49 protein-coding genes (1 of these 49 only partly in view) are annotated in these 56,379 nt (G+C 62.3%); 33 read left to right on the top strand and 16 right to left on the bottom strand.

Annotated elements, in window-relative coordinates:
* The 3 genes from dapA to OKB81_RS02855 all read left to right on the top strand — a co-directional run.
* Positions 1 to 587 carry the 3' portion of a 4-hydroxy-tetrahydrodipicolinate synthase gene (gene dapA / locus OKB81_RS02865; protein ID WP_029313831.1) on the top strand. 301 nt of this gene lie to the left of the window's left edge, so 587 of the gene's 888 nt are visible here — the last part of the coding sequence; its start codon lies beyond the left edge, outside the window; it ends in the stop codon at positions 585 to 587.
* Positions 580 to 1,698: an outer membrane protein assembly factor BamC gene (gene bamC, locus OKB81_RS02860; RefSeq protein ID WP_029313833.1), complete on the top strand. Its 1,119-nt coding sequence runs from the start codon at positions 580 to 582 to the stop codon at positions 1,696 to 1,698. Before dapA ends, bamC begins: the two co-directional genes overlap by 8 nt.
* 169 nt (positions 1,699 to 1,867) lie before the next feature.
* Positions 1,868 to 2,971: a phosphoribosylaminoimidazolesuccinocarboxamide synthase gene (locus OKB81_RS02855; protein ID WP_039040947.1), complete on the top strand. Its 1,104-nt coding sequence runs from the start codon at positions 1,868 to 1,870 to the stop codon at positions 2,969 to 2,971.
* Between the two features lie 123 nt (positions 2,972 to 3,094).
* Here OKB81_RS02855 and OKB81_RS02850 read toward each other — a convergent pair whose 3' ends face one another.
* Positions 3,095 to 3,697, bottom strand: a complete 603-nt coding sequence (locus OKB81_RS02850) for a short chain dehydrogenase (protein WP_041211120.1) — start codon at positions 3,695 to 3,697, stop codon at positions 3,095 to 3,097.
* Positions 3,698 to 3,794: 97 nt separating this feature from the next.
* Between OKB81_RS02850 and OKB81_RS02845 the strand changes: the two genes are divergently transcribed.
* From OKB81_RS02845 to OKB81_RS02830, 4 genes are all read left to right on the top strand, one after another.
* On the top strand, positions 3,795 to 4,697 hold the full coding sequence (locus tag OKB81_RS02845; protein WP_160838218.1) for a LysR family transcriptional regulator: 903 nt from the start codon (positions 3,795 to 3,797) through the stop codon (positions 4,695 to 4,697).
* Positions 4,698 to 4,771: 74 nt separating this feature from the next.
* Positions 4,772 to 5,395 carry a DUF2057 domain-containing protein gene (locus OKB81_RS02840; protein ID WP_128296945.1) on the top strand — a complete coding sequence of 208 codons (624 nt, stop codon included), beginning with the start codon at positions 4,772 to 4,774 and terminating at the stop codon, positions 5,393 to 5,395.
* Between the two features lie 73 nt (positions 5,396 to 5,468).
* The gene (locus tag OKB81_RS02835) at positions 5,469 to 5,915 is read left to right on the top strand and encodes an HIT domain-containing protein (protein WP_039040966.1); all 447 of its coding nucleotides are present in this window, start codon (positions 5,469 to 5,471) and stop codon (positions 5,913 to 5,915) included.
* A 118-nt stretch (positions 5,916 to 6,033) separates the two neighbouring features.
* Positions 6,034 to 6,726: a DUF3334 family protein gene (locus tag OKB81_RS02830; RefSeq protein WP_029313837.1), complete on the top strand. Its 693-nt coding sequence runs from the start codon at positions 6,034 to 6,036 to the stop codon at positions 6,724 to 6,726.
* Between the two features lie 61 nt (positions 6,727 to 6,787).
* Here the strand turns inward: OKB81_RS02830 and OKB81_RS02825 are convergent, their stop codons facing one another.
* The gene (locus tag OKB81_RS02825; protein WP_042881204.1) at positions 6,788 to 7,786 is read right to left on the bottom strand and encodes a DUF2860 family protein; all 999 of its coding nucleotides are present in this window, start codon (positions 7,784 to 7,786) and stop codon (positions 6,788 to 6,790) included.
* 202 nt (positions 7,787 to 7,988) lie between these two features.
* On the opposite strand from OKB81_RS02825, the gene arcB reads away from it, so the two are divergent.
* From arcB to OKB81_RS02795, 6 genes are all read left to right on the top strand, one after another.
* On the top strand, positions 7,989 to 10,301 hold the full coding sequence (arcB, locus tag OKB81_RS02820; RefSeq protein ID WP_103244292.1) for an aerobic respiration two-component sensor histidine kinase ArcB: 2,313 nt from the start codon (positions 7,989 to 7,991) through the stop codon (positions 10,299 to 10,301).
* 29 nt (positions 10,302 to 10,330) lie between these two features.
* A complete protein-coding gene (gene dgt, locus OKB81_RS02815) occupies positions 10,331 to 11,707 on the top strand; it encodes a dGTPase (RefSeq protein WP_160838212.1) in 1,377 nt (458 codons plus the stop codon).
* A 293-nt stretch (positions 11,708 to 12,000) separates the two neighbouring features.
* A complete protein-coding gene (locus tag OKB81_RS02810; protein ID WP_041211124.1) occupies positions 12,001 to 12,204 on the top strand; it encodes a hypothetical protein in 204 nt (67 codons plus the stop codon).
* A 144-nt stretch (positions 12,205 to 12,348) separates the two neighbouring features.
* On the top strand, positions 12,349 to 16,551 hold the full coding sequence (locus OKB81_RS02805; protein ID WP_442865565.1) for a transporter substrate-binding domain-containing protein: 4,203 nt from the start codon (positions 12,349 to 12,351) through the stop codon (positions 16,549 to 16,551).
* 62 nt (positions 16,552 to 16,613) lie between these two features.
* Positions 16,614 to 17,825 (top strand): EAL domain-containing response regulator, encoded by a 1,212-nt coding sequence (locus OKB81_RS02800; protein ID WP_160839556.1) that lies wholly within the window; start codon positions 16,614 to 16,616, stop codon positions 17,823 to 17,825.
* 37 nt (positions 17,826 to 17,862) lie between these two features.
* Entirely contained in the window at positions 17,863 to 19,839 is a 1,977-nt protein-coding gene (locus tag OKB81_RS02795) for a methyl-accepting chemotaxis protein (RefSeq protein WP_270661949.1), read from the top strand.
* Between the two features lie 175 nt (positions 19,840 to 20,014).
* Here the strand turns inward: OKB81_RS02795 and rfaH are convergent, their stop codons facing one another.
* The 4 genes from rfaH to metN all read right to left on the bottom strand — a co-directional run bounded on the left by rfaH (position 20,015) and on the right by metN (position 23,118).
* A complete protein-coding gene (gene rfaH / locus OKB81_RS02790) occupies positions 20,015 to 20,515 on the bottom strand; it encodes a transcription/translation regulatory transformer protein RfaH (RefSeq protein WP_010673182.1) in 501 nt (166 codons plus the stop codon).
* Positions 20,516 to 20,613: 98 nt separating this feature from the next.
* A complete protein-coding gene (gene metQ / locus OKB81_RS02785) occupies positions 20,614 to 21,414 on the bottom strand; it encodes a methionine ABC transporter substrate-binding lipoprotein MetQ (protein WP_010673183.1) in 801 nt (266 codons plus the stop codon).
* A 26-nt stretch (positions 21,415 to 21,440) separates the two neighbouring features.
* Positions 21,441 to 22,094, bottom strand: a complete 654-nt coding sequence (locus OKB81_RS02780; RefSeq protein ID WP_160837498.1) for a methionine ABC transporter permease — start codon at positions 22,092 to 22,094, stop codon at positions 21,441 to 21,443.
* On the bottom strand, positions 22,075 to 23,118 hold the full coding sequence (metN, locus tag OKB81_RS02775) for a methionine ABC transporter ATP-binding protein MetN (protein WP_103261496.1): 1,044 nt from the start codon (positions 23,116 to 23,118) through the stop codon (positions 22,075 to 22,077). Before metN ends, OKB81_RS02780 begins: the two co-directional genes overlap by 20 nt.
* A gap of 472 nt (positions 23,119 to 23,590) precedes the next feature.
* On the opposite strand from metN, the gene OKB81_RS02770 reads away from it, so the two are divergent.
* Positions 23,591 to 24,046 (top strand): hypothetical protein, encoded by a 456-nt coding sequence (locus OKB81_RS02770; protein ID WP_010673186.1) that lies wholly within the window; start codon positions 23,591 to 23,593, stop codon positions 24,044 to 24,046.
* Positions 24,047 to 24,098: 52 nt separating this feature from the next.
* Here OKB81_RS02770 and ppgK read toward each other — a convergent pair whose 3' ends face one another.
* Together ppgK and queG are read right to left on the bottom strand one after the other, a co-directional pair.
* On the bottom strand, positions 24,099 to 24,842 hold the full coding sequence (gene ppgK, locus OKB81_RS02765; protein WP_010673187.1) for a polyphosphate--glucose phosphotransferase: 744 nt from the start codon (positions 24,840 to 24,842) through the stop codon (positions 24,099 to 24,101).
* An 83-nt stretch (positions 24,843 to 24,925) separates the two neighbouring features.
* Positions 24,926 to 26,080 carry a tRNA epoxyqueuosine(34) reductase QueG gene (gene queG / locus OKB81_RS02760; RefSeq protein WP_160837497.1) on the bottom strand — a complete coding sequence of 385 codons (1,155 nt, stop codon included), beginning with the start codon at positions 26,078 to 26,080 and terminating at the stop codon, positions 24,926 to 24,928.
* 99 nt (positions 26,081 to 26,179) lie between these two features.
* Between queG and OKB81_RS02755 the strand changes: the two genes are divergently transcribed.
* The 10 genes from OKB81_RS02755 to OKB81_RS02710 all read left to right on the top strand — a co-directional run bounded on the left by OKB81_RS02755 (position 26,180) and on the right by OKB81_RS02710 (position 36,812).
* Positions 26,180 to 27,682 (top strand): NAD(P)H-hydrate dehydratase, encoded by a 1,503-nt coding sequence (locus OKB81_RS02755; RefSeq protein ID WP_270669969.1) that lies wholly within the window; start codon positions 26,180 to 26,182, stop codon positions 27,680 to 27,682.
* Positions 27,683 to 27,699: 17 nt separating this feature from the next.
* Positions 27,700 to 28,173: a tRNA (adenosine(37)-N6)-threonylcarbamoyltransferase complex ATPase subunit type 1 TsaE gene (gene tsaE / locus OKB81_RS02750; RefSeq protein WP_109111729.1), complete on the top strand. Its 474-nt coding sequence runs from the start codon at positions 27,700 to 27,702 to the stop codon at positions 28,171 to 28,173.
* Positions 28,174 to 28,196: 23 nt separating this feature from the next.
* Complete coding sequence (locus tag OKB81_RS02745; protein WP_202395083.1) at positions 28,197 to 29,714, top strand: N-acetylmuramoyl-L-alanine amidase; 1,518 nt, start codon at positions 28,197 to 28,199, stop codon at positions 29,712 to 29,714.
* 105 nt (positions 29,715 to 29,819) lie between these two features.
* A complete protein-coding gene (gene mutL / locus OKB81_RS02740) occupies positions 29,820 to 31,703 on the top strand; it encodes a DNA mismatch repair endonuclease MutL (protein WP_119197354.1) in 1,884 nt (627 codons plus the stop codon).
* 92 nt (positions 31,704 to 31,795) lie between these two features.
* On the top strand, positions 31,796 to 32,713 hold the full coding sequence (gene miaA, locus OKB81_RS02735; protein WP_119197807.1) for a tRNA (adenosine(37)-N6)-dimethylallyltransferase MiaA: 918 nt from the start codon (positions 31,796 to 31,798) through the stop codon (positions 32,711 to 32,713).
* 72 nt (positions 32,714 to 32,785) lie between these two features.
* Positions 32,786 to 33,049 carry an RNA chaperone Hfq gene (gene hfq, locus OKB81_RS02730; RefSeq protein ID WP_011704864.1) on the top strand — a complete coding sequence of 88 codons (264 nt, stop codon included), beginning with the start codon at positions 32,786 to 32,788 and terminating at the stop codon, positions 33,047 to 33,049.
* Positions 33,050 to 33,112: 63 nt separating this feature from the next.
* Positions 33,113 to 34,399, top strand: coding sequence for a ribosome rescue GTPase HflX (gene hflX, locus OKB81_RS02725; RefSeq protein WP_010673194.1), 1,287 nt, complete (start codon positions 33,113 to 33,115; stop codon positions 34,397 to 34,399).
* 93 nt (positions 34,400 to 34,492) lie between these two features.
* Positions 34,493 to 35,644, top strand: coding sequence for an FtsH protease activity modulator HflK (hflK, locus tag OKB81_RS02720; RefSeq protein ID WP_010673195.1), 1,152 nt, complete (start codon positions 34,493 to 34,495; stop codon positions 35,642 to 35,644).
* A gap of 3 nt (positions 35,645 to 35,647) precedes the next feature.
* Entirely contained in the window at positions 35,648 to 36,532 is an 885-nt protein-coding gene (gene hflC / locus OKB81_RS02715) for a protease modulator HflC (protein ID WP_010673196.1), read from the top strand.
* Positions 36,533 to 36,623: 91 nt separating this feature from the next.
* Positions 36,624 to 36,812, top strand: coding sequence for a DUF2065 domain-containing protein (locus OKB81_RS02710; protein WP_270669968.1), 189 nt, complete (start codon positions 36,624 to 36,626; stop codon positions 36,810 to 36,812).
* A gap of 88 nt (positions 36,813 to 36,900) precedes the next feature.
* Here the strand turns inward: OKB81_RS02710 and ispB are convergent, their stop codons facing one another.
* Positions 36,901 to 37,872 (bottom strand): octaprenyl diphosphate synthase, encoded by a 972-nt coding sequence (gene ispB / locus OKB81_RS02705; protein ID WP_119197356.1) that lies wholly within the window; start codon positions 37,870 to 37,872, stop codon positions 36,901 to 36,903.
* Between the two features lie 242 nt (positions 37,873 to 38,114).
* Between ispB and rplU the strand changes: the two genes are divergently transcribed.
* The 4 genes from rplU to OKB81_RS02685 all read left to right on the top strand — a co-directional run bounded on the left by rplU (position 38,115) and on the right by OKB81_RS02685 (position 41,830).
* Complete coding sequence (gene rplU / locus OKB81_RS02700; RefSeq protein WP_005304210.1) at positions 38,115 to 38,426, top strand: 50S ribosomal protein L21; 312 nt, start codon at positions 38,115 to 38,117, stop codon at positions 38,424 to 38,426.
* 17 nt (positions 38,427 to 38,443) lie between these two features.
* On the top strand, positions 38,444 to 38,701 hold the full coding sequence (gene rpmA, locus OKB81_RS02695) for a 50S ribosomal protein L27 (protein WP_010673199.1): 258 nt from the start codon (positions 38,444 to 38,446) through the stop codon (positions 38,699 to 38,701).
* A 189-nt stretch (positions 38,702 to 38,890) separates the two neighbouring features.
* Entirely contained in the window at positions 38,891 to 40,093 is a 1,203-nt protein-coding gene (cgtA, locus tag OKB81_RS02690) for an Obg family GTPase CgtA (protein ID WP_010673200.1), read from the top strand.
* Between the two features lie 366 nt (positions 40,094 to 40,459).
* Positions 40,460 to 41,830 (top strand): YjiH family protein, encoded by a 1,371-nt coding sequence (locus tag OKB81_RS02685; RefSeq protein WP_119197357.1) that lies wholly within the window; start codon positions 40,460 to 40,462, stop codon positions 41,828 to 41,830.
* 70 nt (positions 41,831 to 41,900) lie between these two features.
* Here OKB81_RS02685 and OKB81_RS02680 read toward each other — a convergent pair whose 3' ends face one another.
* On the bottom strand, positions 41,901 to 44,786 hold the full coding sequence (locus tag OKB81_RS02680; RefSeq protein WP_270805121.1) for an HD domain-containing phosphohydrolase: 2,886 nt from the start codon (positions 44,784 to 44,786) through the stop codon (positions 41,901 to 41,903).
* A gap of 216 nt (positions 44,787 to 45,002) precedes the next feature.
* Here OKB81_RS02680 and OKB81_RS02675 point away from each other — a divergent pair, with 216 nt between their 5' ends.
* Positions 45,003 to 45,992, top strand: coding sequence for a luciferase-like monooxygenase (locus OKB81_RS02675; RefSeq protein ID WP_010673203.1), 990 nt, complete (start codon positions 45,003 to 45,005; stop codon positions 45,990 to 45,992).
* 184 nt (positions 45,993 to 46,176) lie between these two features.
* On the top strand, positions 46,177 to 46,662 hold the full coding sequence (locus OKB81_RS02670; RefSeq protein WP_041211140.1) for a 2TM domain-containing protein: 486 nt from the start codon (positions 46,177 to 46,179) through the stop codon (positions 46,660 to 46,662).
* 126 nt (positions 46,663 to 46,788) lie between these two features.
* On the opposite strand, the gene OKB81_RS02665 is transcribed toward OKB81_RS02670, so the two are convergent.
* The 6 genes from OKB81_RS02665 to lptD are packed head-to-tail and all read right to left on the bottom strand — an operon-like array spanning position 46,789 to position 53,587.
* A complete protein-coding gene (locus tag OKB81_RS02665; RefSeq protein WP_119197359.1) occupies positions 46,789 to 47,610 on the bottom strand; it encodes a symmetrical bis(5'-nucleosyl)-tetraphosphatase in 822 nt (273 codons plus the stop codon).
* 6 nt (positions 47,611 to 47,616) lie between these two features.
* Positions 47,617 to 47,979: a Co2+/Mg2+ efflux protein ApaG gene (gene apaG / locus OKB81_RS02660; RefSeq protein ID WP_010673206.1), complete on the bottom strand. Its 363-nt coding sequence runs from the start codon at positions 47,977 to 47,979 to the stop codon at positions 47,617 to 47,619.
* A 4-nt stretch (positions 47,980 to 47,983) separates the two neighbouring features.
* Positions 47,984 to 48,796, bottom strand: a complete 813-nt coding sequence (rsmA, locus tag OKB81_RS02655; RefSeq protein WP_010673207.1) for a 16S rRNA (adenine(1518)-N(6)/adenine(1519)-N(6))-dimethyltransferase RsmA — start codon at positions 48,794 to 48,796, stop codon at positions 47,984 to 47,986.
* Positions 48,786 to 49,781, bottom strand: coding sequence for a 4-hydroxythreonine-4-phosphate dehydrogenase PdxA (gene pdxA / locus OKB81_RS02650; RefSeq protein ID WP_270805122.1), 996 nt, complete (start codon positions 49,779 to 49,781; stop codon positions 48,786 to 48,788). The genes rsmA and pdxA overlap by 11 nt, the downstream gene beginning before the upstream one ends.
* Positions 49,782 to 49,831: 50 nt before the next feature.
* Entirely contained in the window at positions 49,832 to 51,124 is a 1,293-nt protein-coding gene (gene surA, locus OKB81_RS02645; protein WP_010673209.1) for a peptidylprolyl isomerase SurA, read from the bottom strand.
* A gap of 30 nt (positions 51,125 to 51,154) precedes the next feature.
* A complete protein-coding gene (lptD, locus tag OKB81_RS02640) occupies positions 51,155 to 53,587 on the bottom strand; it encodes an LPS assembly protein LptD (protein WP_039040025.1) in 2,433 nt (810 codons plus the stop codon).
* Positions 53,588 to 53,761: 174 nt separating this feature from the next.
* On the opposite strand from lptD, the gene OKB81_RS02635 reads away from it, so the two are divergent.
* The 3 genes from OKB81_RS02635 to djlA are packed head-to-tail and all read left to right on the top strand — an operon-like array spanning position 53,762 to position 56,281.
* The gene (locus tag OKB81_RS02635) at positions 53,762 to 54,772 is read left to right on the top strand and encodes an aminoglycoside phosphotransferase family protein (protein ID WP_160837495.1); all 1,011 of its coding nucleotides are present in this window, start codon (positions 53,762 to 53,764) and stop codon (positions 54,770 to 54,772) included.
* Positions 54,769 to 55,437 (top strand): N-acetylmuramate alpha-1-phosphate uridylyltransferase MurU, encoded by a 669-nt coding sequence (gene murU, locus OKB81_RS02630; protein WP_270805120.1) that lies wholly within the window; start codon positions 54,769 to 54,771, stop codon positions 55,435 to 55,437. The genes OKB81_RS02635 and murU overlap by 4 nt, the downstream gene beginning before the upstream one ends.
* 19 nt (positions 55,438 to 55,456) lie before the next feature.
* A complete protein-coding gene (gene djlA / locus OKB81_RS02625; protein WP_039040028.1) occupies positions 55,457 to 56,281 on the top strand; it encodes a co-chaperone DjlA in 825 nt (274 codons plus the stop codon).
* The last annotated feature ends 98 nt before the right edge of the window (positions 56,282 to 56,379 follow it).

Here is a 56,379-nt window from a genome sequence, read left to right as displayed (position 1 = left end):
TCTCGGTTACCCCCTATTACAACAAACCCACCCAGGAAGGCCTCTATCGTCACTATTGTGCGATCGCCGAGGCTAGTGGTCTGCCTCAAATTCTCTATAATGTGCCCGGTCGCACCTGCTGTGACCTCAAACCCGAGACGGTGGCCCGTCTGGCCAAGGTGCCCGGCATCATAGGTTTGAAAGAAGCGACTGGCGATCTTGGCCGTACTCCGCTGCTGCGCGAACTGTGCGGGCCGGATTTTGCGCTTTATAGTGGCGATGACGCCAGCGGATGTGATTTTATGCTGCAAGGGGGCGATGGTGTCATTTCGGTCACCACCAATATTGCGGCGCCCCAGATGGCCGACATGTGTCGTGCTGCCCTGGCCGGTGATGCCGGGCAGGCTCATGACATCAACAATCGATTGATGCCGTTGCATCAGACTCTGTTCTGTGAACCGAGTCCCATCCCGGTGAAATGGGCCTGTGCCCGGCTGGGATTGATGGCGACGGCGACCTTGCGTCTGCCCCTGACCGATCTCACCCCCGAGGGGGAAGCGGCGATGGCGCGAGCACTGACGACTGCGGAGTTGATGGCGAGTGTTTAAAGCAAATGGAAAGGGAAATGCAGTGCGCCTGGTACTGAGTGTCGCGACGGTGGCCGTGCTGGCTGCCTGCAGCTCACCCCAGGAACGCAAAATGGCCAACCGTGGCTTCGAGTATGAAGAGAGCCGCCTCGAAGGCCGCGCCTTCCTTGTGCCCGCCGGGTTGAGTACCCCCGCCTTTAACAGCAATTTCGACATTCCGGCCCTGCCCGAGAGCAGCCGTGAGGGCGCCCTCGGGGCCAAGGTGGACGTGCGTCCGCCCGCCCAGTTGCTCACCGTGGTGCCGGGCAGCCAGGTGGTGGCCAATGCCAGCGAGCCAACCGTCGCCTTCTATGCCCTCAGCACCTCCCAGAGCGTGGAGCGCGATACCTGGGCCTTCCTGATGAACTTCCTGGCCGAACACAAGGTCACCACCGAGAAGCTGGATCAACAGGACGGCGTCTTGCAGACCGGCTGGTTTGACAACTCAGCGGTGCTCGATGGCTGGGCGGAAGATGACGATGACTTCAAGATCCGTCAGCGTTACCAGTTCACCCTGCGCAACGATGTGCAGCGTCACGCCATCAAGATGTCGGTACGGGTGCTGGATCACGAAGAGACCATCGACGGCGAGACCAGCACTGTGCTGACGCCGGCGGACGCCCAGCGTTATGCCACCCGCGCCCTGAACCAGTTTTCCCTCTATTACGACAAGCAGCTCAAGGCCCGTGAACAGCACAAGTCCAGCGATGGCATGGGGCTGGAGCTGGGTCTGGACAACAACGAGCTGAGCGCCTGGATTGCCGAAGGGTCGTTTGACCAGGTGTGGCGCCGCCTCAATCAGGTGCTGCCTGCCTATGGTTTCACCATCAAGGACACCCAGCAGTCCCTGGGCTGGATCGACGTGGAGTACGACGAGCCGGACAGCGAGTTCTGGAAGGCCAAGGGAGCGGAGCCCTTCAAGCTCGAGGAAGACAAGTATCGCTTCCAGCTCGGCGAGATGACGGGCGGCAAGACCTCCATCACCCTGTTCGACAAGGACAAGAAACCTGTCGCATCCGGTGTCATCTCCCAGATGTACATCAGCCTGTCCGAGGCCTTTGCCAAGGGCTTGGCCGATCAGGGGGCGAAGTAAGCATGGAAACAGGGGCCTCGCGCCCCTGTTTTGTTATGTCCGGGTTGCCGCAGGGCCAGCGTGCCGAGCCGGTTGCCCCGGGCCTGAGTACCTGATGATGTGAATCCCCCACAGACAGGGGTCTGGTGCCCCTGCCTAACTAGTCCCACAACAGGAAGTGTTATTAGCCATGAGTCTTGCAGATCAAGTATTGGCGGTGAACGACGATTTGCCGATCCGTACCGATAAACCTGTCCATTCCGGCAAAGTGCGCAGCGTCTACTGGTTGACCCCGGCAGACAGTGCCCGGCTCATTCGGGAGAAAGGCTATGATGTGCCGGCCGATACGCCCCTGGCCCTCATGGTGATCAGTGATCGCATCTCGGCTTTCGACTGCATCTGGCAAGGGGTGGACGGTCTGAACGGCGTGCCGGGCAAGGGCGCGGCGCTCAATGCCATCTCCAGCCACTGGTTCAAGCTGTTCAAGGAGCAGGGGCTGGCGGACAGCCACATCCTGGACATCCCGCACCCCTTCGTCTGGATCGTGCAAAAAGCCCGTCCCGTGATGATCGAGGCGATTGCCCGCCAGTACATCACCGGCTCCATGTGGCGTGCCTACAAGGATGGTGAGCGGGAATTCTGCGGCATCACCCTGCCGGAAGGGCTCAAGAAGGATCAGAAGCTGCCCGAGATCCTCATCACCCCGTCCACCAAGGGGATCCTCAAGGGGCTGGATGGCGTGCCGGAAGCGGACGACGTCAACGTCTCCCGCGGCGACATCGAGCGCCACCATCAGGCCTTCGGCTTCCGCTCCCCGGCGGACATCGACCGCTACGAGGCGCTGCTCAAAGAGGGCTTCAACGTCATCAGCGAGGCGCTGGCTGCCCTGGATCAGGTCTTCGTCGACACCAAGTTCGAATTCGGTTACGTGACCGATGCCGCCGGTCGCGAGAAGCTCATCTACATGGATGAAGTGGGCACCCCCGACAGCTCCCGCATCTGGGACGGCGCAGCCCTTCGCGGCGGCGAGATCATCGAGAAGTCCAAAGAGGGCTTCCGCCAGTGGCTGCTGAACCACTTCCCGGATCCGGACATCCTGCTCAACAAGAACCGCATGCCCGAGCGCTTCGCCCTGGCCCGTGACAACAAGCTGCCCACCGAGGTGATGATGGATATCTCCCGCACCTATGTGGGGATCGCCGAGAAGATCATCGGTCAGCCGCTGGTACGCAGTGCCAATCCGAAACAGGAGATCATCGAGGTACTGCGGGAGCAGTACGGCCTGATCGACTGAGGCCGACCGCTTTTTTTGCCGCAGGCGAACAAACGTTTGCCGGTGGCAGGGGAGGCGCTTGCAACGCAGATGACAAAACGGGCCCCATGACGGGGCCCGTTTTCATTGGGTTGTCCGGAGCGCTCAGCCATTGACCCGGAAGATCTGGCCGGTCTGTACCCCCAGTACCGATTTCTTGTAGGCCTGGGCCACCCGGGCGGCGGGTACCGGCACGAAACCCGGGAAGAAGTCGGCATACTTGCCCATGGACTCTTCCAGCACGGTGGGGCTCACCACGTTGATGCGAATGCCCCTTGGCAGCTCGCAGGCGGCACCTTTCACGAAGTGCTCGATGGCACCGTTGATGGTGGTGGCGCTCACCCCCCAGTGGATGGGCTCCTCGCTCAGAATGCCGCTGATGAGGGTGATGGAGCCACGGTCGCTCAGGTGGGCAATAGCGGCCCGGGTCAGGTTGATCTGGCCCATCAGCTTGCTCTGAAGCCCCACCTGCCACTGCTCGTCCGTCATCTCGGTCAGGGCATTGAAGGCGACGCTGCCGCTGGCGACCACCAGGGCATCGAAGGACCCGACCTGCTCGAAGAGCGCCCGGATGGAGGCGGGGTCGCGCATGTCCACTCTGGCATCCCCCTGGCTGTGACCGACCCGGATCACCTGGTGATCCTGGGCAAGCAGTTCGCTGACGGCGGCGCCAATGGTGCCGGAGGCACCCACAATCACAATCTTCATATCTATCGCTCCTGGTTGAGATGAGTTGATGATAGCGGGATAAAAAGGGAGAAAAAGCGCTTATGATGAACCCATTGTTTCTATATTTGTGCTAATGATGGATATCACTCACCTGGCCAGTTTCTATGAAGTGGTGCAGCGGGGCAGTTTCTCCGCCGCTGCCGATGCCCTGGGGGTGAGCAAGGGGATGCTGAGTCGCCATGTCAGCGCCCTGGAGTCCGCCCTCAATGCCCAGCTGCTCCAGCGCACGACCCGCAGACTCAGCCTGACCGAGGCGGGGAGGGTGCTTCACCAGCAGGCCGGCGAGATCTTCGCCCTGGCCCGGGAGGCGGAGGAGGGGATCCGCGCCCTGACCGAGGAGGACAGCGGCCGCTTGCGCTTCACCTGCCCGGTCAGCACGGGGGACCGCATGGTGAGCGAACTGCTCGCCCGTTTTGCCGAGCTGTGCCCCGGCGTCCAGGTCGAGCTCAACTTCACCAATGCCATGATCGACATGAGCCAGGGGGAGAATGACATCGCCCTGCGGGCCATGGAGCTGATCCCCGACAACCTGGTGGCCCTGCCGCTCGGCAGGCTCAAGGATGTGGTGGTGGCAAGCCCCGCCCTGCTGGCCCGGGAGGGGATCCCCGCCACTCCCTATGAGCTGGGGGGGCGCTCCTGCCTGCTGCAGGGCCACAACCCGGACTGGGAGCAGTGGCACTTTCGCCAGGGGGAGGAGGAGGCGCACATCCTGGTGCAGGGGCGAGTGCGGGCCAACCACTACAGCACCCTGCTGCAACTGGCCCGGGCGGGCATGGGCTTTGCCAAGTGTCCACTGATGCTGGTGGAGGCCAGCCTGGCCCGAGGGGAGCTGGTGGCCGTGCTGACGGAGTGGCAGACCGGCCTGCACCCGATCCATGTGCTGCACGCCCAGCAGCGCCGGGTGCCGAGCAAGATCCGGCTGTTCAAGCAGGTGCTGGCCCAGTGGTTTGCCGAGCGGCCCCATTATCTGCTGGGGTGAGCCTGCATCCCGTTATTTTTCTGTCATCTGGGGCTGCTACCCTGCGCCCTTCATCTCGAAAGGAGAGTCAGGGAATGAAGCGTCATCAGGGTTGGGCAGGGGTTGCGCTGCTGTGCTGCGGCGGTGTGCAGGCCGAGGTCAGGGTCGAGGTGCCCCGGGATTTCCAGATCCTGGCAGTGAGCGCAGGCAAGGTGCAGGACGAGCAGCACGCCGTGCTGGCCGACGGAGAGCAGCAACTGCTGGTGCGCTACGAGGGGGTGATCCCGAGTCGCAACAGCAGCGACAACGATCGCCAGGTTCGCTCCGAGCCCCAGGTGCTTCGCTATGAGGCCCGCGGGCAGTCGGTGCGCCTGCAGGCTCCCGTGCCTGCGGACGAGGCCGGGATGGAACGCTACGCCAGGGCCCCTGTCCTGGGCCTGGTGGCGGGGGGACAGCCCCTCGAGGTGCGCCAGGATACGCTGGTGGTGCAGGGGATGCAGATCGGCATGGACTGGCATGCCAGGCTGATGGAGTACAACCGTGGCGAGGGGCCTGCCGTGCTCGCCGGTGCGGCGGATGTGGCTGCGGCCGCCGTGGCGACGCCCCGGGCCTCCTCCGTGCCGGCCAGCGCCCTGGAAGGGCAGTTGCAACAGCTTTTCCTGCAGGCGGACCCCGCGCTTCGCAAGCGCTTCATCGGTTGGGCCGTGCCGCGCCTTTAAGTTTGCTCCCCGTTGCAGTAACGTGGGCACATCTTTGATTCCCGATGTGCCCATGTTGATCAGCGAGGCCCCCATGTTTGAATTGCACCCCCGCCTTCAGGCGGATACCCGGATACTCGGGGATCTGCCCCTGTGCCGCGTCCTGCTGGCCAAAGACAGCCAGTATCCCTGGCTGATTCTGGTGCCCCGGGTCGCCAACCTGCGGGAGATCCATCATCTGGCCCCCGAGCAGCAACAGCAGTTGATGCAGGAGTCCTGCGCCGTCGCCACCCTGATGGAGCGGGCACTCGGCCCGGACAAGATCAACGTGGCGGCCCTCGGCAATCTGGTGCCTCAGCTGCACCTGCACCACGTGGCCCGCTTCAGCTCGGATGCGGCCTGGCCCGGTCCCATCTGGGGTGCCTGTCCCGCCATTCCCTATGAGGAGCAGGCCTTGCAAGGGGCGGCTGCCAGTTGGCAAACCCGTCTGGCTACCCTGGATGGATTTCAGCCATTTCTGACTGATAATCCAGTCAAGTGAGAGGTGGCTCGCGCTTTGGGCACCGGGATCACGCAATCTGTTAGCGTATCGCGCCGGTGCATGGTGACATGGGCGACACGAGTGACAGCCCCATTATTTCGATCAGCAGGAAGGTTCCATGATAGTGACAAGATCCGAGGATGATGCCGTATTGACCACAGAGGACGTACTGCTGAGCCTGTGCAATTCGGTGACGAGCGTATTGAGTGCGGCGACCCAGACCCAGGTGCGCTTCTCCGGCATGGTGCAGCGGATCAGCAAGACCTGCCTCAAGCCTGACATCGGCTGTTTCGTGCTGTTTGACGGCGGGTTCTCCGGGCTGGTGGTGATCAACTTCTCCGCCGCCGCGGCCATGGAGCTCTACCAGAGCTACATGCTGAGCATGGGGCTCTCCAAGGAGGATCTTGCCATCTCCCACACCTCGGACGAGGTGAGCAACGTCATGGGCGAGCTGATGAACCAGATCGTCGGCAGCTTCACCACCAAGGTGGGGCGCGAGCTGCAGACCCACATCACCCAGAACCAGCCCAAGATGCTGGCGCTCAACAAGCAGGTGATGCTGAGCGTCGACACCAACCTCGACAATCCCGAGACCCGCCGGGTGACCTTCTTCACCGCCAGCAACAACATCTTCTATCTGGAGCTGGCCATGGACAAGACGGAGTTTATCCGGATCCATGATGGCGGCGTGCAGGAGGAGGTGGATCCCGACGAGCTGATCGCCCAGGCCAAGCAGTCAGCCAAACCGGCACCGGCGGCCGCGCCGGCGAGCAACGAGCACGACGATCTGCTGGATTCCCTCGGCATCTGATGGTCGAGGGTTGTGCAAATGAAGAGGCCACCCCGGGGGTGGCCTCCTTGCTTGGGGCGGGTCAGAAGTTGTAAAGCAGCCCGGTACTGAAGCGAAGCGCCTCGGCATCGTAGAAGTCGATGTCGGAGTCGGCGCTGGAGTAGGCCGCGGTGAAGGTGGCGGCAAGGGGTTTGATGCCGAACAGGTTGTGCCAGAAGAAGGTGCCATTGAGGGCGAACTCGCTGGCATCGGCGCGCTGGCCGAACAGGGGATTCGCCTCGTCATACTTGCGCTTGCCGGCGTAGAGGTTGCTCACGATGGACCACTGGGAGGCGCGCTTGGCATAGGTCAGCTGCAGACCGGTGTTCTTGAAGCTCTCCGCACTCCCGTCCAGGCGGGCCTCCTTGTAGAGGAAGGCGGGCTCCAGCAGCTGGTCGCCGCCGAAGTGGTACTGGTAGGAGACAGCCAGGTCGTGGACCTTGCCGTTGCGGCTCAGCATGGAGGCGTAGTGGGTGCCGTGGGTCAGGTCATATTGCTGGCCGCTGCGCTCCTCGTCGAGCTCCACTTCCCGGCTGGTCAGGGTGGCGTAGACGTTGCTGCCCCAGATCCTGTCCCAGGCAAAGCGCACCCCTTTCGAGGTGAGATCGGTGGCGCTGCGGTCCACGCCGGTGGCGAAGGGATCGCTCCACACTTCCACCGGCATGAGGTTGAACACCAGGGAGGTGGCGACGATACCCTTGTCACCCATCTCCTGGCGCAGACCGAGTTGCTGGGTAAAGTCGAAGCGCACCGCGTCCTGGATGAGGTTGCCGAGGAAGACCTGGGTGCGGGTATCGGCGAAGGTGTAGCGGATATCGGCATTGAGCAGCGGGCTCAGACCGCTTTCGCGGCCGGGGGAGCCCAGATCATCGATACGGCTGTTGCTGTCGTCACCGGCATAGAAGTTGGACTTGTGGCTGCCGGCATTGACCCCGCCCAGCAGAAAACCGGACCAGCCGGTCTGGCGGGGGATCTCCCCCAGATCGGCGTGGGCGGTGGTGGCGACCAGCAGGCCAAGGCTCAACAGAACATGATTTCGCATCGGGTATGCTCCTGACATAACGAATGAGAAGGGTGACAGTGCGCCCCGGTATCCCGGTGGAACCGATGCTGACTGAAGCATGGCAGGCATGCTACCCCAGCCGGAGTGTGACGTTAATCAATAATTGAATACGCGACGGACAAGAGTTCATGGCGCCGTACTGGTATCCTGTTTGCGCAAGAAAAGGGGAGAAAACAACGAGATGAAGCAGATCAAATCCTGGGCGCAATATTACGTCGACCTGATGACCAAGCTGGGACTGGTGCGCTTCAGCATGTTCCTGGCCACCGCCATCATAGTGCTGGCCGTGTCGATCCAGATGGGGGTGACCCTGTTTTTGCGCGGCACCGTGGACATCGTCGACCTGGTGCGCTCTGTCTTCTTCGGCCTGCTGGTGACCCCCTGGGCCGTCTATTTTCTCTCCATCGTGGTGGATCAGCTGGAGGACTCCCGCCAACGGCTGACCCGGATGGTGCGCAAGTTGCAAGACATGCGCGAGCGGGATCTCGAGCTCAACAGCCAGTTGCAGGAGAACATCAGCCGGCTCAACGCCCAGATCGCCGAGACCAACCGGGCCGAGACCCTGCGCCAGCAAGCCATCGAGGATCTCGAAAACGAAGTGTTCCAGCGGGAGAAGGCCCAGCTGCATCTGGGGGAGCGTACCGCCCTCTTGCGCTCCTTCATCGACTGCTCCCCCGATCTGGTCTATTACCGCAACGAGGACGAGCAGTTCTCCGGTTGCAACCGCGCCATGGAGGAGCTCACCGGCAAGGTGGAAGCGGAACTCATCGGCCTGACCCCGTTCGATGTCTACAAGCACGACATCGCCAGCAAGGTGGTGGAGACCGACAAGCAGGTCTTCGCCCAGAACGAGCCGCTCACCTATGAGCAGTGGCTGGAGTATCCCGATGGCCGCAAGGCCTACTTCGAGCTGCGCAAGGTGCCCTTCTTCGACCGCTTCGGCAAGCGGCTCGGCCTGCTCGGCTTTGGTCGCGACATCACCGAGCGCAAGCAGTACCAGGACAAGCTGGAGAAGGCGAGTCGGGACAAGACCACCTTCATCTCCACCATCAGCCACGAGCTGCGCACCCCGCTCAATGGCATCGTGGGCCTGAGCCGGATGCTGATGGATACGCCCCTCGATGCCAGACAGCAGCAGCAGCTCAAGACCATCCACCTGAGCGCGGTGACGCTCGGCAACATCTTCAACGACATCATCGATCTGGACAAGCTCGACCGTCGCCGGCTGGAGATTGCGCCGGCTCCGCTGGATTTGCCCGCCTTCCTCGACGAGCTGGAGACGCTGTCGCGCATCCAGGCGGAGCAGAAGGGGCTCTACCTGCACTTCGACCGGGACGGCGACATGCCCCAGTTCGTGATGGCGGACGGCACCCGGCTGCGTCAGGTGCTGTGGAACCTGGTGGGCAATGCGGTCAAGTTCACCGATGAAGGGGGCGTCACCATACGCTGTCTCGCCCACGCCGCTGATGAACCGGGCAAGCTGGCGCTGCACTTCGAGGTGGAAGACACCGGGGTCGGCATTCCCCGTGCCCAGCAGGAGAAGATCTTCGCCATGTACTATCAGGTGCAGGGCAAGAAGCACGCCACCGGTACCGGCATCGGTCTTGCGGTCTCCCGCCAGCTGGTGCAGGCCATGGGCGGTCAACTCTATGTGGACAGCGACCCGGGCGAAGGCGCCTGCTTCACCGCCGAGCTGGAGGTGGACTGCGTCGAGCCCAGGGCCGCGGCCCCGGAGCCCGAGATGCCCTCCCTCGACATCCTGCTGGTGGAGGATGTGGAGCTGAACGTCACCGTGGCCTGCGCCCTGCTGAACAAGCTCGGCCATCAGGTCAAGGTGGCGCGGGATGGTGCAGAGGCGCTGGCCATGGCCAACCCGGATGATTTCGATCTGATCCTGCTCGACATCCAGCTGCCGGACATGACGGGGTTCGATGTGGCGGAGCAACTGCTCGCGCGCTACGGCGACAGCCTGCCCCCCATGGTGGCGCTCACCGCCAACGCCACCGGCGATCGCCAGTACTACCGGGATCACGGCATGCAGGATGTGATCAACAAGCCGCTGGGCTCCAAGGCGGTGCGGGAGGTGATAGGCCACCTGTTTGCGGATCTTGCCGGGGACGAGGCGGACGAGCAGGACGATGTCCACCATCAGGATGCCCTGCTGGATCTGCCCTTCCTCACCGATTACGCCAGCACGGTCGGCAAGCCGGTGCTGTTCTCCAGCGTCGAGCTGTTCGAGAAGATGATGCCGGACTACATGGCGGTGCTCGACTCCAACATGATTGCCAGGGATCAGGCCGGTGTGGTGGAGGAGGCCCACAAGATCAAGGGGGCGGCGGGCTCCATCGGCCTGCGCCGGTTGCAGCAGACGGCCCAGCTTATCCAGAGCCCGGATCACCCCGCCTGGTGGGAGAACGTGGAAGACTGGATTGAAACCCTGCGCCGGGAATACCCGGGTGACATCGCCCGCCTGCGGCGCTGGCTGCTCTCGTAGACACGACGCCTCAGGCAAGGAGCCACGACATGTATGACCGTTTGATCCCCCCCGAGCGCATTCACCCCTGGGGAGACGAAGACCTGCTGGAGGCGACGGAGCAAGACCGCACCCGCATCGTGCAGGCGGCGCCGGTGCGCCGCCTGCAGCAGAAGACCCAGGTCTTTCCGCTCGATGTGAAAGCCTCGGTGCGCAGCCGTCTCACCCATTCGCTGGAGGTACAGGAGACCGGTCGCCAGATCAGTCGCCGCATCCTGGCGGCGTTGCCAGCCGGAGTGGTGTGCGAGGGGGCCTTCATCAATCTGGTGGAGATGTCCTGCCTGTTGCACGATGTCGGCAACCCGCCGTTTGGCCATTTCGGCGAGCAGGTGATGAGTCAGTGGCTTGCCCAGGAGCTGGACGGCCTCTTCGCCCGTGCCCACGACCAGTTGCCGAGCCCCCAGTGGGCAACCCTTCGCCAGGATCTGCTGGTGTTTGACGGCAATGCCCAGAGCCTGCGACTGGTGCACAGCCTGCATGAGCTGAACCTCACCCTGGGGCAGCTGGCGGCGCTGTGCAAATACCCGCAGCAGCCCCTGCCGGGCCTGCACCATCCACAGGGCTATGGTCAGCACCACGGCTGGACCAGCAAGCGCGGCATCTTCTTCAGCGAACAACCCCTCTATCGTGCCCTCGGCCAGAGCCTGGGGCTGGCCGAGGGGTGCCGTCATCCGCTGGTCTACATCATGGAGGCGGCGGACGACATCTCTTACTGTATCGCCGATCTCGAGGATGCAGTGGACAGGCGCATCCTCACCCAGATCGAGCTGCTGGCAGCTCTGCGCGAGGCGGACGAGGGCGGTTACATGGCCGACCTGCTCGATGAGGCGCTTGCCTCCGGTCGGGGGTTCTTCCCCCATTTTCGCCAGCATCTGACCCGGGATCTGGTGGCGCTGGCCGCCCATACCTATGTGGCCGAGCACGATCAGATCCTGAGCGGGGCCTATCCCCAGGCGCTGCTGCACGGTCAGGCTCCGGCAGCCCGGGTACTCGATACCCTCAAGCGGGTGGCTCGCGGGCTGGTGTTCATGCGCCCGGAGGTGGAGGCGCTGGAGCTGGAAGGCTATGCCGCCCTGCGCGGGGTGCTCTCCACCTACGCCAGCCTGCTGGCCCTGCCCGTCAGCCAGTTCGAGCGGCTGCTCGCAGGCAACGGCGGGAGCGAGCTCTTCTTTGCCCGGCGGCTGTTCCACCGCCTCTCTGCCCGCCACCTCAAGGCGTACCGGCTGGCGGTGGCGAGCCGGGATCCCCGTTTCGAAAAGGAGAGTGAGCAGGAGTGGTACTACCGGGTGCGGCTGCTGCTCGATTATGTGAGCGGCATGACGGATACCTATGCACTGGAGGAGTTCCGGCTGTTGTCAGGGATTTGACTGAACCTCTTTTTGGCCGCATTCCACCCATATGGGTGGGAGAGATATTGCGTAAAATTCGGTGTTTTTTTACACTGCGGCAACTTGTTCAACTTTCACACGGTAAGGAGACGACCATGCAACATTCCATGTTCAACGTTGCGTTCGATCGCTGCTCTGGCAGCGCGAAGACTCGTGCTCTTTATTTGCCGCGTGGAGGGGACAGGTAACACCTGCTTTTTTCATCACCCGCGGTTGTCCCGCAGGGTGATCACCTCTCTCCGGGGGAACCGCACGTTCAACTGGAGAATATTATGTCTATCGAACTCGCACTGCTGCGCCACGTAGAGACCCTGGTTCAAAAAAGGATCACCCGGCTGGAGCGTCGCGTCAGCTACCTGCATCTTTCACCTGCCCTGCTCAAAGACATCGGGCTGGAAGGCAAGGAAGTGCAGATCGCCCACATCCGTGAGCGGGAGTTTCAAACCGGTTTCCGGCTCGGGAACCGAATAACCTGATGGGAGGGGGCCCGGCCCCCGACCTGGTGGATGGCAGGCCTGGGCCTGCCATTTTTCTTTCCTGATGAGCATTGTCTCAATTTAGTTGTCGCACATTGCGCCAAACACTCTATGATCCCCCTCCGTTTCGTATGGGAGTTGATAATGTTCCGCCGCTGCTTTCGTCTCATCCTGCTATGTGGTCTGGCTTTCTGGAGCCTGATGGTTGCGGCTGCGCCGGCGCAACTGGACCAGAGCAACTTCACCCTGGACGAACTGCACTGGCTTGCCACCCATGATGAACTGGTCGTCGGCATGCCTTCGGCGGCCTGGCCACCCTATGTCTATACCGATGGGCGCGGCAATTTCACCGGCCCCCTGGATGAGTTCGCCTCCCAGATTGCTGCCAGGCTGGGGGTGAGCCTTCGCTACCGTGCCTATGCCAACAATGCGGCGGTCCAGCAGGCCTTGCTGGATGGCAAGGTCGACATGTTGATCGGGGTGGCACCGAGCCCGACCCGCACCCTGCAGATGCAATTTACCTCCGAGCTGATGGCACTGCCCCGCGCCGTGCTGCTGACGGGGGGGCGGGAGAGCCTCTCCCTGGAGGAGGCCTATGGGGTGCGCTGGGTCTGCGTCTTCGGTGTCAGCGCCTGCGATGAGCTGCTGCGCCTTGGGATCTCGAACCTGATCACGGCCGACAGCCGGGACGAGGCGATCTTCATGCTCAAGGAGGGCAAGGCGGATGCCTACCTGGCCGAGCTGCCCATGCTGAACAGGCTGCAAGCCATGGCGGGCATGGCGCTGGCCAGGATCGACTGGATGAGGGATACCTCCCTCGCCATGGCCGTGGCGCCCAGGAATGATGTCTTGCAGGGATTGCTGGAGCGGGCCCTCGAGGATATCTCTCCCTTGGAGCGTCGCGCCATTCTGGAGGCGGGGGACATCCTCGACTATGCCCTGGTGAAAAGGAGCAGGGAGATCGTCTTCAATCCGCAGGAGCAGGCGTGGTTGCAAGCACATCCGGTCATCCGCTACGGGGTTGCCCCGGATTGGCCCGGGATGAGCGAGGTGGACGACAGGGGGCGGCTCAAGGGGCTCATTGCCGATCTGCTGACACTGATGAGCCAGCGTGCCGGGCTCCAGTTCACCCTGGTGCCGACCCGGAGCTGGGCCCAGAGCATGGCGCTCTTCCAGGATCGCAAGCTGGATCTCATCCCGGCCATGACTCCCACCGCGGAGCGTCAGCAGTTTGCCCGCTTTACCCCCAACTACGCGTCGATCAACCGGGTGGTCGTGGCGAGGCAGGGGATGGCCGAGCTCACCGCCGCCAGGGCACTGAAAGGGCACAGGGTGGGCATGGTGGGGGGCTCGGTGGAGCAGGTCTTGCTGAACGAGGTGGGGGCCATCGCCGTGCCGGTGGCCAGCGATGCCGAATTGCTGCCCCTGCTGGACCAGCAGAAGGTCGACTATGTGCTGATGAGCACCACCACCCTGGAGCAGTCGTTGCAAAAGGGATTCAGCGACCGCTACCAGGTGGTCTTCTCCGGCAGCGACCTGCGGGTACCCATCGCCATGGCGACCCAGTTGCAGGACCCCATGCTGCAGCAGATCCTCACCAAGGTGCTGATCGCCATTCCCCCCGACGAACTCTCCGCCCTGGAGAAAAAGTGGCTCTCCCTGACCATACAGACGGGACTGGATCCGAAGACGGTGCTGCTCTGGTCCTCCCTTGGCGGCGGCATCTTCCTGCTCTGCCTCTTGCTGTTCATGGGCTGGAACCGGACGTTGCGCCGCCAGATCAGCCAGCGGCGGGAGGCCGAGCGGCGGCTCGAGGAGCAGTTGATGTTTGTCCAGATGATGCTGGATGCCCTGCCCAACCAGGTGGTGCTGACCAACGAGCGCTATGAAGTGGCAATGACGAACCGGGCGTATCGGCAGATGTTTCTCGGCGGGGAGAACCTGACGGGCTCCTATGAGCGGTTGCTCCAGGATCGATTGCCCGAGTCGATCCGTGCCAGGGTGATGGAGGAGGATGCCAGCGTCTGGGAGAGCGGAGAGGAGCTCCATGGCCGGGGCGAGATCCGGTTTGATGACGATCGCCTGCACCAGATGATATACACCAAGCGGCTCTTTGCGGGGCCCGATGACAAGCGGCTCGGGATCCTGACCGTGCTGACCGACGTGACCGAGCTGGAGCAGGCGCGGTTTGCGGCCCAGGAGGCGCAGACCCGGCTGACCCAGATCACTGACAGCATGCCGGGTCTGGTCTATCAGTATCACTGGCTTGGGCCGGGCAAGGGGCACTTCCTCTACACCTCGCAAGGGGTCAGGGAGATGGTGGGGGTCGAAGAGGACCTGGTCGGCATGGCGGTCACCGGTGCCTCCATCCTGGGGCTGACAGGCAAGGCGCACGAGGACTTCGTGGCCACGGTGGATCGTCATGCCCTGAGCATGCAGCCGCTGGATCTCGAGGTGGAGATCCGGCGCCAGGGGGAGGCGGGCTATTTGCAGATCCGTGGTCATTTCGTTCACCAGGAGGGGCTTGAAGGGGTCATATTGAACGGCGTGGTGCAGGACATCACCAAGCTCAAGCGCCAGGAGCTGGAGCTGCGCCAGGCCAGGCGGGTGGCGGAGGAGGCGACCCAGGCGCGCAGCCGCTTCCTCGCCACCATGAGTCATGAACTTCGCACTCCCATCTCCGGCATGCACGGCATGCTGGAGCTGCTGCAAATGAGTGCGCTGGACGACGATCAGCGCTACATGTTGCGCAATATCTCGACCTCCACCAACCATCTGCTCTATCTGGTGAACGACATCCTGGACTTCTCCAAGATGGAAGCCGGGCAGTTGCAACTGCACCCCCATCACTGCCGCCTGACCTCGGTGATTTGCGATGTCATCCGGGGACATGCGGCCCTGGCCTATGGCAAGGGGCTTAACGTGACGCTGCGGTGGGGGAAGACGGTGCCGGATCTGGCCTGCATCGACGGGATAAGGGTGGGGCAGGTGATCTCCAATCTGTTGAACAACGCGGTGAAGTTCACCGAGGCAGGGGCGATCGCCATCCAGGTGGATTATGAAGACGACCGGCTGGCCTTCCGGGTCCGGGATACCGGGATCGGCATCGCCCTGGAGCAGCAGCGCACCCTCTTCATCCCGTTCAAGCAGGTGGAGTCCGACACCAATCGCCGGTTTGGCGGCACCGGGCTTGGGCTTGCCATCTGTCATCAACTCACCCAGAAAATGGGGGGGAGCCTGACCCTGGAAAGTACCCCCGGAATGGGCACCTGCGTGACCTTCACGCTGCCCCTGGCCGAGTGCCAGTGGGAAGCGCCGCCCCTGACCGGTCAGGTATGGTGGTGGTTTGGGGAGGATGAGGGGCTGGAATCGGTGATGGCCAGGCTGGGCGCCAGACTGGTTCGCATGGAGGCACACCATTGGCAGCAGCCCCTCGAGGGGCATCTGCTGGCGCAGGAGAATCACCTGGAACAGGCCCTTGGCAGTGACTGGCTGGCCTGTTTGCAGCGTTCGAACCTCAAGGGCATAGTACTCTCTCCCCATGAGGCCCTGCGGGGGCGCATGGGGGGCGACGCCTGGTGGCGACTGGGACAATCGCCTCTCTACCCCGATCTGTTGCTGGAAACCTGCCAGTCACTGTTCAACCAGCAGGCGAGCCAGTCGATGGGGATGGAGGGGAAGAAGCTCAGGGGGTGGGTGCTGGTGGCGGATGATCACCCCGTCAACCGGGCATTGCTGACGAGGCAGCTCGCTATCCTGGGGCTCGAATCCGAGGTGGTGGAAGATGGCGAGGAAGCGCTGCGCGCCTGGCAGGGGCAGGACTTCGCCCTGCTGCTGACCGACTGCCACATGCCGGTGATGGATGGCTATGCCCTCACGCGAGCCTTGCGGGATGCCGGGGACAGAGCTCCTATTATAGGGGTGACAGCCGATACCTCTGAGGAGGCGAGCCAGCAGATGCGTGATGCCGGCATGAACGACATGCTGTTCAAGCCCTACAGCCTGGATGCCCTGAGCCAGACCCTGGGACGCTGGTTGCCGACTCAGGAAGAACAGCTCGCCTCGGAGGCGCCCCGGCAAGCCAGGGTTCAGCTGCCAGGCATAAGCTGGTTAACCCTGTTCGGGGATGAGGCGGTGGCTCGCAGCATGGCCAGCGAATACCTGGAAGCCAACGAGCAGGATGGCGAGGACATGAGGCTGGCGCTGGCCAGCCAGGATACCCAGGCGCTGGTGGAGACGGCACATCGCATCAAGGGGGCCGCGCATGGTAGGACAGCAGGCATTGGCAGAGGAGGCGGCCCGGCTGGAGGCGGCGGCCAGATTGAAACAACTGGACAAGCTCGATGACCTGGCCAGGGCGGTACAGGCATTGATGGACTCTATCAGAGGTGAAACGGGGTTATGGCTCGATGAATAGCGCACGGCATGAGTTGGCGATCATGGTGGTGGAGGATCACAACTTCCAGCGCAAGGCCCTGATGCACCAGATCCGCGGACTGGGCTACGGCAACCTGCTGGAGGCGCAGGACGGGGAGGAGGCGCTGGCACAGTGCCAGCACCACAGGGTCGACATCCTGTTCTGCGATCTGCGCATGCCGGGCATGGATGGCATAGCGCTGCTGCGCCGCCTCTCCCTTGGCGGGTTCCGCGGCGGCATTGTGCTGTGCAGCGCCCTGGAGGATGACGTGGTCGATGCCGTGCTGCGCATGAGCCGGGCCTATGGCCTGCAGGTGTTGGGGCGCATCGAGAAACCCGCGTCTCCCCAGCAGATCGCGCAGCTCATCGGTGCCTGGCGGCCCCAGCAGGTGCGCAGCCAGGAAGAGGATGGTTATCACCTGACCCTGGATGAGCTGCGCCGGGCGCTGGATCAGGACCAGTTGCTGCCCTGGTATCAACCCAAGGTGGGTTTTCACAACGGGGAGTGGCTCGGCATGGAGGCGCTTGCCCGCTGGCAGCACCCCGAATATGGCCTCATCTCGCCGGCCCGTTTTATCCCGCTGGCGGAGCACAACGGGCTCATCGACCCGCTCACCGAGGTGATCATCGGCAAGGCGCTGCGGGACGGCCACCTGTGGGAGAAGACCGGGCTCTCCCTGAACCTGTCGATGAACCTCTCCACCACCTCCCTCATCGAGGGAGATCTGTGCAACACCCTGCTCAGCCACTGCCAGCGCTGGAGCATCAACCCCGAGCTCATCACCCTCGAAGTGACCGAGAGCGCCTTCGTCAAGGATCTCGGCAAGTCGCTGGAGGTGCTGACCCGCTTGCGGATGCACGGTTTTGGTCTCTCCATCGATGATTTCGGGACCGGCTACTCCTCCATGCAGCAGCTCGCCCTGCTCCCCTTTACCGAGTTGAAACTGGACAGATCCTTCGTGGATCGCTGCTATGAAGATCCCTCTCGCCTAGCCATCATCGAGTCCAGCATCGAGCTGGCTCGCAAGTTGGGCTTGAAATCGGTGGCCGAGGGGGTCGAAGATGAGGCGACCTGGCAATTGCTGGCGAAGCTGGGGTGCGATCAATGCCAGGGCTTCTTCTCCGCCCGTCCCATGCCCCGTGAGGAGCTGATGGGATGGCATCAGGGTTGGCAGGCTCGTTTGCCCGCGCTCATCAGACGCTAATCCCGGGCAGGATGCCCGACGAATTCCAAGGATGGCCATGAAAATATCAAGCAAGTTGTTGTTGAGCTTCTGTTTTATCAACCTGCTCATCATTCTCTCCTCCGCCCTTGTCTATCATCAGCTCGGCCGGATCGAAGGCTCGCAAGATGCCTTGCTGGCCCAGGCCCTGCCCGCCCTGCAGCGGGACGAGGCGAGCCAGAAAGCCCTGATTGCCACCGTTTCATCCCTGCGGGCCTATCTCATCCTCGGCAAGGATCCGGCACAGGGTGATCGCATCAAGCAGGAGTGGGAAGATGCCTGGCACGCCATCGATCGCCAGCGTTTCACCCCCGACCTGACCCGGGCACTCAAGGATTTCAAGGGGGCACAGTCACAGGTGTGGGCCCTGGCTCACACCGAAGAGAACCTGCCCGCCCACACCCTGATGCTGCTGGAGGCCGGCCCCCTGGCGGAGTCGGCCCTCGATCAGTTGCAGTCTTTTGCCAATGAAGAGGTGGCGACGCCCCAGGCGACGTTGCCCGGTGACAGGCGCCTGCTGCTCAAGCAGGTGGGGGATGCCTACAACAGCCTGGGCAATGCGCTCTCCGCCCTGCGGGATTTCCTCATCTCGGGGGAGAAGGAGTACCTGGACAAGTACCGGGACTACTACCAGTTTCACCAGCAGCGGGTGGCCGAGCTGAAACAGCAGGAGGCCAACTTCACCGAGGCACAAAAGGGGCTCTGGACGCTCTTTGAAGAGATGTCAGCCCCCTTTGCCGAGCTGGTCGGCCAGGTGATCGAGAAGCGCCAGGCCCCGGACTGGGACAGGGCCAACCACCTGATGGCCACCGAGATAGAGCCCGCCCTGACCCGGCTGGCGGGTCAGCTGGCGACTCAGGTGACCCATACCCGTGCCGAGGTGGACAAGATGGCGGGGGAGATGGCGGCCGCCAGTCAGGCTATTCACCGCACCCTGCTGCTGGCCACCACCAGCGTCATCCTGCTGGGCACCCTGGTGGCCCTGCTGTTCAGCCGGCGCCTGACCCGGGACATCGCCAGCCTGGTGAAACGGGCGGGCCTGGTGGCCGATGGCCGCCTCCCCGTCATCCCCTTGCCCGTGCTTCGTCAGGATGAGCTGGGAGGGCTCACGGGCTCCATCAACCGGATGTCGGCACAGTTGCGCGAGCTGGTGGGGGAGATCCAGGGGGCGGTCGGTCAGGTGGAAGGGGCTGGCCGCGAGGTGGGCCAGACCACCAATGCCATCGTGGATGATCTGGCAAGCCAGAATCAGCGGCTCGATGCGGTGGCAGCCGCCATCGAGCAGATGTCGGTCAGTACCCGGGATGTGGCGGGCAACATTGCGGACGCGGCGGGAGCGGCTCGCCAGACCGAGCAACAGGCAAGGGAGGGGGAGCAGGCCCTCGCCCGCATGGGGACCACCATGGCGCAGATTGGTGCCATGATTGCCCAGGCAAACCAGGCGATGACGCAGCTCAGCAGCCAGAGCGAGCAGGTGGGGAGGGTCACCGAAGTGATCGCCACCATCGCCGAGCAGACCAATCTGCTGGCACTCAATGCGGCCATCGAGGCGGCGCGGGCCGGTGAGCAGGGACGGGGATTTGCCGTGGTGGCCGATGAAGTGAGGCAGTTGGCCAGCCGCACCAGCGCATCGACCATGGAGATCAACCAGACCATTGCCAGCATCCAGCAGCAGACCCGGGAGACCGCGGATACCGTGGGCAGCGGCACCCTGCTGGTGGAGCAGGGGCGCGGCGCCGTGGCCTCGGTGACCGAGACCCTGGAGTCGATGGCGACGCTGGTGCAGGATCTCAGCGGCCAGCTTGCCGCCATCGCCACCGCCACCGAGCAGCAGTCAAGGGCGGCGCAGGAGGTGGCGGGCACGGTGGAGGAGATTGCCGGGCTCAGCCATCAGTCCAGCGAGCATGGCCAGCAGGGGGAGCAGATCGCCGCCCGCCTGACCCGGGAGACCGGGAGACTGACATCGGCCATCAGCCGCTTCGAACTGGATGCCTGACGCAAGGGAGAGAAAAATGGGGCAGACCTCTGGGTCTGCGGGTCTGCCCCGTTTTTTTCGGCCCGATAACCTGGTGGTGGAAGGATGCACGTCGCAGGTGCGGTCCTGACCGTTCGGAATCAGGGGGATGGTGTCTTGTGTACTGCCCTGTGGCTCTTTCTGCCGACAGGACGGGTCACTCCAGGCGGCGGAAGGCCTGGTTTTCGAAGCTGCTGCAGGTCTCCTGGTTGAGCAGGTTGACCAGCAGGATGGCCCGCTTTTCGCCATCCGGCTCCAGATAGATGGCTTCAAACCCGGCGAGGGGGCCGGATTCGATAAGTACCTTGTCTCCCTGGGTCGGCAGACGGGCATAGCTGGCGCGCGCCTCGTCGCTGTCGTCCCGGCTCATGAGCCGGTAGATCAGCTGGCTGCTGACGGGGGTCCACTCCTTGCCGAAGTGGATGATGCGACTGATGCCCCGGGTCGATTTCAGGGTGACCGGGGTGACCTCTTCCAGATCCACGTAGATGAAGAGATAGTTGGGGAACATGGGCTCGCGCTGGGGCACGCGCTTGCCTCGCCGCAGTTTTTCAATCTCGACCATGGGGTAATAGGATTCAACGCCCTGGGCTGCCAGGTGGGCGCGGGCGCGGGCCTCTTCCTTGGGTTTGCAGTAGGCCAGATACCATTTCTTCATTGTTGTTCTGTTTTTCGTGTTGCCGTGCTTGCGGCTATCATAACGGGGGTAAAAAAAAAAGGCCACGCTTGACGTGGCCTTTTTTCCAGAGTGAGTGATTACCAACCTTTCACCAGACCGCCCTTGAACAGCTCGGTCCCCTTCTTGAAGACCTCGTCGGTCTGGAAAGACTGGACGAACTCCTTGACCTTCTCGTCGTCCTTGTTGTTCTCGCGAGCAACGATCAGGTTGACGTAGGGGGACTCCTTGTCTTCGACAAACAGGCCGTTCTCGGTCGGGGTCAGACCAATCTGACCGGCGAAGGTGTTGTTGATGATGGCCAGATCCACGTCTTCCAGGGAGCGCGGCAGTTGTGCGGCTTCCAGCTCGACGATCTTGAAGTTGCGCGGGTTGCTGGCGATGTCCAGTACGGTCGCTTCCAGACCGGCACCCTCTTTCAGCTTCAGCAGGCCCTGCTTCTCCAGCAGGATCAGGGAACGACCCAGGTTGGTCGGATCGTTCGGCACCGCGATCTGGGCACCGTCTTTCAGCTCGGACAGGGCCTTGACCTTCTTGGAGTAACCGGCGATCGGGTAGACGAAGGTGTTGCCGACCGGCACCAGCTTGAAGCCGCGATCACGGATCTGGGCATCCAGGTAGGGCTTGTGCTGGAAGGCGTTGACGTCGACGCTGCCGTCGTTCAGGGCCACGTTCGGGGTGACGTAGTCGGAGAAGGTGACCACTTCGACGGTCAGGCCGTATTTTTCCTTGGCCACCTTGGCCGCGGTCTCAACCAGCTCGGTCTCGGGACCGGCGATGGCGCCCACCTTCAGGGTCTTGTTCTCTTCCTTCTGGCCGCAACCGACCAGTACCAGGGTTGCCAGCAGCGCAGCTGCTGCGGATTTGATGCCCAATTTCATAAAAACCTCCTGTCAGAAATCGACGATTAACGATGATCACATTGTTTGACCAGGCGCTCACCCGCGCTCTGGATGAGTTGAACCAGCACCACCAGAATGACCACGGTGACCAGCATGACGGTGGGATCGAAACGCTGGTAGCCGTAGCGAATACCCACATCACCGAGACCACCGCCTCCGATGGCACCTGCCATGGCGGAGTAGTTCACCAGGGTGACGAGGGTGATGATGACACTGTTGAGGATCCCCGGCAGGGCCTCGGGCAGCAGCACCTTGGTGATGATTTGCAGGGGTTTGGCCCCCATGGCCTTGGCCGCTTCCAGCAGGCCGTCAGGCACCTCCATCAGGGCCCCTTCCACCAGGCGGGCGATGAAGGGAATACAGCCCACGGTCAGCGGCACGATGGCGGCGATGGTGCCGATGCTGGTGCCGACGATGAAGCGGGTCAACGGAATGATGGCGACCAGCAGAATGATGAAGGGCACCGAGCGACCGACGTTGACGATGACGCCCAGGACCTTGTTGAGCAGCGGATTGGCCAGGATCTGGCCCGCCTTGGTCACGTGCAGCGCCACGCCGAGCGGCAGGCCGAGCAGGCAGCCGAACAGGGCGGAGGCAAACACCATGATGAGGGTGTCGCCCAGAGCCGAAATCAGCAGATTAATCATTGCTTCGGACATAACCCATTACCTCCAGCTGAATGTGGTTGTCGATGAGGAACTGCTGGGTGGCCTCGCACTGGGCCTCGTCCCCGAACAGTTCCGCCAGCAGGAAGCCGAACTTGACGCCACCGGCGTATTCGATGTCTGCGCTCAGGATGCTGATGTCGATGTTGAAACGGCGGCTCGCCTCGGAAATCAGCGGCGAATCCACCGTGGTCCCGGTAAAGCCGAGCTTCACCAGGGGATAGCTGCCGGGCACCCGCTCGGCACTCATCCGATCCTGATACTCCTGGGGCACTTCCAGGTGGATGGTGGAGTGGATGAAATCCCGGGCCAGCTGGGTCTTTGCATTGCTGAAGAACCAGGCCACTTCCCCCTGCTCGATGAGATGGCCGTCGCTGATGATGGCCACTTCGTCGCAGATCCCCTTCACCACGTCCATTTCGTGGGTGATGAGCAGTATGGTGAGCCCCAGCTTGACGTTGATCTCCTTGAGCAGGGTCAGGATCGAGCGGGTGGTCTGCGGGTCGAGGGCCGAGGTGGCCTCGTCACACAGCAGGACCTTGGGAGCCGGTGCCAGGGCACGGGCGATGGCGACGCGCTGCTTCTGCCCGCCGGAGAGCTCGGACGGATAGGCGTGGGCACGGGCTTCCAGCCCGACCAGGGCCAGCAGTTCGCTGACCCGGCTCTGGATCTTGTCCTTGCTCCAGCCCGCCAGCTCCAGCGGGAAGGCGATGTTGGCGGAGACGGTGCGAGAGGCCAGCAGGTTGAAGTGCTGGAAGATCATGCCGATCTGGCGGCGAGCCTGAGTCAGATCCCGCTCGCTGAGGGCGACCAGGTCCTGGCCATCGACGATGACCTGCCCCTCGGTGGGGCGCTCCAGCAGGTTGACGCAGCGGATGAGGGTACTCTTGCCGGCACCGGAGGCACCGATCACCCCGAAGATCTTGCCTTGGGGCACATGCAGGCTCACGTCACGCAGGGCGTGCACGGCATCACTGCCTTTACCGTAGACTTTGTTGAGACCGATCAACTTAATCATGGATTCTTCCGTGCTAACAGCCTTAAAGCACAGGGCGCTACAGGCGGGTAAATTGGGCAGAGGTTTCACTGGGTAGCTCTGTCATCATGGAGGATGATGCTAAGATGTCCGGATGGCTGTGTCAACGCATGTTTTTACGTCTAGACGTCTAAAAAATGGATAAGGATTCCCGCCATTTGACTATGGTGTGGAGGTATAACCACCAGCATCAATATAAGATTCCGATTTGATGACATTGGTCCGAATATAAGCTGGTAAATATCTTTTATGTCGTCGATTTGATGTCTCCCCTTCGGACAAGGTACCCGGTCGTCCGGGCAGCATCGCTGCCGGTTTCCCCTTCCTCCTGCCGTCTCTTTTTCTGTTTTCTTTTCCATCTCCTTGATGCAGAACAATAAATGACCAGTTCGTGGCCGTGTCGACATGCCAGCTCCCTATACTGGCTGCAGGTAGATGCCAGGAGGGAGGCGAGATGCGATTCCAACAGATCAAGGACCTGATGCTCTATCTCGAGGAGCTTCATCATCGGCAAGGGCACATTTACGGGCGCCAGATCCCCCGGGTGGATGCTGAGCGCAGCAGGATGTTGCTGGCCTATTTGCAAGGGCGGGAGGATGCCGCGGCGGCTCATCTGCACGATTATCGCGAGCAGATGGGAAGCGCGGTGAAGGAGACCTGGCTGGATCAGGGATTTGGCGAGGATCTGCTGGCCGAGGGGGATCGTCTGGCACTGCCCGCCACAACCCAGCCCGCGGAGATAGTGGCCCTGGTGTCACGCCAGGAGGAGAGGCTCATCGGCGAGCTGGAACGTCTGGCCCGGGAGTGCCCCACGCCCGACACGGCGGCGCTGCTGAAAGCCCTGGCCTCCATGGCCCAATCCCGCCTGACCCGTCTGGTACACGGTGCTCATCGCCTCGACGATCTCTGAGCCCGGATGAGAGAGACCCGGCACGGGCCGGGTCTTCTGATGTTGCTGGCGGTCAGCCCCCTTGCCGGGCCGCGCCATAGAGGGCGGCGCCTATGATGCCGGCCTGGTTGAGGTTCGCGGCCGCCACCAGGGGAGCCCGGGTCTCAATCTTGTCGATGAACTTGTCGAGCTTGGCGGCGCTGCCGCCCCCCAGGATGAAGAGGTCGGGGGAGAACAGAAACTCCAGGCGAGCCAGGTATTTGTTGAAACGTTTGCCCCAGCGGCCCCAGGAAAGATCCTCGCGCTTGCGCACCGCATCGGAGCAATAGTGTTCGGCCACCATGCCTTCCAGCATCAGGTGACCCAGCTCGGTATTGGGCAGCAACTGACCATTGACGAAGACGGCGGTACCGATGCCGGTGCCGACGGTGATGAGAATGATGACGCCCTGGCGATCCTGCCCGGTGCCAAAGCGCATCTCCGCCAGACCGGCCGCATCGGCGTCGTTCAGGACATGGCAGGGCAGGCCGGTCACATCGGCAAACAGGTGGGCGGCATCGGTCTCAATCCAGCTCTTGTCGATGTTGGAGGCATTCTTGGCGATGCCGTTGTGGATGGTGGCGGGAAAACCGCACCCCACGGGACCCTTCCATTGGAAGTGTTCGACCAGCGCCTTGAGGGTGTGTGCCACGGCGGCCGGGGTTGCCGGTTGCGGTGTGGCGATGCGGTGGCGTTCGCCAATCAGCTCCCCGGTTTCGGTGTCGACCAGGCAGCCCTTGATCCCGGACCCCCCAATATCTACTCCCAGCATCTGCATCAGAATCTTCCTTTTATTGTGCCGATGTTCAATGGTCGGCAGAGCATGAAAAAATGGCTGCGATCCGGCAAGGGCCAGATCACTTATGCGTGATCCGGCAGACCTTTTTCGATGCAGCGGATCAGCAATCGCGTCTTTTTATTCTCTTCCTGCTGACGCCTGGCCAGGGTCGCCAGCGCCCACTCGATATGCTCGGCCACCATGGGCGCCGCCTCAGGCAGCGCCTGTTGCAGGGCGGCCAGGACCTCGCTGCTGGCCGGTCCGTTGCCAAGGGCCACCGCCAGGTTGCGGCGCCAGCGCTGATAGCCGATGCGGCGGATGGGGCTGCCTTCCGTGTGCTTGAGAAACTCGGCCTCGCTCCAGCCCCACAAGGTCAAGAGGGGCGGGCGGTGCAGATTGGGGCGCGGGCTGAAGTCGGGCTCCGGGCTGGCATTGGCATAGCGGTTCCAGGGGCAGATGAGCTGGCAGTCGTCACAGCCATAGATGCGATTGCCCATGAGCGGCCTGAACTCCTCGGGAATGGGGCCGTCGTTCTCGATGGTGAGATAGGAGATGCAGCGCCGTCCGTCTACCACATAGGGGGCGATGATGGCACCGGTGGGGCAGATATTGATGCAGGCCACGCACTTGCCACACAGCTCCTTCTCCACCGGGGTATCCACGGGCAGCGGCAGGGCGATGAGCAATTCTCCCAGAAAGAAGAAGGAGCCGGCGGACTCGTTGATCAGCAGCGAGTGCTTGCCCACCCAGCCAAGGCCCGCCTTGGCCGCTAGCGGCCTTTCCAGAATAGGGGCCGAGTCGACGAAGGGGCGCCACTCGCCCAGGGTTTGTCCCGCCGCCTGCAACAGGGTTTCGCACCGCAGCTCGATGCGCTCCCCCAACTGTTTGAGCCGGTTGCGCAGCACCTTGTGGTAGTCGCGGCCGAGGGCATAGCGGCTGATGTAGCCGAGGGTGGGATTGCGCAGGGTGGCGGCAAAGCCCGCCTCGAACGGGAGGTAGTTCATCCGCACCGAGATGACCCGCAAGGTGTCCGGCAACAGCTCGTGGGGGCGGGCCCTCATCATGCCGTGGCGCGCCATGTAGTCCATGGTCCCGTGATAACCGGCATCCAGCCAGGCCTGCAACCTTGGCTCTTCCAGGGTGAGGTCGGTGTCGGCGATGCCGACCTGGTCAAATCCTAGCTCCCTTGCCCAGAGCTTGATATCGTGGGCCAGTTGCGCAAGTTCGGCAGCCGTCATGCAGCATCCCCCCTCTGCCTGTAGGAGTGTGGCAGGCGCAGGGCGGCAATATGGCGTGCCAGTTGCCGGGTCATGGGATGATGAAACGTGGGGGCCGTCATGGTAGAGGTGTTCGGGGACGCTATCCGCAAAAATGAGTGGGAGAGTCTAGCACAACCCCTGTGGCGGGCCGAGCAGATCCGCAGCATGGAACGGCGCTGGGCCGAGCAGGAGGGGTTGCCCCTCTATGTGCTGATGGAGCGGGCCGGGAATGCGCTGTGCAACTATGCCTGTCACCACTGGCCCGACAGCCGCCAGTGGTGGATCTTCGTCGGCCCTGGCAACAACGGTGGGGATGGCTACGTGCTGGCCCGCCTTGCCCGGCGCATCGGCCTCGAACCTCTGGTGATTGCCGCCCGGGCTCCCGGCCTGCTGAGGGGAGATGCCAGGCGGGCTGCCGAAGAGTGGCTCGCATCGGGGGGGAGCGTGACCATGGCCGAGGATCTGCTGCCCGCCACGCTGCCGCCGCCGGATCTGGTCATAGACGCACTGCTCGGTACCGGCGTCCAGCTTCCCCTCTCCTCGTCAATGACAAAGATCGTCGCAACAATCAATGGCTTGAACGCGCCCGTGCTGGCGGTGGATCTCCCCTCCGGTCTCAATGCCGACACCGGCCGCGCCATGGGCGCACTGGTGCGTGCCACCCGCACCCTCACTTTCATCGGCATCAAGCAGGGCATGCTCACCGCCGACGGGGTGGACGGAATCGGCCACCTCGACCGGGATCCCCTGGGAGTGACGCCGGGGGAGGAACGGGTTCCCGCTGCCGAGCGGATCGATTATCCCAGCCTCAAGGGGTTGCTGACCCCGCGCAGGCGCTCGGCTCACAAGGGACACAGCGGCAAGGTACTGCTGACGGGGGGGAACCTCGGCATGCAGGGGGCCATTCTGCTGGCGGGTCAGGCCTGCCTGCGGGCGGGGGCGGGATTGGTACGCCTGCGCCAGCACCCGGATTGCCCGGCGGCCAGCCTGGTTCAACCCGAGCTGATGGGATGCCCGGCGGACATGGATGAAGGGTGGGCATCGGTGCAGGTACTGGGCCCCGGGCTCGGTCAGGATGGGTGGGGCCGGGCCCGGTTCGAACAGGGCATCGGAGCCGCCGTGCCACTGGTATTGGACGCCGATGGATTGAATTGGCTGGCGCAGGCCCCCCGTCATCAGGATAATTGGGTGCTCACGCCCCACCCCGGGGAGGCGGCTCGCCTGCTGGGTTGCTCCATCGCCGAGGTCGAGGGGGACAGGTTTGCGGCCGTCTCGCGACTGCAACAGCGCTACGGTGGTGTGGTGTTGCTCAAGGGGGCGGGGTCGCTCATCTGCGACGGCAGGCGCATTTCCCTGTGCGACGAGGGCAACCCCGGCATGGCCAGTGGCGGCATGGGTGACCTCTTGTCTGGTATAATCGCCGCCCTTCTGGCTCAGGGCTGGTCTGCGGGCATGGCCACCCGACTCGGGGCCGTGATCCACGCAGAGGCCGCCGATCTGGCCGCTGCCGAGGGTGAGAGGGGCATGCTGGCATCGGATCTGCTGCCCTGGATCCGTCGTCTGGTCAATCCGACACAGTAACAAGTAACAAGAAGAACATGGCAAAAACCTTGATGATGACACTGCCGGACGAGGCAGCAACAGTGGCGCTGGGTGGCCGTCTGGCAAAGGCGTGCCAACAGGCCACCACGGTATTTCTGCACGGTGCCCTCGGGGCCGGCAAAACCACCCTGACCCGAGGCTGGGTGCAGGGACTGGGTCATGAGGGCAAGGTCAAGAGTCCGACCTATACCCTGGTGGAGCCCTATGAGCTTGCCCAGTGGCAGGTCTATCACTTCGATCTCTATCGACTGGCCGACCCGGAAGAGCTGGAGTTCATGGGCATTCGCGACTATTTCGCCGCCGATACCCTCTGCCTGGTGGAGTGGCCAGAGAAGGGCGAGGGCTGGCTGCCAGCCCCGGATCTCGAGATCACCCTGAGTTATGCAAACGAGCAGCGCGCGGTGCAGATTGATGCCCGCACTGCTATCGGCGAAGCCATTCTGGAACGGTTGTCATCTCAGTGCGCGTGATCCTTGTTTTTGTTCTCTCCCTGATGGCATTGCCCACCTGGGCCAATCAGCTCAAGAGTGTGCGGGTGTGGCCATCACCGGACAACACCCGGGTGGTGCTCGACATGAGCAGCGCCCCCAATTTCAACTACTTCACCCTGACCGGTCCGAACCGTCTGGTCATCGACCTGAAAGGGGCGAGCAACGCCACCAACCTGGCCCGCATCGAGAACAAGAGCGAGCTGGTGCGCAAGATCCGCGAGAGCACGCCGCTGGAGAAGGGCGGCCTGCGACTGGTGCTGGATCTCGGCTCTGCCATCAAGCCGGTGGTCTTCCCGCTGGCGCCGGCAGGTCCCTATGGCCACCGTCTGGTGATCGATCTTCCCTATGAAGAGAAGGGGAGCGCTGCGGCGCAGCCCGCTCCCGTCGGGGGGCACGGCAAGGCCATCGTCATCGCCATCGATCCTGGTCACGGCGGGGAAGACCCGGGCTCCATCGGCCCGCGCCGCACCTACGAGAAACGGGTGACCCTGGCGGTCTCCCAGAAGCTGGCGACCCTCATCGACCGGGAGCCCGGCATGCGCGCCGTGCTGACCCGCCGTGGCGACTACTTCGTCGATCTCAACAAACGCTCCGAGATTGCCCGCAAGGCCAAGGCAGACCTGCTGGTGTCAGTGCATGCCGACAGCTTCCACAACTCGACTCCTCGCGGCGCCTCCGTCTGGGTGCTGTCGACCAACCGCGCCAACCGCGAGATGGGTAGCTGGCTCGAGAAGCAGGAGAAACAGGGGGAACTGCTGGGAGGCGTTGGCAAGGTATTGGCCGAGTCTGATCCCAACCCCTATCTGGCGCAGACCTTCCTGGATCTCTCCATGGACAAGTCCAGGGCCGAAGGCTATGACGTCAGCCGCCAGATCCTGCGCTCGCTCGGGCGGGTGGCCAGATTGCACAAGAAGGCGCCGGAACATGCGAGTCTGGCGGTGCTGAAGGCGCCGGACATCCCCTCGGTACTGGTGGAGACGGGCTTTATCTCGAACCACGCCGAGGAGAAACTGCTGGCCACCGCCAGCTATCAGGATCAGCTGGCCCGGGCCATCTTCGAGGGGATCCGCAACTATTACCGCAGTCATCCGACCAAGGGGCCCATGCTCACCGGCAAGGGCCAGGTTGCTGCCCCGCCGCGTCAGGCGCCTGCCAACAAGCCGGTCGCTGTCAGCAAGCCGGCTGCCCAGCCAACGCAGCAGGTCGTGACCAACCGGATGCCGGCGAGCGAGCCCTATCGCGTCGGTGAGGGCGGCGCCCCGGTCAGCAGCGTCGGCAGCGCCTCCGGTGCCGGCGTGATCAAACCTTACAAGGTCGCAGCCCAGGAGCCGAGTGCGCCGGTAGCCAGCGTGCAGAGCAACGACAAGTCCAACATGATCCGCCACGTGGTCACCCGTGGTCAGAGTCTCTCCCGGCTCGCCGAGAAACATGGGGTGAGTCAGGCGCGACTGGTGGAGATCAACAAGCTTAAGTCGCGGGACATCCAGATAGGGCAGGTGCTCTATATTCCGCGAAAATAGCGCGGGTGAAGAACGCCGCCCTTCTCTGCCGATGGCAGGGAGGGGCGGTGAGCATTGATGGCGCCAGGTCCACCTCTTCCCCTTTTTCATCTGCAGGAGCAAGCGATGCCAATCCGTATATTGCCGCCGATTCTGGCCAACCAGATTGCTGCCGGTGAGGTGGTGGAGCGGCCCTCCTCCGTGGTCAAGGAGCTGGTGGAAAACAGCCTGGATGCGGGGGCTGACCGGGTCGAGATCGACATCGACAAGGGAGGCGCCAAGCTTATCCGCATTCGTGACAACGGCTGCGGTGTCGCCAGGGATGAGCTGGTGCTGGCGCTGTCGCGCCACGCCACCTCCAAGGTGGCGACCCTGGACGATCTGGAAGGGATCAACAGCCTGGGCTTTCGCGGGGAGGCGCTCGCCTCCATCAGCTCCGTCTCCCGCCTCACCTTCACCTCCCGTACGGCAGAGCAGAGCGAGGCCTGGCAGGCCCAGGCGGAAGGGCGTGAGATGAGCGTCACCGTCAAGCCGGCGGCCCACCCGGTGGGCACCACGGTGGAGGTGGTGGATCTCTTCTTCAACACCCCGGCGCGGCGCAAGTTCATGCGCAGCGAAAAGACCGAATTTGCCCACATCGACGAACTGGTGCGCCGCATCGCGCTCTCCCGCTTCGACGCCACCCTGATCCTGCGTCACAACGGCAAAGTGGTGCGCCAGTACAAGGCGGCCAACACGGTGGCGGAGCAGGAGCGCCGCCTTGCCGCCGTCTGCGGCTCCCCCTTCATGCACCATGCCCTGGCGGTATCGAGCGAACACAGCGACGTGCGGTTGTGGGGCTGGCTGGCCACTCCGGCAGGGGCCAGGCCGCAGAACGACCTGCAATACACTTATGTCAATGGCCGCATGATGCGGGACAAGCTCATCAATCACGCCATCCGCCAGGCCTATGACGAGCTGCTGCCCGCCGATCGCTTCGCGGCCTATGTGCTTTATATCGAGCTGGATCCCCGCCAGGTGGACGTCAACGTCCATCCGGCCAAGCACGAAGTGCGTTTCCATCAGGCGCGTCTCATCCACGATTTTATCTTCCAGGCGCTGTTTACCGCCCTGCGCCAGGACGGAGCAGGGAGCGCCACCGATGAACCCCTGGCCGAGACCCAGGTCGAGCTGCCGGGCAGCCCGGAGATCACCTATCCGGGTCAGGCGCCGCGCACCGAGTGGTACGGTGCCGAACACGGCTATCGGGCTCCTGCCCCTGCACGAGATGGCGACGGCGTGCGGGAAGGCGGTGGTGGCAGGGGAGGACACTACCAGCCTCCCGAACCCCCGAGCCGGGCCGCGATGCGAGGCATGGGCGCCTTGCTCACCACCCTGCCCGAGGTGGCGACGCCGGCATCCCGGCCCGGAGCCGAGAGCGGTGCCGTCGAGACGCCAGCCCGAACGGGGGAGTGGCGCGCCCTGAGCCTGGTCGAGCAGGCCTATCTGCTGATGGAGCGTCAGGGGCAGCTGGCGCTGCTCTCCCTGGTGCGCGCCGAGCGTCTGTTGTTGCGCCACTGGCTGCTGGATGCCTGGGGCCAGGGGCTGGCGGCCCAGCCTCTATTGCTGCCGGTCTCCTTCAAGTTGCCGAAAAACCTGGTAGCCCTGGTGGAGGAGCGGGAACGCCTGCTCAAACGCATGGGGCTGGAGTTGAAAAGCGGGGGGCGCGACACCATGATCCTGACTCGGGTGCCCGCCCTGCTGCGCCAGACCGATCTGGCCCGCCTCTTACCCGAATTGTTGCAACTGGTCGAGAGCGGATCTGACAGTGATGCCGACGCGCAGGCTGGGGTACTATGCCAGTGGTTGGTGGAACAAGGCATAAGTGACGAAAAAATATACGATTTTGCCACTGCCACCCGGTTGTTGACGGAACTTGTTGCCGATTTCAGTGACCAACTGGCAGACGTTCGCATGGTGCGCCCGTTGTCGCTGGCGAACGTGCTGGCCGAGTTTGCCGATGGCAACTGACGGCGTCTCGTCGTCTGTTGCATCCATATGACCAGTTTTATGCCGGCTCGCCCGTGAAGGGGCGGCCGAAGGGAGTGTTTAACGTGGCTGACTTGCCGACTGCAATTTTTCTGATGGGGCCGACGGCCTCCGGCAAGACGGATCTCGCCATTGAACTGTGCCAGGCCCTGCCCTGCGACATCATCAGCGTGGACTCTGCGCTCATCTATCGCGGCATGGACATAGGCACCGCCAAGCCGACGCCAGCCGAGCTGGCGCAGGCCCCGCATCGGCTGATCGACATCCTGGATCCCGCCATGAGCTATTCGGCGGCGGATTTTTGCAAGGATGCCCTGCGGGAGATGAAAGAGATCGCCGACCGTGGCCGCATTCCGCTGCTGGTGGGCGGCACCATGCTCTATTTCAAGGCGCTGCTGGAGGGGCTTTCTCCGCTGCCTTCCGCCGATCCCACCATTCGGGCCGGCATCGAGGAAGATGCTGCCCGCCTCGGCTGGCAGGCGCTGCACGACGAACTGGTGCGCATCGACCCGGTGGCCGGTGCACGCATCCACCCCAACGATCCCCAGCGCCTGTGCCGGGCGCTCGAGGTTTACCGCATCAGCGGCAAGACCCTCACCGAGCTGACCCAGGTACAGGGAGAGGGGCTGCCCTACCGGGCGCTGCAGTTTGCCATCGCGCCGAGGGATCGGGCCGTGCTGCACCAGCGCATCGAACAGCGGTTTGACAAGATGCTGGGCAGCGGCTTCGAGCAGGAGGTCAGGGCGCTTTACGAGCGGGGGGATCTTACCCCGGATCTTCCCTCCATTCGCTGCGTGGGATACCGCCAAATGTGGGACTACCTGGCGGGGGAAGTCGAGTATGATGAGATGCGTTATCGCGGTATTGTTGCCACCCGCCAGTTGGCCAAGCGTCAGATGACCTGGTTGCGCGGTTGGCCTGATGTGACCTGGTTGGAATCTGGTGAGTCTGGCAATCTGGCCAGGGTCGTCGCCCAAGCTGGTCCGGCTTGACACTCCTGTATAATCAGGTTGTTATATTGAATATCCGGTGTTTAAAAACAACAAACTATAAGGAAAAGAAAGATGGCTAAGGGGCAATCTCTCCAAGACCCGTTTTTGAATGCGCTGCGCCGTGAGCGTATTCCTGTTTCTATCTATTTGGTGAACGGTATCAAACTGCAGGGTCAGATCGAATCGTTTGACCAGTTTGTCATTCTGCTGAAGAACACCGTGAGCCAGATGGTCTACAAGCACGCCATTTCCACCGTGGTGCCGGCCCGTGCCGTCAACCATCACCAGCACGCCCCGGGCGCCGCCGGTGAAGAGCAGGGTGAAGCCGAGGCGTGATATCCTGCGGCGAGTTCACTCGCCAACTCAGATCCATCATGATACCTGTCAAGGAGCAAGCGCTTGTTTGACCGTTACGAAGCTGGTGAACAGGCCGTTCTGGTACATGTCAACTTCAGCGATGAGGGCGAGCGGGAGGATCTGGACGAGCTCAAGATGCTGGTGAGCTCGGCCGGGGTCAATGCACTGGGGGTGATCACCACCAGTCGCAGCGCACCCAGCGCCAAATTTTTTGTCGGCAGCGGCAAGGCGGAAGAGATCGCGTCCCAGGTCCAGATGCTGGACGCCGACGTGGTCATCTTCAACCATGCCCTGACCCCCGCCCAGGAGCGCAACCTGGAGCGTCTGTTCCAGTGCCGGGTCGTGGACAGAACAGGCCTTATCCTCGATATCTTCGCCCAGCGCGCCCGCACTCACGAAGGCAAGTTGCAGGTCGAACTGGCCCAGTTGCGCCATCTTTCCACTCGTCTGGTGCGAGGCTGGACCCACCTTGAGCGACAAAAGGGGGGGATCGGTCTGCGCGGCCCGGGTGAAACCCAGCTTGAAACCGACCGACGCCTGCTGCGTGAGCGCATCAAGGCCATTTTGCGCCGCCTCGACAAGGTGGCCAAGCAGCGGGAGCAGGGGCGCCGTGCCCGCAACCGCAACGAAGTGCCGACCGTTTCTCTGGTGGGGTATACCAACGCCGGAAAATCCACTTTGTTCAACCAACTTACAGATGCCAGCGTGTATGCTGCCGACCAATTGTTCGCAACCCTGGACCCCACCCTGCGCAAATTGGTGATCCAGGATGTGGGTGATGTGATCCTGGCGGATACAGTTGGATTTATTCGGCACTTGCCCCATGATCTGGTCGCGGCCTTCAAGGCGACCCTGCAGGAGACTCGCGAAGCGGACCTGCTGCTGCACGTGGTGGACTGTGCCGATGAACAGATGCAGGAGAATATCGAGTCGGTCCAGCGTGTGCTGGCCGAGATCGAGGCGGATGACCGTCCCCAACTGATGATCTGCAACAAGATCGACAAGCTGGGGGATCGTCCGGCTGGTCTTGAACGGGATGAGGCTGGACGACCGGTGCGAGTCTGGTTGTCGGCCCAGACTGGCGAGGGCAGTGAATACCTGTTCCAGGCACTGACCGAACTGCTGGCCGGCTCCATGGTGCATCACACCCTGCAACTGCCCCCTTCCGCCGCCAGACTGCGCAGTGCGCTCTATCGGCTGAAAGGTATCGAGCAGGAAGGTTTCAGCGAGGAGGGGGACTTTGTGCTGGAAGTTCGCCTGCAACTGGCTGACTGGAACCGCCTCATGAAACAAGAAGGTGAGAGTTTACAACGCTTTATCAGGCATTGATGGGTCGATGAACATAACTGGTTTGCTGACTTCATCGCCCCTCTGTGGCCCGATAGAGATGATATCCATCCGCATGTATTAATGGAGACGCTGATGGCTTGGAATGAGCCTGGTAACAATGGCAAAGACCGTGACCCCTGGGGGAACAACGGCAAGAATCAGGGCCCCCCTGATCTGGACGAGATGCTTCGCAAGGTGAGCCGTCGTTTTGGCGGTCTGCTCGGTGGTGGCAAATCCGGTGGTGGTGACGTCGGCAAGTTCGGCCTCTCCATCGCCTTGGTGGTGGCCGTGGTGGTGTGGGTCGTCAGCGGCTTCTACACCATTCGCGAAGCCGAGCGAGGCGTGGTGCTGCGCTTTGGCGAATACTCCCACAACGTGGATCCCGGCCTGCGCTGGAAACCGACCTTCATCGACCGGGTGATCCCGGTGGACGTGGAGTCTGTCCGTTCCCTGCCGGCGTCCGGTTTCATGCTGACCCAGGATGAGAACGTGGTACGGGTCGAGATGGACGTGCAGTATCGCGTGGTCGATCCCGAGCAGTACCTGTTCAGCGTGACCAACGCCGACGAGAGCCTGAGCCAGGCCACCGACAGCGCCCTGCGCTACGTGGTGGGTCACACCCGGATGGACGATGTGCTGACCACGGGTCGTGAGAAGGTGCGTCAGGAAACCTGGCAGGTGATCGACAGCATCATCGAGCCCTATCAGATGGGTCTGCAGATCGTGGACGTCAACTTCCTGCCGGCGCGTCCGCCGGAAGAGGTGAAGGATGCGTTTGATGACGCCATCTCCGCCCAGGAAGATGAGCAGCGTTTTATCCGTGAAGCGGAAGCCTATGCCCGTGAAGTGGAGCCCAAGGCTCGTGGCCAGGTCAAACGTCTGGAGCAGGAGGCCGAAGCCTACAAGTCCCAGATCGTGTTGAAGGCCAAGGGTGAAGTCGCTCGCTTCAACGAGCTACTGCCCCAGTATCAGGCCGCGCCCGAGCTGACCCGTGATCGTATCTACCTGGAAACCATGGAAGAGCTCTATCAGCAGGCCAACAAGGTGGTGGTCGACATGCCGGCTGGCAACAACAGCATGATCTATCTGCCGCTCGACAAGCTCTCTGGCAAGGCGAATGCCGTGCAACCGGCACGTCCTGCGGGCACCCCGGCAGTCGAGGCGGCCCAGCCGTCCAACGAAGGGGCCAACTCCACTCCGACCCCGCTGCGTGGCGGTGATCGTTTCAGCACAGGGAGAAACTGATAGATGAAAAAGCTAGCTATTGGTGTCATCGCTGTGGCCGCCATGGTCTGCTTCTCTTCCATCTTCATCGTCGATGAAGGACAGAAGGGGATCGTGGTGCAGTTTGGCAAGGTGAAACGGGTCGACTCCGGTGAACCGCGCCTGTACGAGCCGGGTCTGCACTTCAAGGTGCCGCTCATCGACCAGGTACGCAAGATGGATGCCCGCATCCAGACTCTGGAAGGCCAGGCGGATCGCTTCGTTACGTCCGAGAAGAAGGACCTCATCATCGACTCCTACGTGAAGTGGAAGATCGAGGACTTCTCCAAGTACTACCTGGCGACCGGTGGTGGCAACAAGATCCAGGCTGAAGACCTGCTCAAGCGCAAGATCAACAACGGCCTGCGTTCCGAGATCGGTAACCGCACCATCAAGGACATCGTCTCCGGCGAGCGCAGTACCGTGATGGAAGATGCCCTGATGAAGATGGCGCGCTCCTCCGAGCTCGGCATCAAGGTGGTGGATGTGCGCATCAAGCAGATCAACCTGCCGGTGGAAGTTTCCAGCTCCATCTATCAGCGGATGCGTGCCGAGCGGACCGCGGTTGCCCGTGAACACCGTTCACAGGGCCGCGAGCAGGCCGAGATCCTGCGTGCCGACATCGACCGCAAGGTGACCGTGATGATCGCCGACGCCGAGAGTAATGCCCGTCAACTGCGTGGTGAAGGGGATGCCGAAGCCGCCAGGATCTATGCCGACAGCTACAAGAAGGACCCGGAGTTCTTCAGTTTCGTGCGCAGCATGGAGGCCTATCGCAAGAGCTTCGCCGGTGGCAACGACCTCATGGTCCTGAAACCGGACAGCGAGTTCTTCCGCTACCTCAAGTCGCCGCACGGCAACAAGCAGTAAACATGTGTTGATATGACCCAAGGGCCTGATGATTCAGGCCCTTTTGTTTGCCGGCCACAGACCGGCAGGGGAACAGGGATAGGGAGAGGTGATGCTGACATCCATGTTGATGGGGCTGGGGTTGCTGCTGCTCTTCGAAGGATTGGGGCCCTTGCTCGCTCCCAGTGCATGGCAGCAGATGCTGCGCCTGCTCGGGGAGTTGCCGCCGGAACAGCTGCGCCGCATCGGCGGCTGTCTGGTGGTGGCAGGTGGCGTCATCTTGTGGGCGTTGGCCTGTTAGAACCTGTGTTGATACGACAGTGGCACGGCGAATTCAGACAATAAAAAAGAGGCCAGAGGGCCTCTTTTTTATTGTCCGCCGGCTGGCATCAGGCGCTGCGCTGCACCGCCATGTGGGCCAGGGTCTCCAGCGCTTGCTTGTGCCGGGAGTCAGGCAGGATGGCGAGGGCGGCGATGGCCTTGTCAGCCTCTTCCCGAGCTCGCTGGCGGGAGTATTCGAGAGCTCCGGTGCGATCCAGGATGCCCAGAATACGCTCCAGATGATCCATACCGTTGCGGTGCTCGATGGCATCGCGCACCAGTTGACGCTCTTCCGGGGTACCCACTTCCATGGCGCGCAACAGCGGCAGGGTCGGCTTGCCTTCGGCCAGATCGTCACCCACGTTCTTGCCCATCTCCTCGCTCTGGGAGCAGTAGTCCATCACGTCGTCGATGATCTGGAACGCGGTACCCAGGTACTTGCCGTAGTCGGTCATGGCCTGCTCGACGGGCTCGGGCTGATGGGTCAGCACGGCGGCGAGTCGGGTCGCGGCTTCAAACAGCTTGGCGGTCTTGCAGTAGATGACCGTCATGTAGCTCTCTTCCGTGGTATCCGGATCGTTGCAGTTCATCAGCTGCAGCACTTCGCCTTCGGCGATGGTGTTGGTGGCATCGGAGAGGATCTCCATCACCTTCAGGTTGGAGAGTTCGCTCATCATCTGGAAGGAGCGGCTATAGAGGTAGTCACCCACCAGAACGCTGGCGGCGTTGCCAAACAGGGCGTTGGCGGTTTCCCGGCCGCGGCGCAGGTCGGATTCGTCGACCACGTCGTCGTGCAGCAGGGTGGAGGTGTGAATGAACTCGATGATGGCGGCCAGTTTCAGGTGATCTTCACCCTCATAGCCCAGTGCGCGTGCGGCCATCACGGTCAGCATGGGGCGCATCCGTTTTCCGCCTGCACTGACAATATAGAAACCCAGCTTGTTGATCAGGCTGACATCGGACTGGAGTCTCGTCAGGATCAGTTCATTGACCGCCGTCATGTCGGCGGCACAGAGCGCACGGATAGTCTGTTGGTCCATAAGTCTCGTAACGTGACGGCAGCATTTACTGCGTTTTTAGCAATGGCGGGGATTCTACACGATTTCACAATGGGTTACAGTTAGGCGTTTATTCACGGGGGCAGATATGCGCACAAAATAAACTTTTTGCTAAATTGGCCTTGCCTCGGCAAATCGTTCTGCGTAGAATGCCCGCCCATTGTTATAGGTTTTTGTGCGTGTCTGGCCTTGAGCAAAAGACACGCCTTTACGGAGTTAATCAAATGTACGCGGTATTCCAAAGCGGCGGAAAACAACACCGTGTGGCCGAAGGTCAAATCGTTCGTCTGGAAAAGCTGAACGTTGAGACTGGCGCTACCATCGACTTCAACGAAGTGCTGATGGTTGCTGCAGGCGACACTTTCAAAGTAGGTGCTCCTTTCGTTGAAGGTGGCAAGGTTGTGGCTGAAGTTGTGGCTCACGGCCGTGGCGAGAAAGTGACTATCGTCAAGTTCCGTCGTCGTAAGCACCACCGTAAGCAAGCGGGCCACCGTCAGTGGTTCACTGAAGTCAAAATCACTGGCATCAGCGCTTAATTAGAGGAGTACGATAGATGGCACACAAAAAAGCTGGCGGTTCATCCCGCAACGGTCGCGATTCTGAAGCTAAACGCCTGGGCGTGAAGCGTTTCGGCGGCGAAACAGTTCTGGCTGGCAGCATCATCGTTCGTCAGCGCGGCACCAAGTTCCACGCTGGTGAGAACGTTGGTCTGGGCAAGGACCACACTCTGTTCGCTACCGCGAACGGTAAAGTGCAGTTCGAAGTTAAAGGTCCGCAGAATCGTAAGTACGTCAGCATCGTTGCTGAGTAATTACGGACCGCAAGGATCCGAAGCCCCGCCAACCTGGCGGGGCTTTTGTTTTTCTGATGAGTTTGACGAAAAAACGGCACGCGGATGAGCCGGCGCTGACAGCCCTCATCGGCCAGATGCGCCTCGCCCGAAGGGGCCCGTATCACTGTAATTGCGTATCGGTTTTTCGAATTAAGGTGACGGTTACCTATGAAGTTTGTTGATGAAGTCCAGATTCGAGTCGATGCCGGTGACGGTGGTAACGGTTGTGTGAGCTTCCGCCGCGAGAAGTACATCCCGAACGGCGGCCCGGACGGCGGTGACGGCGGTGATGGTGGCGACGTGTATCTGGTGGCCGATGAAAACCTGAACACCCTGATCGACTACCGTTTCGAGCGCTTCCACGCCGCCGAGCGTGGCGAGAACGGTCAGAGTGCCAACTGTACCGGTCGTCGCGGCAAGGACAAGATCCTGCGCGTGCCGGTGGGAACCCGTGCCACCGATGAAGACACCGGCGAATTGCTGGGGGATTTGACCAGTCACGATCAGAAGCTGCTGGTTGCCAAGGGCGGCTTCCACGGCCTTGGCAACACCCGCTTCAAGAGCTCGGTCAACCGGGCGCCGCGCCAGAAGAGCAACGGCACCCCGGGTGAAGTGCGTACCCTGAGGCTGGAGCTGCTGCTGCTGGCGGATGTCGGCATGCTGGGTCTGCCCAACGCAGGCAAGTCCACCTTCATTCGCGCCGTTTCTGCGGCCCGTCCGAAAGTGGCAGACTACCCCTTCACCACCCTGGTACCGAATCTGGGTGTGGTACGCGGTGAAAACTCCCGCTCCTTCGTCATTGCCGACATTCCTGGCCTCATTGAAGGGGCTGCCGAGGGGGCAGGCCTGGGGATCCGCTTCCTCAAGCACCTGGAGCGTTGCCGCGTCCTGATCCATCTGGTGGATATCTGCCCGGTGGATGGTTCAGATCCTGCCGAGAACGCCGTGACCATCGTCCGGGAGCTGGAAAAATACAGCCCCGAGCTGGCGGGCAAGCCGCGCTGGCTGGTGTTCAACAAGATGGACCTGATCCTGGAAGAAGAGGCTCAGGAAGTGATGGACAGAGTCAAGGCAGCCCTCAACCACGAAGGTCCGGTCTACGCCATCACCGCCATCAGCAAGGAAGGTACCAAGAAGGTGTGCTACGACATCCTGGATCTGCTGGACACCATGCCCCGTCAGCTGGCGGAAGATGCCAGAGACGCCATCGAGAAGGTGGAGTTCAAGTGGGACGACTATCACAAGAACCAGCTTGCCAAGGCGGAAGCCGATGCCCTGGCGGCGTCCAAGGCCTTCGATGATGGTCTGGACGATGACGACTGGGACGATGAGGACGACGACGGCGTCGAAGTCATTTACGTTCGCGATTGAGCATCATGTTCGTGACAAGACCGGAGCCAGACAGGCTCCGGTTTTTTTATGGGAGGATCGACGGGATCACCCTATAGATATATTTTTCATGTCTCTTATTGCCTGACAGTGGCTGCGGATTATACTGCGCACCTGAATGTAACCTGTATGAAACATTATGCTAACCATTCAAATTGAATCGATATGCATGACTGTTTTGGTTTGTTCTTATGGATGGTTCGCCTGATAAAATATTTATGCTTGAAATGATCAATTAACGGCTTGTTTGTGCAGTTTTTTGGGTTATTCTTGCGCCCGTTTTCCGGGCGAGGGCATGAGTATGCAGGCGGCCCGGCTGAAGGAAAAGTCACATTTAAGGCTGTTTATATGTTGGAAAAGACCCTGGAAGCACCGGCAATCCGTACTCGCCGCAACGTGCTGATGTTTTTGATCCCGTCACTGATCGGGATCCTGCTGTTCATGACCCCGGTCATCTATGACGGCAATGTCACCATTCCCGTCGCCGTGCTGGCGAAGCTGGTTCAAACGGTGTTTGCCGATCATCTGGTGGCCATGGTCAGCGCCATCATCACCACCACCATGCTGATGACCCTGATCGCCTGGCTGTTCAAACCGGCGATCCTAGTAAAACGCCCCTTCCTCAACAGCCTGTTCAACGTCTCCCCCTTCTGGGCGTGCGTGCGGGTGCTGGGCGGGGTCTTCGTGCTGTTGACCTTCTTTGAAGCCGGTCCCGAGGTGCTGCGCTCAGGGTCGACCGGCGGCCTGGTGCTGCATGATCTGTTGCCGGTACTGTTCTCCGTCTTCATCTTTGCGGGCCTGCTGCTGCCCTTGCTGCTGGATTTTGGTCTGCTGGAGTTTGTCGGTACCATGATGACCCGCATCATGCGTCCGGTGTTCCGTCTGCCGGGTCGTTCTGCGGTGGACTGCTTCGCCTCCTGGCTCGGTGATGGCAGCGTCGGGATCCTGCTGACCAGCAAGCAGTATGAGGGCAAGTTCTATACCCAGCGGGAAGCGGCCGTCATCGGTACCACCTTCTCCGCCGTCTCCATCACCTTCTGTCTGGTGGTGATCTCCCAGGTGAAGCTGGAGCACATGTTCGTCCCCTTCTACCTGACCGTCTGCCTGGCCGGTGTGGTGGCCGCCATCGTGGTACCGCGCCTGCCGCCGCTCTCCTGGAAGAAGGATGTCTACAGCGACGGTACTCCCCTGTGCCGCAAGCAGGAGGCCATCCCCCATCAGCACAGCGTGCTGAGCTACGGCTACCATCGTGCCCTGACCAAGGCCGACGGCATGACGGATCTCGGCGCCGTGGCGCGTGAAGGGGTGAAAAACGCCCTGAACATGGTGTTTGGCGTGCTGCCGGTGGTGATGGCCGTCGGGACCTGTGCCCTGATGCTGGCGGAGCACACCCCGGTGTTCAACTGGCTGGGAGCGCCCTTCGTGCCTTTGCTCGAGCTGCTGCAATTGCCGGAGGCGGAAGCCGCTTCCAAGACCATCATGGTGGGCTTCGCCGACATGTTCATCCCGGCGGTGCTGGCCTCCACTATCGAGAGCGACATCACCCGCTTCGTGATCGCCGCCATGTCGGTCACCCAGCTCATCTACATGTCGGAAGTGGGCGCTCTGTTGCTGGGCAGCAAGATCCCGGTCAAGTTGTGGGAGCTGTTCGTCATCTTCCTGCTGCGCACCCTGGTCACCCTGCCGGTGATTGCCGGTGTGGCGCACCTGCTGTTCTAAGGGGCGAAGTGGAACGAAAAACGGTCAACCCGGGTTGACCGTTTTTTTATGGGCGAGTGTCAGCGGAAGGTCAGTGTGATCCTGCCAGCAGGGCCTGGCATTCGACCTCGTCCAGCTGCTCGGGGGCGAGGAAGCGTCTGGCGTAGTCCCGCCAGATGCCGCTCTCGATGAAGAGGGCAAACAGGGCCGGGTCTATGTGCTGTTCCTGCACCATCTTCACCATGATGGCCAGGGACTGGGAGACCGTTTTGCCAGACTTGTAGGGGCGATCGCTCGCCGTCAGCGCCTCGAAGATGTCTGCAATGGCCATGATGCGGGCTGGAATGCTCATCTGCCCCCCTTGCAACTGGCGCGGATAGCCCGTGCCGTCCATCCGCTCGTGATGGCCCCCCGCAATCTCCGGCACCTTGCGCAAATGGCGGGGGAAGGGGAGCTTCTCCAGCATGCGTATGGTCTGGATGATGTGATCGTTGATCTTGTAGCGCTCCTCTTCGGTGAGGGTGCCACGGCCGATGGCGAGGTTGTAGCGTTCCCCCCGGTTGTAGAGGTGGGTGGGCACCCGCACCTTGAAGCCCCATGGGTTGTGTCGGGCGAGATTGTCGTGCTCGGGGCGAGGGACGAGATGCACCGCCTTGTCGGCGAGCAGCGACTCTCGGCAGGGGAGGGGAGAGGGGGCCTCCTGGTGGCGCTTGCGTTCCTCCTGACTGATGCCGAGCCGATCGTCCAGAGTGCGCAACCAGGTGCGGCTGGCAATGGCATCCAGCCTGGCGAGTTTCTCCGGCGCCATCCACTCGCCCCCCAGATTGCACTCGGCCACGAAGGCGAACTCCTGATCCAGGGTGTGCCAGAGGGGGAGCACGGCCTCGAGGGCGGCCTGCTGCCCGGATGGGGGCAGCAGGCTGCAGAGCGCCTCGATGTGGGCATCCCGCTTGAGCACCTCGAAGCGGGTGCGGACCTCGTGGATCCTGTCGTAAATGGTCTCGAGCTTGATCGCCTTGTCCACCACGAACTCCGGGGTGGTGACCTTGCCGCAGTCGTGCAGCCAGCTCGCGATATGGATGGCCTCCCACTCCTCTTCGTTGAGCCGGAAATCGGCAAAGGGCCCCGTCTGCTGTGCGCAGGCAGCCTGGGTCAGCATCCTGGCCAGTTCCGGCACCCGCTGGCAGTGGCCGCCGGTGTAGGGGCTCTTGGCATCGATGGCACCGGCGATGAGCTCGATGAAGGCTTCCAGCAGTTGCTTCTGCTCCTCCAGCAGGCGCTGGTTTTCGATAGCGGAAGAGGAGGTGCCCGCCAGCGCCTCGATGAGGCTGATGCGCGAGGCCAGTTCGCGGGCCGAGCAGTCTGGCAGGATCAGCAGCAGGCAGCCGATCAGCTCCTGACGGTGGTTGTGAAGGGGCTCGACCAGCAGTTGGCAGGCACCGGGGAAAGGGCCCCAGTCGGTGAGGAAGCGGGCCCACTGTGCCTCGTCGAGGGGCAGGCAGAGGCGCTCCGTGTGGTAGAGACCGCCGAGCAGCGCCGCCTGCCACTGTACCTGTTCGCACGCCAGCGGCTGCCCCTGCCAGATGGCGTGAACGGCCTGCATCTCGCTCTCCTGGGCCAGGAATAGGCAGCCGCCCTCGGCCTGGGCTGCCGCCACCGTCTCGTGCAGGATGCGGCTGAGCAACGAATCGAAGCGATGCTCTGCCGCCAGCGCCCGGCCCATGTTCATGAAATTGCCGAGGGTCAGGCGCATGCTGGACATGGCGCGGGCGAGGTCGTCAATTTCGCGGATCGCCGAATCCGGCCCCGGGCTTTCGCCAAAGTCGAAGTGCTGGATCCGCTCAGCCTCCCCGGTCAATACCAGCAAGGGGGCGGCAGTGCGCCGGGCGGCCAGCCAGATGACGGGCAGCAGGAGCAGCAGACCGGCAAGGGCCCAGGCGAGATTGTGCAGCGCATCCTGGCGCGCCGGGGCGGTGAGCACCTCGGTGGGCACCAGGAGGGCGAGATAAAACGGAGACTCTTCCCCGAGGGAGGAGAGGTTGACCAGCCACTCCTGACCCTGAACCGTTGCCAGGGTCAGCTCGGCGGGGTGATGCAGCAGGGCAGGCCGCGCAGCCATCTCCTGTTGCAGCCTGGTGAGAATGGGGTGATTGAGGGCCGACAGCATGGGCAGGCGGCTCAGTTGCTCGAAGCTTGGAAGGCGCTCGGGATCCGTGGCCAGCAGGGTCCCGACCTCGTCAAACAGCACCAGCTGGCTGTGACCGGGCAGGGGCAACTCGCCGATGAGGGAAGAGAGTCCCTCCACGCCCGCATCGAGCCCGATCACCGCCCGGCGATCGTCGCTCTCCACCGCCAGTGTCATGCCTGGCTCCCGGGTAGTGAAGAAGAGGTAGGGGTGGGTCACTATGATGCCCGTGCTCCAGCGCGCCTCCTTGTACCAGCCCCGATCTCGCGGATCGAAACGGTAGTCCGGCATGGGGCGCCGCTCCAGCAGCCGCAGCCGCTGGTCGAAATAGAGGAACTCTCCCTGTCCCTGATGCAGGCTCTGGACCAGCAGGCGGCTCTCGGGCGGAGGCGCCTCCAGCGCCCCTCTCGCCCGTTCGGTCAGCTTGCGAACCAGAAAGAAATCGCCGTCCTCGTAACCGGCATAGATGGCGCCGTAACTGGTGCTGTTGGCCAGTACTTCCGCCAGCTGGGGCAGGAAGGCGAGCCGCGTCTCGAGGTCTGTCATGGCAGACAGCTGGCCGCTGCGCAGCAGATTCAGGGACATGCGGGCTGGTCGCTGGTTCAGCTTGATGGCGAGGGCAAGCTGCTCCCGGTATTGCTGGAAGCTCTGACGTTCGTGCTCCAGCCCCTGCTGCATGCCCTGCTGGAACTGCAGCACGATGAGGGCGCCCCCCAGCAAGGAGAAGAGCAGGATGAAAAGGGTGGCAATGTGTACGTAAAAGGGTCTGCGACTGAGACTTGCGTTTGTCATGGACGGATCCTTGTCCCCTGGCGATCGCCGTATTGGTCACCTAACAGTGTGCTTGCTGGATGACAAAAAGCCTAGGACTCGATCTTGCGCTCTTCGGCCCGAAATCAACAGTCGGCCTCCGGGCTGCCCCCTTGCTCTGTGGTGAGATGATTCGTTCAGATATCTCGTGCTACATTGCTCCCCTGATAAACGCCCTGTGAACCAATGGAGTGTCCCATGTCTGTCGTCCCCTATTCCGTGCTGGATCTGGTGCCCGTTCCCGAAGGTGGTCTACCGGCCGAGTCGTTTCGCCACTCGCTGGATCTGGCTCGCCATGCGGAGCGCTGGGGTTACCACCGCTACTGGCTGGCGGAGCACCACAACATGCCGGGCATTGCCAGCGCCGCCACAGCGGTGCTGATTGGCCACCTGGCAGGGGGCACCACGACGTTGCGGCTCGGGGCTGGCGGCATCATGTTGCCGAACCACTCCCCCCTGGTCATTGCGGAGCAGTTCGGCACGCTGAGCTCCCTCTATCCGGATCGCATCGATCTCGGCCTGGGCCGCGCCCCTGGCAGCGATCAGCGCACCATGCAGGCGCTTCGCCGCCAGCGCAGCGGCGAGGTGGATGACTTCCCGGCGGATGTGCGCGAACTGATGAGTTATTTCGGCGACGAGGTCGGTGCCGTGCAGGCGGTGCCGGGTCAGGGACTCCATGTGCCCATCTGGCTGCTGGGATCCAGCCTCTACAGTGCCCAACTGGCAGCGGCCATGGGGTTGCCGTTCGGCTTTGCTTCCCACTTCGCTCCCGCCATGTTGCTGCAGGCGCTGGAGATCTACCGTACCCAATACCGTCCCTCTGCCCGCTGGCCCAAACCCCATGCGGTGGTGTGCGTCAATCTGATCGCCGCCGACACCGATCGTGAGGCCCGCTTCCTGTTCACCACCCTGCAGCAGCAGTTCCTGCGTCTCTACCGGGGGGATGCCGGCAAGCTGCCACTGCCGGTGCAGACGCTGGGGGATGAGTGGTCTCCCCGCGAATTGATGGCGATGGAGCAGACTCTGGCTCGCTCCCTGGTAGGGGAGCCGGATCGGGTACGCCACGGCCTCAAGGCTCTGCTGGCAGAGACCGGAGCGGACGAGCTGATGTTCAACGGCCCCATCGTCGATCATCAGGCGCGCCTGCGCTCCTTCGAGATTGGTGCCGAGCTGATGCAGGGGTTGTAACCCCCCGTGACGTCTGGCCGCCAGCGGCACGCCAAGCCTGGCTGCTCGGGGCGCAAAAGCCACGATTGCGTGGTAGTAAGATTTTGATTTTTAAAGGAAGTCAGGTGAGTGTCGGCCATCTGTCGTGTCGCCTCTCATCCCCTTTCCCTATGCTGGCCCTGTCAATCACCACAAGGAGCGTAAGATGATCGTCAGGAAGTTGAGATTGCAACGGGGATGGTCCCAGGAACAGCTGGCGACCCTCACTGGCCTGAGCGTTCGCACCATTCAGCGAATAGAGCAGGGACAACAACCCGGACTGGAATCCCTCAAGGCCCTGGCCGCCGTCTTCGAGCTCGATGTGACCCAACTGCAGGAGAGCGAGATGAAAGGGAATGAGGGCGAAGATCGGGGACGCGTGCAGGTGGCGCGGGATGAGCGGGAGGCGATGAAGTTCGTGGAGGGGCTCAGGGGCTTCTACGGCCACCTCATGAGCTATGTGCTGGTGATAGGGGGGCTGTTTGTCATCAACTACCTGAGCAACCCGGACTATATCTGGGCCTGGTGGCCCATGCTGGGATGGGGGTTGGGGCTGGCTTCTCACGCCATCAACCTGTTCCAGCCCTTCAAGCTGTTTGGCCCGGAATGGGAGCGGCGCCAGGTCGAGAAACGGCTGGGGCGCAGGCTCTGATCCGCTCATCATGAAAAAACGGGCCCGGCATTGCCGGGTCCGTTCTGTTTTCAGCTCCATTTCGCAGGAGAGGGCATTGCTCTCCTCTCAACGGCGGATCATTCCCTTGTTCCGCAGAGAGCCGATCTACTTGGCATAGGCCGGGCAGGGGGTGGCGATCAGGGCGTCGTCCTCGTAGCGCCACAGGGTGAGGCTGTTGCCCCAGACGCACCCGGTGTCGAGTCCCTTGATATCGGATTTGCCGGTGTCGCCCATCAGGGCCGCCCAGTGGCCGAAGACCAGGATGGGGTCATCTATATGGTGCTCGCGCTGCTCGAACCAGGGGCGCAGGCCCGGGGTCGATTCGGTGGGGCCCTTCTTGCATTTGAAGTCGAGGCGCCCGTCGAAGTAGCAAAAGCGCATCCGGGTGAAGCTGTTGATGATGTAGCGGTAACGCTCTATGCCCAGCAGGTTGTCGTTCCAGCTGTCGGGCTGATCGCCATACATGTTGTGCAGCAGCCAGCTGTACTGATCCCCGCGCAGCAGGCTCTCCACCTCCCGGGCACAACTGCGGGCGGTGTGGGCGTCCCAGGCGGGGGAGAGGCCCGCATGCACCATCATGATGGGCAGGTCGGGGTGTTCTGCCAGCAGGGGACGGTGACGCAGCCACTCCAGCAGCTCGTCCCGATCCGGCGCCTCCATCAGCGCCTGCAGCTTGTCTTTCTTCTTGAGCGGGGCGACCCCGTGGGCCACCGCCAGCAGGTGCAGGTCGTGGTTGCCGAGCACGGTGACGGCCTGCTGCCCCAGTGATTTGACGAAACGCAGGGTGTTGAGGGAGTCCGGCCCCCGGGCGACGAGATCGCCACACAGCCAGAGCGTGTCGTTATCGAAGTCGAACTCGGCAAGATCCAGCAGACGGCGCAAATCGTCGTAGCAGCCCTGGATATCACCGACGAAACAGTTCGCCATGAAACCTCAGTTGATTATGTTGGGGACGGCCAGCGTGAAGGGGGCGATGGGGGCTTCGAATTGTTGCCCCGATTCATCCTGCAGGATGTAGCTGCCTTCCATCACGCCAAGCGGTGTGGCGAGGGGAACGCCACTCTGGTAGGAAAAGGTCTCGCCGGGGGCGATCAGGGGTTGTTCACCGACCACGCCGGGACCTTCCACTTCCAGCATCTTGCCATTGGCATCCGTAATGAGCCAGCGTCGATGCAGCAGTTGCACCGTGCCCGGACCCAGGTTCTCAATCTCGATGCGATAGAGAAAATGGTAGGGATCTGCGGTTCCCGCCACATAGCTGGGGTGGGGGCGGACCACTATCCGGGCTTGGGTCATGGGATCAGGCCTGTTGCTGGTCGGCCAGCCAGTTGGCGATCGTGACGAACTGCTCGAGGGAGAGATTCTCCGGGCGCAGGTTGCCATCGATGCCAAGCTCGGTCAGCTGGGCGTCGGTGATGAAGTTGGAGAAGCTGTTGCGAATGGTCTTGCGACGCTGGCCGAAGCCTTCGGTGCAGACCCGGTTCAGGCAACGAATGTCTTTCGCGACGATAGTCGGGTTCTTGTGCGGGATCAGACGCACCACGGCGGAATCCACCTTCGGCGCCGGCTTGAAGGCGCCCGGACCCACTTCCAGCACCGGCACTACCTGACAGTAGTACTGGGTCATCACGCTCAGACGGCCATAGGCCTTGCTGCCCGGGCCGGCGGCCAGACGCAGTACCACTTCCTTTTGCAGCATGAAGTGCATGTCCTCCACCCGGTCGGCAAATTCGCACAGGTGGAAGATGAGCGGGGTGGAGATGTTGTAGGGCAGGTTGCCGAAGATGCGCAGCGGCCCCTTGCCTTCCCCCATCAGGGTACTGAAGTCAAAGCGCATGGCATCGGCTTCGATGACGGTCAGCTTCTCTTTCAGGGTGGGGTGTTCGCGCAGACGTGCGGCAAGATCCCGGTCCAGCTCGACCACGGTCATCTTGTCCATCTGGGCAGCGACCGGCTCGGTGAGCGCGGCCAGACCCGGGCCAATCTCCACCAGATTCTGACCCGGTTGCGGGTTGATGGCGGCCACTATCTGGTCGATCACATACCGGTCGTGCAAGAAGTTCTGACCGAAACGCTTACGGGCCGTGTGGCCCATGTGCACCTTACTGCTCATATCTTTTTTTCTCTACCATCTGGATGGCGTGGTTGATCGCGGTGGTGAGGCTGCCGGGGTCTGCCAGGTTCTTGCCTGCCAGATCCAGCGCGGTGCCGTGGTCCACCGAGGTACGGATGAAGGGAAGTCCGAGGGTGATGTTGACCGAGTTGCCAAAGCCCTTGTACTTGAGCACGGGCAGCCCCTGATCGTGGTACATGGCGAGTACCGCATCCGCATCCTTGAGGTATTTGTCCTGGAACAGGGTATCGGCCGGCAGCGGGCCGACCAGATCGATCCCTTCCTGGCGCAGGGCGGCCAGGGCGGGTTCGATGACATCGATCTCTTCACGGCCCAGATGACCCCCTTCCCCGGCATGGGGATTGAGGCCGCAGACATAGATCCGGGGCTGCTCGATGCCGAATTTGCGCTTGAGATCCGCATCCAGGATGCGGATCACCTTGCCAAGGCGATCCTCGGTGATGGCCTTGGCCACATAGGCAAGGGGAATATGGGTGGTCGCGAGGGCCACTCTCAGCCCTTCGGTGGCTAGCAGCATCACCACATCGGCGGTGTCGGACTGCTGGGCGAAGAACTCGGTGTGACCGCTGAACGAGACGCCAGCCTGGTTGATGATCCCCTTGTGCACCGGCCCGGTCACCACGGCGGCAAATTCGCCGTTCAGGTTGCCGTCGCAGGCGCGCTGCAAGGTAGCCAGCACATAGGCGCCGTTGCCCTCATCCAGCTGGCCTGGCACCACGGGGGCGCCGAGCGGCACGGGGCAGACGGTCAGAGTCCCCGCCCGCTGCGGACGGGTGAGGGCGTTTTCGTCATAGGGTTCAAGCTCGACGGACAGCCCCAGCAGGGCGGCCCGTTCGCGCAACAGGGCGGGATCGGCGATCACCACCAGCTGATGGGGCCAGGCCCGCTGGGCAATCTGCAGCACCAGATCCGGGCCTATGCCAGCCGGTTCACCCGGGGTGATGGCAAGCCGGTGGCAGCTCAGCTGTGCCTCGGCGTGCCCTGGATGCGCCTTGTTCATCTGCTTGTCGCCCATCAATTGGGTTCGATCTGGATGTAGGCTTCGTCGCGCAGCTCATCCAGCCAGGCCTGGGACTCTTCGGCGAAGCGGCGGTTGAAGATGAGCTGGTAGGCGCGTTGCTCCTGGGCCTTGCCGGTGGCGTCCTGGCTGCGGCGATCCTCGAGCTGCACGATGTGCCAGCCGTGGCTGGTGCGGAAGGGTTCGCTGATCTGGCCCGGTTGCAGGCGCCCCAGCATGTCGCGGAATTCCGGCACATAGACGTTGGGATCAGACCAGCCCAGCTCACCACCCTGCACCGCAGAGCCCGGATCCTCGGAGTATTTCTCTGCCATGCTGGCAAAGCTGGCCTTGCCGCTCTTGATGTCGTGCAGGATGCCGTCCAGGGTGCCCTTGGCCTTCTCCTCGCTCAGGATGATGGAGGGCTTGATCAGGATGTGGCGCGCCTTGACCTCGGTCTGCATGACCTGTTGCTGACCCTTGGTGTCGAAGATCTTGATGATGTGCAGACCGGCGCCGGAGCGCAGCGGGCCGACGATGTCACCCTTGCCGGCCCCTTGCACGGCTTCCGCCATCAGGGTGGGCATCTCCTGCGGGCTCAACCAGCCCCAGTCACCCCCTTCCAGCGCCTTGGGACCGTTACTCTCGGCAATGGCCAGCTTGCGGAAGTCGGCCCCCTCTTTCAGGGACGCCAGAATGCGCTCGATCTTGGCCTTGGCAGCGTTGAGCTGCTCGGCATTCGGGTTGTCCGGCAGCGCGACCTGGATATGGCCGATATGATATGACGTCTGCTGCTGGCCCTGTTTGCTCAGGGCTTCGACCACCTGCTTGACCTCCTGATCGGAGATGTTGATGCGACGGCGGACCTGGCTGCGGCGCACCTCGTTCATCAGGATCTCGCGGCGCACCTCCTCACGGTACTGGGCGTAGGTCAGGCCTTCCCGCTCCAGCTGGGCGCGCAGTTGCTCCAGATTCATCTTGTTGTCGGCGGCGATGCTCTGAATGGCCTGTTCCAGCTGGGTGTCACTGATCTTGAGCCCCTGGCGCTCCGCCAGTTGCAGTTGCAGGCTCTCCTGGATCAGGCGATCCAGTGCCTGCTTGCGCAGGGTGACGTCATCGGGCAGGGACTGGCCGCTCTCCTGGGCGGAGGCCTTGACCTTTTGCACCAGGGCCTCCTGCTGACTGGCCAGCACCACATCCTTGTTGACCACGGCAAGCACCTTGTCCATCAGCTCGGGGGCGGCGAGGGCACCCTGGCTCATGACTCCGAACAGGCCTGCGGTCAGCAGGGAAATCAACGTCTTCTTCATATCCATCTCTCAAGGCGTTTGCCAGACCGGTTACTGGTCTCGCAGGTTAAACGGACGAATGTAAGGCAGTGCTTCGGTGTCCAGGGAGGTGCCCTTGGAGCCGGTACCCACGCTACCCAATCCTTTCATTTCAAATTGAATGCCGAGGCTGCGCTCGGACGTCGGGGTCAGGTTCACGTTGTCTGGCGTGTTGACCCATTCCAGGTTGAAGTTGATGCTCCAGCAGCAGGAGTCGTATTTCAGACCCACCTTGCGGTCCACTTTGACGTTCTGGTTGAGCTCCTGATAGTAGCCGCCATAAAGGTGCCAGCGATCGTCCAGCGGGGTGGTCAGCAGCAGGCCGATCTGGTTGAGATCCGTCACCTGGCCCTTGTGGTCCAGGTCGTAGTTGGCATCCCGTACGAAGCGGTGGTTCAACTGGCTGATCAACTTCTCGTGACGGTATTCCAGTGCGCTGTTGGCAGAGCTTATCTGGCGCTGTTCCATATCATATTGTGCCCCCGCATGGGCATACCACTGCTCGTTGATCTTGGCGTCACCCTCGAACGACAGCGGGGAGCGGGTATTGGTACTCAGCTCATCGCTGCTGTAAAGCTTGACCCTGGGCGCCACGAAGTCGAAGGCTTGGGCAACGGCCAACCGGATTCGTTCATCCCCGGCCGGATCATAAATGCGGGTGGTGACCCCCAAGGAGAGCCGGTTGGAGTCGCTGATGCGGTCCAGACCGGCGAAGCGGCGATCGCTGAAGAGGCTGTAGTAGTCCTGGCGCATGGTGGTGGAGTCATAGACACCGATGTTGTCCTGATCCTTGTAGGGCACATAGAGGTACTGGAATTCAGGCTCCAGGGTCTGGTTGGCACCCTCGCCAAACCACTGCTGATCCCGCTCGAAGGTCATGCCGCCCTTGAGACGGAACGAGGGCAGTACCCGGGTGATGGTCCCCTCTTCCAGGGTGACGTCGCCGCCCTCTCTCGGGGTGAAACGATTGGTGAAGGTGCTGCTCATCTGGTCAGGCACCGTCTGGTCGTAACGGGTGTACATCAGCTTGTACTGGCTGTCGAGGAAGTAACCCGCCTCGTCAACGAGGGGGATGGTCAGGGTGGGGGCCGTGTAGACTCGGGTGCCGGTGTAGGCTTCACCCTTGTTCTGCTCGATGGCCTGATCGTTGTTGTAGCCGAAGTTGGTCAGCTCGGTATTCCAGGCCAGATCGTACCAGCTTCCCTGCTGGTAGTAGTTGTGGTTGATGCGCGGCATCAGCTCGTGGGGCTGCTGGGCGCTGGCCAGCAGGATCTGGTAGGTCCGTACCTCGGCATCGAGGTTCCAGTTCTGCTGGTAGTAACCCGCCTTCAGGGATTGCTGCAACTGGTTGTCGACCTGGGTCCCCACCTTGGGGGTGAAGTCGTTGAAGTAGTTGTAGTCCTGGTCCCGTACCTTGGTGTAGTCCACCGACACCCGCATGGCGTTGTCCATGAACATGGAGGTGTGGCGGGCACTGAGCAGGTAACGGTGACCATCAGAGAGATGCTGATTGAGGCTGGCCGTCTCGTCGTACTGCTTGTCGTCCGCCAGGTTCTCGAAGTAGAGGCTCCCCACGTGGGCCGGGTCCGGCATGTAGCGGAACTCGACCTGTTCCATCAGGCCCCGTCTGTCCATGAAGCGGGAGGTGATGGTGGCATCGTAGTTGGGGGCGATGTTCCAGTAGAACGGCTGGGTGATGTCCATACCGTTCTTGGAGCTTTGGGTATAGCCCGGGTAGAGCAGACCGGTCTTGCGCTCATCCTTGATGGGGAAGTTGATATAGGGGAAGTAGAAGACCGGATAGTCATAGAGCCAGAGGCTGGCGTTCCAGGCCTCCCCAAATACCTCGGACTGATCGATGTCGATGCTGCCGGCCTTCAGGGTCCAGGCCTCCTGGCCCGGTGGGCAGGTGGTGTACTGGGCCCCTTCCAGAGTGATGTTCTGGTTGTTGTTGGTCATGGTCACCTTTTCGGCGAAGCCGCGCACCGGTGAGCCATGGACCTGATACTTGCCCTCTTCCAGCTCGGAGTTCTTGGTGTCCAGGTTAGATTTCAGGGTTTTGTCGCTGGTGACCGTGATCTGGCCATCGTTGTAATAGATGTTGCCGATGGCGATGACATCCCGGCTCTTCTGGTCGAGCTGGGCATAGTCGGAGTCGAACTTGCGCACGCCCTGGCGCACCTTGACGTCACCCTCGTAGACGGCGGTACCGCCCTGCTTGGCCTCCAGGCGATCGGCATCCACCTCGACGGGCTGGGCATTGGCGTCCTGGTCCGCACTGGGCTTCTCTATCTTGGGAACATAGTCATAGCAGAGGCTGTCGAGGATCCCGGTAGCGGGTGGCGCATTGAGTGGCGCTGCCTGGGCCATGAGCGGGCTCAGGGCAGGAACAAGGCTGATGGTCAGGGCGATGGGACAGGAGTATCCCAGTGTCCATTTTGTCATGTGAAAGGCTCGCGCAATCCGTAGTAAAAACGGTGGATTCAGGGCATGCATTTTATGTCAGGATCCATCGAGTTGACATTGCATGTCATTGCTTTATGTTAGCCGGCAATGATAAAGCATTATTGCGGCCAGGGCTAACAGCCAAGTGCTGCTTTCCAATTTGGTTCCCGACTCATGCACGATCGCGCTTCCCTGCTTTTGCAATGGGCTCGCCGGATTTCCGGTGACGCCAACCTCTCGTTGACGCTTATTTCCGGTGACGCCAGTTTCCGCCGCTACTTCCGGGGCGGCGGTCTGGTGTGGGTGGATGCTAATCCGAAAACCGAAAAAAATCATGAATTCGTTCGCAATGCGGCCGCCCTGCACGATGCGGGGCTGCTGGCCCCCGAGGTAAAGGGGGTCGACTACGAGCAGGGATTGCTGGCGGTGACGGATCTGGGGGATACCCAGCTTATCGGCTGCCTCAACGAAGAGAGCGTACTGGCCTGGTATGGCAAGGCCATCGCCCTGCTGCCAGGGCTCGGCGCCGTGGCGCTCGAGCTCGAGCCCTTCGATGAGGCCTTCATGGCCCGGGAAAATGCCATCTTCCCCGAGTGGTTGCTGGGACATCACCTGCAACTGGCCCTGAGCGATGAAGAGCAGCAGTTGCTGGCGGAGACCTTCGCCTGCCTCACGGCGAGCAACCTGGCCCAGCCACAAGGAGTGATGCACCGGGACTTCCACAGCCGCAACCTGATGGTGTGCGGCGGGATGAACCCGAAGGAGAGCGACCTCGCCCTTATCGACTTCCAGGACATGGTCATCGGGCCGCTGAGCTATGACCTGGTCTCCCTGCTCAAAGATTGCTACGTGCGCTGGCCGGGCGTGGTGATCGAGCAGGGCATGCGACTTGGCTTCGACACCCTGCAAGGGGCCGGCCTGCTCGGCAATCTGGACTATGCCGCGTTTCGTCGCGCAGCCGATCTCACCGGCATGCAGCGTCATCTCAAGGCGGCGGGCATCTTCACCCGCCTCTATCACCGCGATGGCAAGTCCGGCTACCTTAAGGACATTCCCCGTACCCTGGGCTACGTCGTTGATGTCTGTCGCAGCCATGGCGCCGCCTATCCGGTGCTGGCCCGCTTCGGCCAGTGGCTGGAGCAGGTGGTGCTGCCCGGATTGGCGCGCACCGGGGTGACACCATGAAGGCGATGATCCTGGCCGCCGGGCGCGGCGAGCGGATGCGTCCGCTCACCGATCTGCTGCCCAAGCCGCTGCTGGCGGCGGGGGGCAAGCCGCTCATCGTGCACCATATCGAAAAACTCAAGGCAGCCGGCGTGACCACACTTGTCATCAACCACGCCTGGCTCGGACACAAGCTGGTGGCGGCCCTCGGCGATGGCAGTGCGCTCGGGGTATCCATCCACTGGTCGGCCGAAGAGAGCGCGCTCGAGACCGCCGGCGGCATCGTGCAGGCGCTGCCCCTGCTGGGCTGCGAACCCTTTCTGGTGATCAACGGCGATACCTGGCTCGACCTGGATTATCGCGCTCTGGTGAACCAGCCGCTTGGGGACGATCTCACCCACCTCTGGCTGGTGCCCAACCCTCCCCAGCATCCGCAAGGGGACTTCTCCCTGCAAGCGGGTCGGGTGCTGGACACCCCGGCCCTCACCTTCAGCGGCGTCGGCCTCTATCACCCCGCCGCCTTTGCCGGCTTGCCCTGCGGGGCGCGCAAGCTGGCCCCCCTGCTGCGCGACTGGATGGCGCTGGGACGGGTGGGTGGCAGCCTGCTGGCTGGCGAGTGGCGCGACATCGGCACAGTGGATCGGCTGCGCGAGCTGGACGAGCAACTGCTCGCCGGCACCCATTAACATCACGAGGTCTTGAACCATGCGTATTTGGGGCAAGGTGCTTGGCACCTTCTTCGGTTTTCTGCTCGGCAACATCTTCGGTGCGCTGCTGGGCCTGTGGATCGGCCATCGCTTCGATCGGGGCATGGGGATCCGCGGGGCCTTCCAGCGGGCACCCAGCCAGCAGCAACAGGCCGTCTTCTTCCATGCCACCTTCGCCGTCATGGGCCACATCGCCAAGGCGAGCGGCCAGGTCACCGAGCACGAAATACGGGTCGCGTCCAACCTGATGGACAGGATGCGGCTGGCCGGAGAGCAGCGGGTACGGGCCCAGGAGTCATTCCGCCAGGGCAAGGAGAGTGACTTCCCCCTGCGCGAGACCCTGGCGGAGTTTCGCCAGGCGAGCCTGGGGCAGCGTGACATCCTGCGCTTCTTCCTCGAGGTCCAGCTGCAGGCCGCCTTCGCCGACGGTCAGGTGGAGGCGAACGAGCGGGCCATCCTGCAAACCATCGCCGACGAGCTGGGGTTCAGTCGCATCGAGCTTGCCCGCATTCTGGCCATGGCCGAGGCCCAGATGAACTTCTTCCACCGTCAGCAACAGCAGGGCGGTGGCCAGGGGCAGCAATACCGTCAGGAGCCCCCCTCCCGGGATCGCCTCAAGGATGCCTATCAGTTGCTCGGGGTGAACGAGAGCGACAGCGATCAGGAGATCAAGCGCGCCTATCGCAAGGAGATGAGCAAGCATCACCCTGACAAGCTGGCCGCCAAGGGATTGCCCCCCGAGATGATGGAGATGGCCAAGGAGAAGACCCAGGAGATCCAGCAGGCCTGGGAGTGGATCCGCGAGGCCCGCGGTATTCGCTGAGCCCTGTGCCCGCCATAAATAAACCTGATTACCCATGACCCTCAGCCAGCTTCAAGAGCCGATATGGCATCGGAGGGCTTGCCACGACTGCATGCCCC

This window comes from Aeromonas sp. QDB56 (assembly GCF_027705505.1).
In the GTDB taxonomy this organism is placed as follows: domain Bacteria; phylum Pseudomonadota; class Gammaproteobacteria; order Enterobacterales; family Aeromonadaceae; genus Aeromonas; species Aeromonas caviae.
The sequence above is the reverse complement of the archived record's forward strand: the minus strand, read 5'-3'. Positions and strand labels throughout refer to the sequence as shown.

Excerpts from the sequence above, each read along its gene's own strand:
- OKB81_RS02810 (WP_041211124.1), top strand. The coding sequence starts at position 12,001 with ATGTCTATCGAACTCGCACTGCTGCGCCACGTAGAGACCCTGGTTCAA.
- ppgK (WP_010673187.1), bottom strand. The coding sequence starts at position 24,842 with ATGCAGATGCTGGGAGTAGATATTGGGGGGTCCGGGATCAAGGGCTGC.
- OKB81_RS02855 (WP_039040947.1), top strand. The coding sequence starts at position 1,868 with ATGAGTCTTGCAGATCAAGTATTGGCGGTGAACGACGATTTGCCGATC.
- OKB81_RS02825 (WP_042881204.1), bottom strand. The coding sequence starts at position 7,786 with ATGCGAAATCATGTTCTGTTGAGCCTTGGCCTGCTGGTCGCCACCACC.
- djlA (WP_039040028.1), top strand. The coding sequence starts at position 55,457 with ATGCGTATTTGGGGCAAGGTGCTTGGCACCTTCTTCGGTTTTCTGCTC.
- metQ (WP_010673183.1), bottom strand. The coding sequence starts at position 21,414 with ATGAAATTGGGCATCAAATCCGCAGCAGCTGCGCTGCTGGCAACCCTG.
- hfq (WP_011704864.1), top strand. The coding sequence starts at position 32,786 with ATGGCTAAGGGGCAATCTCTCCAAGACCCGTTTTTGAATGCGCTGCGC.
- hflC (WP_010673196.1), top strand. The coding sequence starts at position 35,648 with ATGAAAAAGCTAGCTATTGGTGTCATCGCTGTGGCCGCCATGGTCTGC.
- surA (WP_010673209.1), bottom strand. The coding sequence starts at position 51,124 with ATGAAGAAGACGTTGATTTCCCTGCTGACCGCAGGCCTGTTCGGAGTC.
- OKB81_RS02800 (WP_160839556.1), top strand. The coding sequence starts at position 16,614 with ATGAATAGCGCACGGCATGAGTTGGCGATCATGGTGGTGGAGGATCAC.
- OKB81_RS02675 (WP_010673203.1), top strand. The coding sequence starts at position 45,003 with ATGTCTGTCGTCCCCTATTCCGTGCTGGATCTGGTGCCCGTTCCCGAA.
- hflK (WP_010673195.1), top strand. The coding sequence starts at position 34,493 with ATGGCTTGGAATGAGCCTGGTAACAATGGCAAAGACCGTGACCCCTGG.
- OKB81_RS02635 (WP_160837495.1), top strand. The coding sequence starts at position 53,762 with ATGCACGATCGCGCTTCCCTGCTTTTGCAATGGGCTCGCCGGATTTCC.
- cgtA (WP_010673200.1), top strand. The coding sequence starts at position 38,891 with ATGAAGTTTGTTGATGAAGTCCAGATTCGAGTCGATGCCGGTGACGGT.
- lptD (WP_039040025.1), bottom strand. The coding sequence starts at position 53,587 with ATGACAAAATGGACACTGGGATACTCCTGTCCCATCGCCCTGACCATC.
- OKB81_RS02795 (WP_270661949.1), top strand. The coding sequence starts at position 17,863 with ATGAAAATATCAAGCAAGTTGTTGTTGAGCTTCTGTTTTATCAACCTG.
- mutL (WP_119197354.1), top strand. The coding sequence starts at position 29,820 with ATGCCAATCCGTATATTGCCGCCGATTCTGGCCAACCAGATTGCTGCC.
- OKB81_RS02830 (WP_029313837.1), top strand. The coding sequence starts at position 6,034 with ATGATAGTGACAAGATCCGAGGATGATGCCGTATTGACCACAGAGGAC.
- ispB (WP_119197356.1), bottom strand. The coding sequence starts at position 37,872 with ATGGACCAACAGACTATCCGTGCGCTCTGTGCCGCCGACATGACGGCG.
- OKB81_RS02685 (WP_119197357.1), top strand. The coding sequence starts at position 40,460 with ATGTTGGAAAAGACCCTGGAAGCACCGGCAATCCGTACTCGCCGCAAC.
- OKB81_RS02805 (WP_442865565.1), top strand. The coding sequence starts at position 12,349 with ATGTTCCGCCGCTGCTTTCGTCTCATCCTGCTATGTGGTCTGGCTTTC.
- dgt (WP_160838212.1), top strand. The coding sequence starts at position 10,331 with ATGTATGACCGTTTGATCCCCCCCGAGCGCATTCACCCCTGGGGAGAC.
- OKB81_RS02770 (WP_010673186.1), top strand. The coding sequence starts at position 23,591 with ATGCGATTCCAACAGATCAAGGACCTGATGCTCTATCTCGAGGAGCTT.
- OKB81_RS02670 (WP_041211140.1), top strand. The coding sequence starts at position 46,177 with ATGATCGTCAGGAAGTTGAGATTGCAACGGGGATGGTCCCAGGAACAG.
- OKB81_RS02850 (WP_041211120.1), bottom strand. The coding sequence starts at position 3,697 with ATGAAGATTGTGATTGTGGGTGCCTCCGGCACCATTGGCGCCGCCGTC.
- rfaH (WP_010673182.1), bottom strand. The coding sequence starts at position 20,515 with ATGAAGAAATGGTATCTGGCCTACTGCAAACCCAAGGAAGAGGCCCGC.
- OKB81_RS02710 (WP_270669968.1), top strand. The coding sequence starts at position 36,624 with ATGCTGACATCCATGTTGATGGGGCTGGGGTTGCTGCTGCTCTTCGAA.
- queG (WP_160837497.1), bottom strand. The coding sequence starts at position 26,080 with ATGACGGCTGCCGAACTTGCGCAACTGGCCCACGATATCAAGCTCTGG.
- murU (WP_270805120.1), top strand. The coding sequence starts at position 54,769 with ATGAAGGCGATGATCCTGGCCGCCGGGCGCGGCGAGCGGATGCGTCCG.
- OKB81_RS02680 (WP_270805121.1), bottom strand. The coding sequence starts at position 44,786 with ATGACAAACGCAAGTCTCAGTCGCAGACCCTTTTACGTACACATTGCC.
- OKB81_RS02780 (WP_160837498.1), bottom strand. The coding sequence starts at position 22,094 with ATGTCCGAAGCAATGATTAATCTGCTGATTTCGGCTCTGGGCGACACC.
- OKB81_RS02745 (WP_202395083.1), top strand. The coding sequence starts at position 28,197 with ATGGCATTGCCCACCTGGGCCAATCAGCTCAAGAGTGTGCGGGTGTGG.
- rplU (WP_005304210.1), top strand. The coding sequence starts at position 38,115 with ATGTACGCGGTATTCCAAAGCGGCGGAAAACAACACCGTGTGGCCGAA.
- tsaE (WP_109111729.1), top strand. The coding sequence starts at position 27,700 with ATGGCAAAAACCTTGATGATGACACTGCCGGACGAGGCAGCAACAGTG.
- OKB81_RS02845 (WP_160838218.1), top strand. The coding sequence starts at position 3,795 with ATGGATATCACTCACCTGGCCAGTTTCTATGAAGTGGTGCAGCGGGGC.
- OKB81_RS02835 (WP_039040966.1), top strand. The coding sequence starts at position 5,469 with ATGTTTGAATTGCACCCCCGCCTTCAGGCGGATACCCGGATACTCGGG.
- rsmA (WP_010673207.1), bottom strand. The coding sequence starts at position 48,796 with ATGAGCAGTAAGGTGCACATGGGCCACACGGCCCGTAAGCGTTTCGGT.
- apaG (WP_010673206.1), bottom strand. The coding sequence starts at position 47,979 with ATGACCCAAGCCCGGATAGTGGTCCGCCCCCACCCCAGCTATGTGGCG.
- OKB81_RS02840 (WP_128296945.1), top strand. The coding sequence starts at position 4,772 with ATGAAGCGTCATCAGGGTTGGGCAGGGGTTGCGCTGCTGTGCTGCGGC.
- OKB81_RS02755 (WP_270669969.1), top strand. The coding sequence starts at position 26,180 with ATGGTAGAGGTGTTCGGGGACGCTATCCGCAAAAATGAGTGGGAGAGT.
- metN (WP_103261496.1), bottom strand. The coding sequence starts at position 23,118 with ATGATTAAGTTGATCGGTCTCAACAAAGTCTACGGTAAAGGCAGTGAT.
- arcB (WP_103244292.1), top strand. The coding sequence starts at position 7,989 with ATGAAGCAGATCAAATCCTGGGCGCAATATTACGTCGACCTGATGACC.
- OKB81_RS02665 (WP_119197359.1), bottom strand. The coding sequence starts at position 47,610 with ATGGCGAACTGTTTCGTCGGTGATATCCAGGGCTGCTACGACGATTTG.
- rpmA (WP_010673199.1), top strand. The coding sequence starts at position 38,444 with ATGGCACACAAAAAAGCTGGCGGTTCATCCCGCAACGGTCGCGATTCT.